The 57671-nt window shown below is 54.3% G+C and carries 37 protein-coding genes and 7 pseudogenes (1 of these 44 cut by a window edge); 22 read left to right on the top strand and 22 right to left on the bottom strand.

Annotated features, from left to right (window positions below):
* Positions 1–819, top strand: the 3' portion of a protein-coding gene (locus QE432_RS00420; RefSeq protein WP_306622790.1) for a citrate synthase/methylcitrate synthase. It extends 282 nt beyond the left edge of the window; 819 of the gene's 1101 nt are visible here — the last part of the coding sequence; its start codon lies beyond the left edge, outside the window; the stop codon is at positions 817–819.
* A gap of 440 nt (positions 820–1259) precedes the next feature.
* On the opposite strand, the gene QE432_RS26595 is transcribed toward QE432_RS00420, so the two are convergent.
* A complete protein-coding gene (locus QE432_RS26595) occupies positions 1260–1619 on the bottom strand; it encodes a DUF982 domain-containing protein (protein WP_112391479.1) in 360 nt (119 codons plus the stop codon).
* A gap of 553 nt (positions 1620–2172) precedes the next feature.
* The gene (locus QE432_RS00415) at positions 2173–3351 is read right to left on the bottom strand and encodes a polysaccharide biosynthesis/export family protein (protein ID WP_373465076.1); all 1179 of its coding nucleotides are present in this window, start codon (positions 3349–3351) and stop codon (positions 2173–2175) included.
* 276 nt (positions 3352–3627) lie between these two features.
* Between QE432_RS00415 and QE432_RS00410 the strand changes: the two genes are divergently transcribed.
* Genes QE432_RS00410 through QE432_RS00390 form a run of 5 tightly spaced genes read left to right on the top strand, consistent with a single transcriptional unit; the run spans position 3628 to position 16175 of the window.
* Positions 3628–11064, top strand: coding sequence for an SDR family NAD(P)-dependent oxidoreductase (locus QE432_RS00410; RefSeq protein ID WP_306622788.1), 7437 nt, complete (start codon positions 3628–3630; stop codon positions 11062–11064).
* Positions 11065–12465 (top strand): aminotransferase class I/II-fold pyridoxal phosphate-dependent enzyme, encoded by a 1401-nt coding sequence (locus tag QE432_RS00405; protein ID WP_111801886.1) that lies wholly within the window; start codon positions 11065–11067, stop codon positions 12463–12465.
* A gap of 25 nt (positions 12466–12490) precedes the next feature.
* On the top strand, positions 12491–13279 hold the full coding sequence (locus QE432_RS00400) for an SDR family oxidoreductase (RefSeq protein WP_306622784.1): 789 nt from the start codon (positions 12491–12493) through the stop codon (positions 13277–13279).
* Between the two features lie 2 nt (positions 13280–13281).
* Positions 13282–14889 carry an LTA synthase family protein gene (locus QE432_RS00395; RefSeq protein WP_306623922.1) on the top strand — a complete coding sequence of 536 codons (1608 nt, stop codon included), beginning with the start codon at positions 13282–13284 and terminating at the stop codon, positions 14887–14889.
* Complete coding sequence (locus tag QE432_RS00390; protein WP_111801883.1) at positions 14886–16175, top strand: capsule biosynthesis protein; 1290 nt, start codon at positions 14886–14888, stop codon at positions 16173–16175. The genes QE432_RS00395 and QE432_RS00390 overlap by 4 nt, the downstream gene beginning before the upstream one ends.
* Positions 16176–16193: 18 nt before the next feature.
* Here the strand turns inward: QE432_RS00390 and QE432_RS00385 are convergent, their stop codons facing one another.
* The 9 genes and pseudogenes from QE432_RS00385 to QE432_RS00345 all read right to left on the bottom strand — a co-directional run bounded on the left by QE432_RS00385 (position 16194) and on the right by QE432_RS00345 (position 26856).
* Positions 16194–18461, bottom strand: coding sequence for a glycosyltransferase (locus QE432_RS00385; protein ID WP_306622780.1), 2268 nt, complete (start codon positions 18459–18461; stop codon positions 16194–16196).
* Positions 18462–18466: 5 nt separating this feature from the next.
* A complete protein-coding gene (locus QE432_RS00380; RefSeq protein WP_065660361.1) occupies positions 18467–19273 on the bottom strand; it encodes an ABC transporter permease in 807 nt (268 codons plus the stop codon).
* The gene (locus QE432_RS00375) at positions 19274–20383 is read right to left on the bottom strand and encodes a hypothetical protein (RefSeq protein ID WP_306622774.1); all 1110 of its coding nucleotides are present in this window, start codon (positions 20381–20383) and stop codon (positions 19274–19276) included.
* Between the two features lie 6 nt (positions 20384–20389).
* Complete coding sequence (locus tag QE432_RS00370) at positions 20390–21652, bottom strand: capsule biosynthesis protein (protein WP_306622771.1); 1263 nt, start codon at positions 21650–21652, stop codon at positions 20390–20392.
* Between the two features lie 36 nt (positions 21653–21688).
* Positions 21689–22342 carry an ABC transporter ATP-binding protein gene (locus tag QE432_RS00365; RefSeq protein ID WP_306622768.1) on the bottom strand — a complete coding sequence of 218 codons (654 nt, stop codon included), beginning with the start codon at positions 22340–22342 and terminating at the stop codon, positions 21689–21691.
* A gap of 6 nt (positions 22343–22348) precedes the next feature.
* Positions 22349–23623 (bottom strand): capsule biosynthesis protein, encoded by a 1275-nt coding sequence (locus tag QE432_RS00360; RefSeq protein WP_153793739.1) that lies wholly within the window; start codon positions 23621–23623, stop codon positions 22349–22351.
* Positions 23620–24669 (bottom strand): hypothetical protein, encoded by a 1050-nt coding sequence (locus tag QE432_RS00355; RefSeq protein ID WP_111801878.1) that lies wholly within the window; start codon positions 24667–24669, stop codon positions 23620–23622. The genes QE432_RS00360 and QE432_RS00355 overlap by 4 nt, the downstream gene beginning before the upstream one ends.
* A gap of 46 nt (positions 24670–24715) precedes the next feature.
* Positions 24716–25603, bottom strand: coding sequence for a class I SAM-dependent methyltransferase (locus QE432_RS00350; protein WP_306622762.1), 888 nt, complete (start codon positions 25601–25603; stop codon positions 24716–24718).
* A 348-nt stretch (positions 25604–25951) separates the two neighbouring features.
* Positions 25952–26856: pseudogene (locus tag QE432_RS00345) on the bottom strand (IS630 family transposase).
* A 168-nt stretch (positions 26857–27024) separates the two neighbouring features.
* On the opposite strand from QE432_RS00345, the gene QE432_RS00340 reads away from it, so the two are divergent.
* The 7 genes and pseudogenes from QE432_RS00340 to tnpC all read left to right on the top strand — a co-directional run bounded on the left by QE432_RS00340 (position 27025) and on the right by tnpC (position 36998).
* The gene (locus tag QE432_RS00340) at positions 27025–28326 is read left to right on the top strand and encodes a UDP-glucose dehydrogenase family protein (RefSeq protein WP_306622760.1); all 1302 of its coding nucleotides are present in this window, start codon (positions 27025–27027) and stop codon (positions 28324–28326) included.
* A gap of 260 nt (positions 28327–28586) precedes the next feature.
* Positions 28587–31118: a glycoside hydrolase family 99-like domain-containing protein gene (locus QE432_RS00335; RefSeq protein ID WP_306622757.1), complete on the top strand. Its 2532-nt coding sequence runs from the start codon at positions 28587–28589 to the stop codon at positions 31116–31118.
* Between the two features lie 70 nt (positions 31119–31188).
* Complete coding sequence (locus tag QE432_RS00330; RefSeq protein ID WP_306622754.1) at positions 31189–33237, top strand: hypothetical protein; 2049 nt, start codon at positions 31189–31191, stop codon at positions 33235–33237.
* Between the two features lie 131 nt (positions 33238–33368).
* Positions 33369–34182 (top strand): annotated as a pseudogene (locus QE432_RS00325) (IS3 family transposase); the annotation flags it as partial.
* Positions 34183–34545: 363 nt separating this feature from the next.
* On the top strand, positions 34546–34953 hold the full coding sequence (gene tnpA / locus QE432_RS00320; protein WP_080855904.1) for an IS66-like element accessory protein TnpA: 408 nt from the start codon (positions 34546–34548) through the stop codon (positions 34951–34953).
* The gene (gene tnpB, locus QE432_RS00315; protein ID WP_425352577.1) at positions 34932–35297 is read left to right on the top strand and encodes an IS66 family insertion sequence element accessory protein TnpB; all 366 of its coding nucleotides are present in this window, start codon (positions 34932–34934) and stop codon (positions 35295–35297) included. Before tnpA ends, tnpB begins: the two co-directional genes overlap by 22 nt.
* Positions 35298–35342: 45 nt before the next feature.
* Complete coding sequence (tnpC, locus tag QE432_RS00310; protein WP_306622748.1) at positions 35343–36998, top strand: IS66 family transposase; 1656 nt, start codon at positions 35343–35345, stop codon at positions 36996–36998.
* Positions 36999–37008: 10 nt separating this feature from the next.
* Here tnpC and QE432_RS00305 read toward each other — a convergent pair.
* Positions 37009–38246, bottom strand: a pseudogene (locus tag QE432_RS00305) (IS110 family transposase).
* A gap of 135 nt (positions 38247–38381) precedes the next feature.
* Here QE432_RS00305 and QE432_RS00300 point away from each other — a divergent pair.
* A pseudogene (locus QE432_RS00300) lies at positions 38382–38654 on the top strand (integrase core domain-containing protein); the annotation flags it as partial.
* A gap of 257 nt (positions 38655–38911) precedes the next feature.
* On the opposite strand, the gene QE432_RS00295 reads toward QE432_RS00300, so the two are convergent.
* Positions 38912–39700 (bottom strand): DUF4394 domain-containing protein, encoded by a 789-nt coding sequence (locus tag QE432_RS00295; RefSeq protein ID WP_306622745.1) that lies wholly within the window; start codon positions 39698–39700, stop codon positions 38912–38914.
* Between the two features lie 204 nt (positions 39701–39904).
* Between QE432_RS00295 and QE432_RS00290 the strand changes: the two genes are divergently transcribed.
* Together QE432_RS00290 and QE432_RS00285 are read left to right on the top strand one after the other, a co-directional pair.
* Positions 39905–40450, top strand: a complete 546-nt coding sequence (locus QE432_RS00290) for a sigma-70 family RNA polymerase sigma factor (protein WP_025594844.1) — start codon at positions 39905–39907, stop codon at positions 40448–40450.
* Positions 40447–41151, top strand: a complete 705-nt coding sequence (locus tag QE432_RS00285) for an anti-sigma factor (RefSeq protein WP_025594842.1) — start codon at positions 40447–40449, stop codon at positions 41149–41151. The genes QE432_RS00290 and QE432_RS00285 overlap by 4 nt, the downstream gene beginning before the upstream one ends.
* A 125-nt stretch (positions 41152–41276) precedes the next feature.
* Here QE432_RS00285 and bdcA read toward each other — a convergent pair whose 3' ends face one another.
* Positions 41277–41984 carry an SDR family oxidoreductase gene (gene bdcA / locus QE432_RS00280; RefSeq protein ID WP_306622737.1) on the bottom strand — a complete coding sequence of 236 codons (708 nt, stop codon included), beginning with the start codon at positions 41982–41984 and terminating at the stop codon, positions 41277–41279.
* An 81-nt stretch (positions 41985–42065) separates the two neighbouring features.
* Here bdcA and QE432_RS00275 point away from each other — a divergent pair, with 81 nt between their 5' ends.
* A complete protein-coding gene (locus QE432_RS00275; protein WP_306622734.1) occupies positions 42066–42662 on the top strand; it encodes a TetR/AcrR family transcriptional regulator in 597 nt (198 codons plus the stop codon).
* Between the two features lie 69 nt (positions 42663–42731).
* Here the strand turns inward: QE432_RS00275 and QE432_RS00270 are convergent, their stop codons facing one another.
* Positions 42732–43217, bottom strand: a complete 486-nt coding sequence (locus tag QE432_RS00270; protein ID WP_306622731.1) for a cupin — start codon at positions 43215–43217, stop codon at positions 42732–42734.
* A gap of 343 nt (positions 43218–43560) precedes the next feature.
* On the opposite strand from QE432_RS00270, the gene QE432_RS00265 reads away from it, so the two are divergent.
* Positions 43561–43866, top strand: a complete 306-nt coding sequence (locus QE432_RS00265; RefSeq protein ID WP_162706837.1) for a hypothetical protein — start codon at positions 43561–43563, stop codon at positions 43864–43866.
* Positions 43867–43906: 40 nt separating this feature from the next.
* Here the strand turns inward: QE432_RS00265 and QE432_RS26695 are convergent.
* The 6 genes and pseudogenes from QE432_RS26695 to ehuC form a co-directional block, all read right to left on the bottom strand.
* A pseudogene (locus tag QE432_RS26695) lies at positions 43907–44188 on the bottom strand (flagellin); the annotation flags it as partial.
* 1167 nt (positions 44189–45355) lie between these two features.
* Positions 45356–45751, bottom strand: a pseudogene (locus QE432_RS26690) (flagellin N-terminal helical domain-containing protein); the annotation flags it as partial.
* Between the two features lie 693 nt (positions 45752–46444).
* Complete coding sequence (locus tag QE432_RS00250) at positions 46445–46969, bottom strand: GNAT family N-acetyltransferase (RefSeq protein WP_111796496.1); 525 nt, start codon at positions 46967–46969, stop codon at positions 46445–46447.
* A 208-nt stretch (positions 46970–47177) separates the two neighbouring features.
* Positions 47178–47957: an ectoine/hydroxyectoine ABC transporter ATP-binding protein EhuA gene (ehuA, locus tag QE432_RS00245; RefSeq protein ID WP_306622721.1), complete on the bottom strand. Its 780-nt coding sequence runs from the start codon at positions 47955–47957 to the stop codon at positions 47178–47180.
* A complete protein-coding gene (gene ehuD / locus QE432_RS00240) occupies positions 47954–48646 on the bottom strand; it encodes an ectoine/hydroxyectoine ABC transporter permease subunit EhuD (RefSeq protein ID WP_111800942.1) in 693 nt (230 codons plus the stop codon). Before ehuD ends, ehuA begins: the two co-directional genes overlap by 4 nt.
* 12 nt (positions 48647–48658) lie before the next feature.
* A complete protein-coding gene (gene ehuC, locus QE432_RS00235) occupies positions 48659–49324 on the bottom strand; it encodes an ectoine/hydroxyectoine ABC transporter permease subunit EhuC (protein ID WP_306622712.1) in 666 nt (221 codons plus the stop codon).
* 86 nt (positions 49325–49410) lie between these two features.
* Between ehuC and QE432_RS00230 the strand changes: the two genes are divergently transcribed.
* On the top strand, positions 49411–50433 hold the full coding sequence (locus QE432_RS00230) for an IS110 family transposase (RefSeq protein WP_306622709.1): 1023 nt from the start codon (positions 49411–49413) through the stop codon (positions 50431–50433).
* Positions 50434–50860: 427 nt separating this feature from the next.
* Here the strand turns inward: QE432_RS00230 and traA are convergent, their stop codons facing one another.
* Positions 50861–54661 (bottom strand): Ti-type conjugative transfer relaxase TraA, encoded by a 3801-nt coding sequence (gene traA, locus QE432_RS00225; RefSeq protein WP_306622706.1) that lies wholly within the window; start codon positions 54659–54661, stop codon positions 50861–50863.
* A 714-nt stretch (positions 54662–55375) separates the two neighbouring features.
* Between traA and QE432_RS00220 the strand changes: the two genes are divergently transcribed.
* The 3 genes and pseudogenes from QE432_RS00220 to QE432_RS00210 form a co-directional block, all read left to right on the top strand.
* The gene (locus QE432_RS00220) at positions 55376–56302 is read left to right on the top strand and encodes a nucleotidyltransferase and HEPN domain-containing protein (RefSeq protein WP_174026750.1); all 927 of its coding nucleotides are present in this window, start codon (positions 55376–55378) and stop codon (positions 56300–56302) included.
* 183 nt (positions 56303–56485) lie between these two features.
* Positions 56486–56794, top strand: coding sequence for a mobilization protein (locus QE432_RS00215; protein ID WP_174026748.1), 309 nt, complete (start codon positions 56486–56488; stop codon positions 56792–56794).
* 54 nt (positions 56795–56848) lie between these two features.
* Positions 56849–56977, top strand: a pseudogene (locus tag QE432_RS00210) (type IV secretory system conjugative DNA transfer family protein); the annotation flags it as partial.
* Between the last annotated feature and the right edge of the window lie 694 nt (positions 56978–57671).

The following is a 57671-nucleotide window of genomic DNA, read 5'->3' as shown; positions in this document are numbered from 1 at the left end:
CCCAATCTTTCCTCTGTCGAGGCGTTGCGCCTTCTGCTGTCTTCTTTGCCGGACGAGGAAAGCACTTCGCATCACGTGATGGCTGTTGCGGCCATTCCGGTCTTTGTCGCGGCCATCGTCCGAAGCAGGCAGGGTTTTGTCGCGATAGCGCCCGATGCCATGCTCTCCTTCTCAGCCGACTTTCTACGCATGATATCCGGCGCTCAGGCATCGCCAGATAAGGTGCGAGCGCTTGACGCATACTTGACCACGGTTGCCGATCATGGATTGAATGCTTCCACCTTCAGCGCGCGGGTTATTGCCTCAACGGGGGCGGGGCTTTTTTCATCTGTGGTTGGGGCGCTTTGCGCCTTGAAGGGGCCTCTCCACGGCGGGGCGCCGGGTCCAGTGCTCGATATGCTTGACGCGATTGGATCAGAAGCAAACATAAGTCCCTGGCTGCGAGCTGCATTGGCCCGGGGCGAGCGCTTGATGGGCTTCGGCCACAGGATCTACCGCGTGCGAGATCCGCGTGCAGACGTGTTAAAAGGGGCTGTGTCGGCTCTCGCGGACGGCTCCGATCGTATTTCCTTTGCGGGGAAGGTGGAGGAGGAGGCGCTGGCCCTTCTAAAGGAAAAGAAGCCCCTGCGCCCACTGCAGACAAATGTAGAATTCTATACGGCGCTTTTACTGGAGGCCGTTGGTTTCCCTCGCGACAGTTTTACGAATGTGTTTGCAGCAGGACGAATGGCGGGCTGGACAGCGCACGTGCTGGAACAGGAGCGCACTGGACGGCTCATCCGGCCACAGTCCCGCTATATAGGCCCTCAACCGAGATGAGATCATTGCGTCAGTGTGATGCGTGTTAACACGTCGCCGATTGACAGTTTGAGTCCATAATGTCATCGAAATCGCGTCGGCCCACCCTTACCAAGCGGATTGAACGCCAGACGTTTGGTTTGTCGTTTCACCGAGCCATCTCTGGCGCTCCTGCCAGATCGCATCGGCGACAATTCTGTTTACATCTTTCTCGCCACGGCAGAGGTGCTTAGACGTGATGACCCAAGCCATTATTTTCACATCTTCTGGATAATCGTTGTGCTCAACCGGCATTGCATAAAACCCATTTGTCTTGGCTTAATTAAGCACAAGTTGCATTGCGCAGACCTTGTGTCACCTAAACTAAAAGTCGCATTTCCAAAATGCAGAGAGGCCAGGCGCTTAACAATGCCGCAGCCTTCACTCGCGGCCTGTTTTTGGGGACGCGCAACTAGGTTGTCCTAGTCCCGCTGACGATCGACAACAAGCATCGCTCCGAAATCGCTCAAAATCGATTGCCTTAGCGCCTTTCTGATGTCCTGTTCGAACTTATCGGGCGATGCTTCTGGAGTGCTTACGTATCTAAGCCCGGAGGTAGAGGCTGCATGGATGAAGCTGGTGAACGCGATTTCGTCATTCACCTCGCCTTTAAGTGCTTTCGTGCACGATACTACGGCCTCTTTGTACGATATATCTCGAGCGCCTGGCCATTGATCAAGGAGATACGATGCCGCACCACGTGTCGACGAGATGCGGGCATAGATCCGACTCTGGCCGCCGAGCTCGATCTTGACAGTGCTGTACCACCTTCCAGATTCCATTGATGCTCTCCAAACAGATAAAGAGCATATTACTTTATTGCCCTTGCGTGGAGCTTGTTCAACATCAAGAGAAAATCGTAAATTTGAAAAGACTTCCTGTCGCTCTCCACCCTATGTTTAGTTACTGAACTTTCCTTGCTTTCGACAGGACACTCATCAGAAATAGAAGATCGAAAGCACAAACCGGAGGAGTCATCGCTGCCGATATCCGCTGATGGTGGGGATTGGCCAGTGCTATTGTGGCCAACAAAAACTGCTATTCGCAAAATGTACGATTCCGCCTCGGTGAAGGTAGATTCGTTTCTAAAGAGACGCTTGGCTTTGACTGGCTGCGGGGTCCTGTGCCGAAAATGCCACAAGCGAAGTAGGGAATACGCCCTTGATAGCTGACGCGATACGCCGCGATGAATTACAGTGAGGGCTTCGCCACTGCGCAGACTGGCTCGTGTATGCTATCGGAGAAGCCTGACGATCCGGTGTGTGCGAATAGAAGAGCTGTTTCCACCACGCAATTTTGATGGGTACGAAAGCGGGTTACCGTGAAGTGCGCTCGTTAGTCATTGAAGTTATTGTAAATGCCCGCGCCACCGGAGACGATGCTAATTGGCTGGCCGATTATCGTCACAAAGCGCGTGAAGTCTATAGATGGATGGCGCGACGCATATATGACGTCGCGAGCTTTCACATCAAAGTTCTGACCGACCAACATGCTTCCGGCTCGCGTCATATCGAAACGATAAACGATGGGGTAGCGGCCGAATTTGTCCGGGCGCATACCCCGGTGGATTAAGTCATTAAACTTCTGCTGGCCAACGAGGTCTATGATGATGTCTGGCTCTTCGTACCGGAACACGAAATATCCCTTCATGTCGCTTGTACCCGCCGAGCCACCTCCAGCAAGTGCAACGGCTTCCAACAGGTTAAGGTCGTTCGCGCCAAATTCGAGCCGGTTGTTCGCTTTCACTGATCCAAGGACGGTGAACGTGCGAGGCTCGCGGGTGACGAAGACTTGGTCCCCGGGTTGAACGTAGATATTTTCCTGCGGGTTCTGCACCAACGTTTTGAGAAGCACTGTTCCCGTCTTCGACTGCCGTGTCAGCGTCACGTAGCTTTCGTAAGGTTGTGCCGTAGGTCCACCCGCCTTGGCAAGCACCTCCATAATCGATTCGGGAACCAGATTGAGCGGCACCACGGCGGGGCTCTTGACAGCGCCGGAGACTGTGACGTTTCGAGACGCAGTGCTAGTGGTGTTGATAATGACATCCGGTTCGACAGCCTTACTTGCAAGTGCCGTCAAAATTGTTTGTCGCGCCTGCTCTAACGTCTTGCCTGAAAACGTCACGAGGCCAACGTAAGGGATCGCCGCCTTGCCGTCCGGTTGCACCACGATGTCCAGTGTAGTCTGCTTAGAGTCGCCTGTCGAAAAAAGACCATTGGAGCCCGCTTCGAAGATCGTGATCTTCAACTGATCTCCGATGCCAATCACCGGTCTTTTCACACCTCCGCCGATACCGAACCGACTTTGCAGCAGTTTTCCATCAAATTTTGATATCAGCGTCGCGGAATTTACGTCGATGTCGATGACATCGAATACAACATTTTGCCCCGCGGAAGTGCGCGTCATCGACTGTTTGGACTGTTCAAGCACGTCAGATGCCAATGGTCCGTCACCGGGAAGATTGTTGCACGATGTCAGTCCTAGCCCCACCAATAACAAGCCAGCTTTCTTCACAATTTCCCCATACATAAAACTCAAAGGTGCAAACGCAATAGCAAGAAACTATTAATGATGGCTACCCTGCCAAACCCTTCTCCAAAAAAAACCTTTGCAGCGGGACGAAAATTTGGCATCAGAAAAGCAGCGCACCAGTTGTACTCGTTCGTCAGTGTTTTCGCTGCGAACCAATTGGCCGTTTTCTTGCGGCTACGCAAAGTTGCAAAATTTGAGTTTTTTCGGGGCTAAGCTAGAGACAGATCATGTGCCGGTGATGCCCTAAGTGGATGAATTATGGCAGTCGAAATTCTCGGACGCGCATGCGTTGCTCCCTCCGCAAAAAATGTGCAAGAACTGCTTATTCTCTTAAAACAAGAGAAGTGCGCAGTTACCGCAATACCAGCTGAACGCTGGAATCCGGCGCGTTTCTGGCATCCTGCAAGAAGCGTTCAGGGTAAAGCATACACGTTCGCGGCTGGCGTGATTGATGATGTTTTCGCGTTTGATGCCGCCTTGTTCGGGCTATCGGCGCGCGAAGCAGCTCAGATGGATCCGCAACAGCGCATTCTTCTCCAAACGGTGTGGCGTGCGCTTGAAGATGCGAGGATAAATCCTCAACAACTCAAGCGGGAGCGCGTTGGCGTCTATATTGGCGCGTCGTCTTTGGATAGTGGCAACCTCCAGGTTGAGGATCCTGCTTCCGGCGGGCCTCACTTCATGACCGGCAACACACTTTCGATCATTTCAAATCGAATTTCACACATATTCGGTCTCAAAGGCCCGAGCATGACGATCGATACGGCATGCTCTTCGTCGCTCGTAGCGCTTCATCATGCCAGGCAGGCTCTCGAGGACGAAGAAATCGATACCGCTATCGTCGGTGGCGTCAATCTTCTTTTGCATCCTTTTCCATTCGTCGGATTCTCGCAGGCCAGAATGCTGTCGCCGGAGGGGCTCTGCCGAGCTTACGCGGAGAATGGGGAAGGATATGTTCGCGCCGAGGGTGCAGGGGCCGTCATATTGAGGCGTGCGGACCGTGTAGCCGCCGAGGGCGCACGCAGCCGCGCGACATTAGTCGCCAGCGGTGTTAACTCGTCCGGCAGAACCAATGGTATTTCGTTGCCATCCAGGGAAGCGCAAGCGCAGCTATTGAGTTCACTCTATAATGACACTGGCCTTGACTGCAACGATCTGGTGTTCGTTGAGGGGCACGGAACTGGGACTAAGGTAGGCGATCCGGCCGAGCTGTGGGCTATCGGAACCGTCATCGCGCAAGGCAGGTCCAAGCCGCTCCCGATCGGGTCGATCAAGTCCAATATTGGACATGCGGAGCCTGCATCAGGAATATTGGGGCTTATCAAAGCGATGCTGGCGTTGGAAAATGACTTCCTGCCCGCCACATTGCACGCTGATGTCCTAAACCAGACGATTGACTTCGATGGTTTCAATATTGAGGTGAACCGTGCCGCACGCCCAATAGAACGGGGCGAAAAGCGCCGACTCGCGGGCATAAACTCGTTCGGTTTCGGTGGCACGAACGTGCACGTGGTGATCTCCGATCCACCGGAACCTATTCCTGTCGATACGGCGCCATTTAACGGCTTGTTTGTTCTGTCCGCACACACGCAGTCGGCGCTTGAGTCGCTGTTGCAGGATTACGTTTCACGGCTGTCTTCGTCTTCGGCCGAACAGGTTGAGCAGCTGGTTTCCTCCAGTAATAACATGGCGCTCAAACACCGTTTCGTAGCCTTTGGCGATAGTGCCAGTGACATAGCGTCAGTTCTATCGGGTTATCTGCGCAATGGGGAAGGTGATCGTGCTCACGTTGGCCAAACGCCGGGTAAGTCAGTCAAGACTGTGTTCGTCTATGCTGGTAACGGATCCCAATGGGCTGGAATGGGGCTTGACGCTTACAAGGGCAATCCAGACTTCAGGGCCAAATTTGACGCCTTCGGCGACCTGTTTTTAAAGCAGGCCGGCCTTGACCTTTCAGCACTGCTTGAGGCTGGAGATTTGGAGAGGAGCCTGCGCGACACTCGAGTGGCGCAGCCGATACTCTTTGCCATTCAGGCTGCGTTGACGGACTGCCTTGTAGAAAAGGGTGTCAAACCGGACGTCGTGCTGGGCCATTCCGTAGGGGAGGTGGCAGCTGCCTACTCGGCGGGTATCCTCTCAGCAAAGGACGCCGTTACGATCGTCGCTGTTCGATCCAGGCATCAGCATTCCCTGGCGGGCCAGGGCGCGATGGCGGCCGCCGTGATGTCGGAGGCGTTTGCCCTCGGCTTTGCCAAAGAGCATGGTCTGGATAACATTGTCGTGGCCGGGATAAATGCCCACAACTCGGTGACGATTTCCGGTCCTATTGAAGAGATCAAGCAATTCAAGGCTTTGTCTCAAGTGTCGCGTCATGTCGTGCATGTACTTGATATCGATTACCCTTTCCATCATCCTATCATAGATAGCGAGAAGATGGCGTTTCTGCGGGATATGCCCCCATTAGCGCCGAAGTCCGGCCACACATCCTTCATCTCAACAGTGACTGGATCGTTGATCGACGGCGCCCAGCTCGATTCCGAGTACTGGTGGAAGAATGTCCGTGAACCGATTGCCTTCGAGGCGGCGGTCAGTCTTGCCGTTGAGAATGGTGGCAACCTTTTCCTGGAGATATCCCCTCGACCTATTCTGTCGAGCTATGTGACAGAAACTGTGAAGCAGCAATCCGCAGCTGCCGTGGTTTTGCCCACACTCAGCCGCCCTGGCCTCGATGGCGATTCTGACCCCGTCACGTCCATTGTACTTCGCGCAGTGGCACACGGCGTCGACGTACCATCGACTTCGATGAATTACATAGCACCATGCGACCTGCCGATCATTCCGTTCGAGAATGTCAGCTATCGACCAACTTCGACCACGGACGGAATCAACTTGTTTGGGCGCGATGGCGCCGATGGCACATACACCCTGCTTGGTTGGCGCACCGATCCCAACTCCTCCGCCTGGAAGAACCATTTGGACGCACAGCTGTTTCCGGATCTTGCCGGTCATGTAGTTGACGGCAAACCCATTCTCCCGGGCAGCGCATTTATAGAAATAGCGCTTCAGGCTGCACGGCAATTTTACGACGTTTCGGACGTGGAGATCACGAACCTTGAAATTTTCCGCCCGCTGGAGCTGCGGGAAACCAAGCTCATCGAGCTGTCGACCAAACTTTCACCCGAAACCGGTTTTATCGAAATTGCCTCGCGTGAGTATCTGAGTGACAATGGGTGGACGATCCATGCCACGGCACGCAGTCGCAAGCCGACTGAAAGTATCGGTAGTGTGAGGCTTCGGCCTTCCAGTACCGCAAGAGTCCATCAGATCGGTGGCGCGGAGGCCTATCAGACGGCCCGGAGCTTCGGTCTGGACTATGCCGCCTGTTTCCAACTTCTGAATAAGGCCGAAGTCTACAACGAGAAGCATATCCTGGTAGAGTTGCAGCCTGCTGCCGCTCCTGTCCATCCCTATCTGAGCTACGGTCTCGATCCGGTCTCGACCGATGCTGCGTTCCATGGCCTTGTTGCTCTTTTCGCTTTGTTGACGGGCGAAGCCGACGGTGCCCCCTATATTCCAGTGCGGTTTGGTTCGGTTCGGTTCGCTTCATCAGCGAAGGCTATCGCAAGTGCCGTCATCGAGATTCAACGCTTCAGCCCCCACAGTCTCAAAGCAAGAATCGATCTCATCGCAGCAGACGGAACACTGGTGTCATCTCTTGATGACTGTCGCTTTCGCCGCACTTGGCTGCGACAACATACGACCCTGGAAACGGCCACGTTTCATTATGAGGCGGTGCCGGACGCCGTCGAAGCGACCGTTTCGACTAAGCCCGCCAAAGTGGATGGACGCGGATACCTGCCAATGGTCGATTCCATCGCTCCCGCTGAAGGCACGATTATTCTCACCGCCGCCGTGCTTCGGGCTTCGTTCGATGTCGCCCGGCTGCTAGCCGACGGCAAGGACGCTGTCACGTTTTCTGCGCTGCCGGGAAATCAGGGTTTTCAATGCTATCTTTCGAGTTGTCTTTATGCGCTCGAGGATGCTGGGATGGTGCAGTCCAATGAGGAGGGGTGGCTGTTGCAGCAGCCCTGCGAACTGCCGTCGGTCGAAGAACTTCTTGGCCAGATCAACATCCGTTTTCCCGACCGTGTTGCCGAGGCTGTGCTTGTCAATAACGCTTATAGAGAAACGCTGGCGCGGCTTTCCGTTCAGTCTTCCTTTTCACGGACTGAGGGCAGCGTTTCGTTCATGAGCGAAGCAACAATGGACCATGTTCGCCACCATACCGCCTTCGCGCGCGAGCGCGAGTCACTTGTGTTGGCGGCAGTCGAGAACGCGCTGGGAGATGTCCAGCAAGGTGATGGCTTTACGATCATTGAGATCTGCGCGGTATCGCCGGCTTTCAGTCAAAGGTTGGCCGAACTGGCAGCGCTTAAAGGTGCGCAGCTCATCATCGCTGAGCCCTCCGACCATTTGCGTCGGACGCTCGAGATCGCTTTTGAGCGCAATCCGTCGATTTCCTGCTTGGACCTAGATAATCCTGTTTCACTAACTCGGGCTAATCTTGTCGTTAGCGCCAGCGGCGATGTCTATGGAAAGCTGAGCGGGGACAAGCGCCTGCAAGCCGTGCAACGTATCGCCGGCTCTGCCGCTGCGACCGTTGCTATCGTCGATCTGGCATCGTCCGGGTTTGCGGATTTTGTTTTCGGCCTTACGGATGGCTGGTTCTCCGGCAGCGCCACGCCCGAGTTTCCGATTGGGAAATTCGCCACCGAGGCAAAATGGCGTGCGCTTCTTGCCGAGTGCGGCTTCTCGCAAACACATATCCGGCAACACGAAAGTGCCCACGGCGCACTTTTGCTCGTAGAAGCTCAGGGGCCGGGCGCTCTCGAGGTTGAAACGGTCAAGACGATGCCGTTTGCGGCCGTAGTGGAAATAGTTGATGGCGAACACGCGTCCTCGACGGTCTTCGAGCCACTGCGTTGTACGACAAGGGGTGCCGAAGCGGAGTTCGCAACGTTCTTCACGGACAAGGAGGGCGCGCTGGCGTTCGTGTTCGATACGAGACGCCAGTGTAAGGGGTCTGACTGTTTGCAGGATGCGGTCCAAATCCTCAGCGCTTTGGCTGAGGCCGCACGCAAACATATGAGGTCCCAAAATTCGCCTTCTCGGACGAGACTGCTCGTCCTTGCCGAAGGTGGTTCGCCTGCCGGTTCGGCAGAACCTGATCCGACGGCAAGCGGTGTCTGGGCCTTCAGTCGCGTCTTGCAGAATGAATATGACGAACTGGAGGTTTTTCTGCTGGACCCGGTGGCCGATGGCGCGATGAGGCTCAACGCAATCTCTATGATACTTTCTTGTGACGGCCGAGAAAGGGAATGGGTACAGGATCGGCGAACCGCGCTGCTCTCCGTCGTGCGCGCTGTACCCGGCCACGCCAGATCTGCGAGTTTGAAGACAAAAAATTTCGAGAGCGCGACGATCCGCCAGCTTTTTGCGGGACGCATCGATTCGATTTCTTGGGAGCAAAACAACATACCAGCGCCCGCGGCTGGCGAAGTCAGTGTGAGGGTTGCTGCGACGGGGCTGAATTTCCGTGATGTCATGTGGTCCATGGGATTGTTGCCGGAAGAAGCTTTGGAGGACGGTTTTGCCGGCGCCACGATCGGTATGGAAATGTCGGGAACCGTTGTCGCTGTGGGTGAGGGTGTCACAGACCTTGTTCCGGGCGATGAGGTTATGGGCATCGCATCTCAGGCCCTGTCGACGCACATCACGGTAGCTCGAGACGGGCTCAGCAAAATACCGGCAGGCATAGATCCGGCAGCGGCCGCCACGGTTCCTGTAGCGTTCCTGACGGCATATTACGCGATGGTTGAGCTTGGCCGCATCGGCCGGGGCGAAACGATCCTTATTCACGGCGCAGCCGGAGGCGTCGGGCTGGCGGCGCTCCAGATCGCAAAGCTTCGTGGGGCAAAAGTGATAGCAACAGCGGGTACCGTCGAAAAAAGACGTTTCTTGTCGCTGCTTGGCGCCGATCACGTATTTGATTCCCGCTCTCTTGCATTTGTCGGTGACGTCCTACGCGTTACTGACGACAAGGGCGTCGAGCTGGTGTTGAATTCCCTGTTTGCCGAAGCAATGGAGCGCAGTTTCGAGCTCCTGAAGCCTTTCGGTCGTTTCCTGGAACTCGGAAAGAGGGACTATTACTCCGACCGGAAGCTTGCTCTTCGACCCTTCCGCCGCAATATTTCGTATTTTGGGATCGATGCCGACCAGCTCTTGATCAATGCGCCCGAGCTTACTCGACGTATTTTCCGAGAGATCGGGACACTATTCGCCGAGGGCAAGCTCGTTCCGCTGCCTTACCGGTCCTTCAATTACGACGAAACCGCCCCCGCATTTCGTCTGATGCAAAATGCCGGGCATATTGGCAAAATCATCATTCGTCCACCGCAGCCTAAAAGGGACGCAGTACAAAAATCAGGAGCGCACCATCTCGAATTGAGCCCGGGTGTGTACCTAGTCGTCGGCGGCATTGGTGGTTTCGGGCTCGCCGCGGCGGACTGGTTAGCGAGTCGCGGCGCGACGCATGTTGCTCTTTGCAGCCGACGTGGTGTTCCTGACGAGGAAACCCTTGCGGCCACTGCTCGGTGGAACGCTGCTGGTATCGCTTCGAGTGTTCATTCATGTGATGTCACTGACGAAGCCTCGCTTGATGCGCTACTTAAGAAATTGCGTGTTTACGGTCCTGTCAAGGGCGTAGTCCATGCCGCCATGGTCCTCGATGATGCGCTGATTTCCAATCTGGATCGTCAACGCAATCGAGCGGTCATCGAGGTGAAGGCGAATGGCGCCGGCAATCTGGATCGCCTGACACGCGAAGACGAACTGGAGTTGTTTTTGCTGTTCTCGTCGGCAACCACGATGATCGGAAATCCGGGCCAAGCCAACTATGTTGCCGCGAACGGATATCTCGAAGGTCTGGCGAGGTTGCGAAGAGCTGCGGGTCTCCCTGGGGTAGCGGTTGGCTTTGGCGCGATTGCCGACGCAGGATTTCTTACGCGCAACACCGGCGTTAATGACATTCTAGCACGGCGTATAGGTAAGACGGCGTTGACGGCAAAGCGTGCACTCAGCTTCGTCGAGCGCGTGCTGCTGAAGGATGGCGGCACGATCGATGAAGCCGTGGTCATGGTTGCCGAGATCGATTGGACTAGCGCGGCGTCGCTGCCGCTCGCGTCGCAACCACTTTTTTCGGCCATTCCACGCAATGCAATCTCGAACGCGGGCGGAGGAGAAGGGGACAGGATCGACCTCGCTACGCTCGTCGCCGGAAAGACACGTGAGGAGGCGAGCGCCCTTCTTCACGAGTTCCTTGCGGCTGAAATTTCCTCGATTCTCAAGGTTGCGGAAGACAGCATCAAGTCTGACAAGGCTCTCAAGGATATCGGACTGGACAGCTTGATGGCAATGGAACTAGGTGCCAGTTTCCAGCAGAAGAGCGGGATAGATATTCCGTTCTCGGGAATGGGAGAGGGCGCAACGATCGGTGACATCGTACAGAAGCTTTACGATAAGGTGGTGTCAAGCACCGTGACCGACAGAGAAGACGGGGGACAGGAGGACGCGTCCTTTTTAGCGGCGTTGGCGGAAAAGCATGGTGCCAAAAAGCAGGAACGGAAAACAGTTTAGATGGTGGATGACGAAAACGGCGACGCCGGTGGGACGAAAAATGCTGGCGCCGACTATTTGAGCTTGCTGCGTGACCGACATGAAGCGGCTGGTCAGAACCGGCTATCGCGGGTCAACAGGCGAATGCCGGAGCGGATAAAAGCTCCCAAGCGTTTTGAGGATCTGGCGGAGTACAAGAAAATTCTCGCTCAAAAGGCGATTAGCGGGCTTGCAGGAGTCGATAATCCTTTTTACCGGTCGCATGAGATGGCAGCTGGCGCCACCACGCGTATTGGCGGCAGGGAAGTCATCAACTTCGCGTCCTATGATTATCTTGCCACAAACAGCCATCCGGCCGTGCATGCTGCTGCCATCGAGGCTATCGATAAATTCGGTATATCGGCCTCTGCAAGTCGACTGGTCGCGGGTGAGCGGCCACAGCATGGACTTCTGGAGCAGAAGCTTGCCTCCATCTATGAAGCGGAGGCGTCTGTCTGTTTTGTCAGCGGTTATCTCACTAATTCGACCGTCATCAGCTGCGTCATGGGGCCAAAGGATCTGGTGATCCATGATGAGTTGATCCACAACAGCGTTCTTGCCGGGATAAAGCTATCCGGTGCTACTCGTCGTTTTTTCCGTCATAACGACACTGCCGATCTGGAAAATATTCTGATGGGTATTGAGGGCGAGTTCGAGCGCGTTCTCGTGGTTGTCGAGGGCGTCTATTCAATGGACGGGGACGTCACTCCACTTCCGCATTTGATCGGCCTGAGGGGCAAGTTTGGTTTCTGGCTCATGGTCGATGAGGCTCATGCGTTGGGAGTTTTGGGCGAGAAGGGAAGAGGAACCTTCGAACATTTCGGAATCGATCCGTCAAATGTTGATATCTGGATGGGCACACTATCTAAGACAGCCTCCAGTTGCGGCGGCTATGTGGCGGGATGTTCCGCCCTCATCCAGATATTAAAGGCAAATGCAGGCGGCTTTGTTTATAGCGTGGGTCTCCCGCCGGTATTGGCAAGCAGCGCGCTAGCCAGTCTTTCGATCCTTGAAAACGAGCCGGATCGCGTTGCACAGTTACGTGAGAACGGTAGATTGTTCCTCGATGTTGCACGCCGAGCCGGTCTGGATACAGGCACTAGCGGAGGTCATTCCATCGTTCCGGTTATTGTCGGTGACTCGCTGCGTGCCGTGCAATTGTCCAACGAACTATTGAAAGCAGATGTCAATGCGCTGCCGATCATCTATCCTGCAGTGCAGGAGGGCATGGCTCGGATCCGGTTTTTTCTGACTAGCGATCACACCAGAGGCCATATTGAGACAGCCGTGAATCTAACGGCTAATAGCCTGAACGATCTGTTGAAACGCAACGTCGGACTCGGAAGCCTCGATATGCAGCAAGTCGCAAAATTATTCAGCTAATCAGACCCGGGTTTGGAAACGGCCTATGCCTCACATTATTATCACGGGCGGATCGAGTGGTATCGGCCTGGAGGTCGCCAAAATATATTTAGGTAGAGGCTACCGGGTTTCTCTGATTGCCCGCAGGCGAGGGATGCTTCTTACCGCTGCCCGTTCGCTCACCGGGGCGGATCTCGTGACAGGGGGGGGCGTGTTTATCGCCTCGGCGGATGTGAACGATGAAAGAGAATTGAGAGAGGCGATTATTGCCGCTGAAGCGAATCACGGTCCCTGCGATGTACTGGTGGCGTCAGCCGGGCGGGTTGATCCGCAAGAGTTCGATGCTCAATCGGCAGATATTTTTGAGGCACAATTATCCGTCAATTTTCTTGGATGCGTGAACGCGGTTCGGACGGTCCTTAAAGGGATGAAAAAGCGAGCCAGCGGCCACATCATGCTTGTGTCGTCCGGTGCTGCCCTCATCGGCATTCCGGGCTACAGCGCCTATTGTGCGTCGAAATCGGCGCTATCTTCATTTGGGGAATCCCTGCGGATTGAGGTCGCGAATGCAGGCGTCACCGTCGGTGTTAGTTTTCCGCCCGATACGCTCACGCCGCAATATGAGCGTGAGATACCCCTGCGCCCGCAAGCTGCCCGGCGCTTGATGGGTGCAGTTGCGCCTTGGCCAGCTGATCAGGTAGCGAGAAAGATTGTCATTGGTATAGACAGGGGGACGGCGCAAGTGCACTTTGGGGCTTCCTTGACCCTTCTATCGTGGTTTTCTGCATTCATAAAACCGGTTTTATATCGGCGCTTGCAGCGGATGCAGGCTTGACGATGGAATTACTCCTGTTCGACATTTCGTTTCACGAGGATCAACCCGTTTCTCTTACGGCGGTATCCTTTGTCGTGGCAGCAATGATTGTCTACCTGACCGATCCGTTCGCCATGCCGAAACGGGTCAGGCAGGAAAATCGTCTGCAACACAGCCCCCAGCGGATTGTTGTCGAGCAACTCGCCAGGCTTCCAATCATAATGTTCGTGTATTCAATTTTCTTCGCCATATCCTGGCGACCGTTCTACTCTGGACTTGGAACGGTCAGCTTTTTCGTGATCTTTACCGGCATATCACGAGCAAAATATATTTTTATCCGCGAGCCACTCGTATTCTCGGATATCGCGCTGGTTGTTGATGTATTCAAGTATAAGAGCATTTTTTACGCGACGAACTTCAATGTGCTGTTCTGGATTATGGCGCTGTCGTATGTCTTTGGCGTTTCCGCTCTGTTTATGATTGCCGAGCCCTCGATTATACCGTCGCATCACACATGGTTGTGGATTCTAGTCGGTGTACTCGTGCCGAGCCTCTGCATTCTCATGCTTTTTGTAAAGCCGATTGGACATGTCGCGGCATTGGTCGCGCAATGGCTTCTCAGGACACTCAACGTGAAGTCGAACACCACCCGGTTCGGAACCTTCACCTCCGTCAGCTATCATTTCATGATGTGGCTTGGCATGAGGCGAGAGGCGATTATTGAAGAACTCGCCAAGGGCCTTCAAAGCGTTATTCACGATTTTTTAGGGGAGCCCAGCCGTGAATCGCCTCTGGTGATTTTCTGGCAGTCGGAATCCTTCATGGATCTGCGCAACATCGGATGCGACGACCTAAAACTCCCGACCATCGATGTTTTAAAGGAGCGGGCCGCGCAGTGGGGCCGGCTTATCAGCGTATTTGAAGGTGGTTATACGCTGAGGACCGAGTTTGCTGTTCTGAGTGGTCTCCAGCCGGACGACGTTCACGCCGATGCCAGTTATCCTTATCTTCGCGCGTCGCATTACGCGGATATTGTGTGGCCCAATAAGCTGCGGAAGGTTGGATGGTATACACATTTCATCCATCCGTATGACCGAACCTTCTTTCTTAGGCACAAGGCCATGCCAATTTTCGGTTTTGGCGAAATGACGATGCTCGATGATTTCGATCACGTTCCTGCACGTGATGGTGCCTACGTGTCGGACATGCGCCTGACCGAGAAAGTTCTGGAAATTGCCGAGGGATTGGAGAAACGGCAGTCAGCCCTTCTTTTCGTAGCTTCCATGGCCAATCACGGCCCTTGGGAGGCGGGTCGCGTCGAAGGCATGAATGATCCGATTGAGATATACAAGGAACTATTGCGCAAAGCGGATGATGCCTTAGCCCGTCTTGTCGCGGAGTTGGATAAGTATGATCGTCCGGTCTGGCTAGCATTTTATGGCGACCATGCACCGCTTTTAAAAGAATACGCCGACCCTTTCCCTGACCCTCGCACAGACTATTTTATCGTGCCGCTCGCTAGAGCAAAAGAGAGCAAGCACGTCGCAACGGCATCTCGTATCGAGGCGCCGTGGACATTGTTCGAGACGCTCCTTTGGCATGCGCATCTATACAAGGAGCGATTCAAATGACTTCGCAGGGACCTTATCTCTTTCTCCAAGGGCCTGCTTCTCCGCTTTTTTCCATGATCGCCGAGAATCTCACTCGGGCAGGTAATACGTGCTATCGCATCAATCTCAATTTCGGCGACCAGCTCTTCTGGAGCAGGGGAGAGGCAGTCAATTATCGTGGCCGTCCGCAGAACTGGGGCAACTTCATCCGCAAGTTCCTGAAGGATCAGGATATCAAAACCATCATCTTGTTCGGTGAGGAAAGACCATACCATCAGGAGGCCATTATGGCCGCCAAGGCGCATGGTATAGCAATCGTCGCGATCGAGATGGGCTACCTGCGTCCTGATTGGGTCACGGTGGAGATGAATGGCACATCGTCCAATTCCCATTTTCCAAATGAGCCGGGGGTGATCTTGTCTGCCGCAGCCCTCTTGCCCGAAATTGACCGGACACCCCGTTATCGCCAAACCTTTCTCGCAGAAGCGCTGTACGATCTCGCCTACTATCTTCCCTCTGTCTTTTTCCGCCCACTCTATCCTCATTATCAGCGGCACTCGTTGTTTCATCCTCTGGTAGAGTATGCAGGCTGGATCCTTCAACTCGCGACAAAGCAACACCGAGCATCCAAGGCGCAAGAAATGTTGTTCGCGTTAAAAAAAGCGGATCAACCGTGGTTTGTGTATCCGCTTCAACTTGAGACGGATTTCCAGCTTCGTGCGCATTCGCCCTATCGCAGCCAAAAGCAAGCTATTGCCGAAGTGCTGACCTCTTTTGCCTCTTTTGCCCCAGGAAATACTCGGCTTGTGATTAAGGTGCACCCGCTTGACAATGGACTAATTTCATGGCGCCGATTTATAGATAAAATGTCGAAGAAATTGAGCATTGGCGATCGGGTCGATTACTTTGGTGCAGGTGACCTTGCCGCGTTGATTTCTGGATGCTCTGGAATTGTCACTGTCAACTCTACCGCAGCCCTTCATGGGATTTCTGATGGAATTCCGGCCAAAGTGCTTGGAACGGCGATTTACGACGTCGCCGGTATGACGGATCAAAAGAAGCTGGACCAATTTTGGCAAGACCCTCAAAAACCAAATAAGGAATTGGCGGCAGCGTTCTATCGTTTGTTGGCAGCTTCAATCCAGGTTCGAGGCAATCTCTCTTCAAAAGCAGGTTCTTCGGCGGCAGCTGAAGGCATCGCAGTGCGAATACTCGATGGAACCGTAAACTCTCCGGGTGGGGACAGCGGTCATGCCCCCCGGAAAAAGCCTGAGAAACATTCACCCCGATTGTACCTCGAAGCCTGAGGTGGGAACAGGTGGAGGTTATCCATCTCTCTCTGTCGGCCTGTCTCGCGCTGTTGCAGAACTAATCTGGTTACGATCGCGCGTGGGCTGGATCCTAAGACCTGCGCGGGCAGGCGCAAGGTGAACGGGCAACTCCAAACCTGGCGTCGAATGCCTCTTTTCGTAGCCTGGATTGATAGAAGGATCGTCAAATGTATCAGTGCCGTGCAATAGGCGCAGGTTTTCTTTTTCCTGTTCGAAACGGCGTTTCTTGTCTCCAACGAGATCTGACCCACGAGAGGCTGACTCATGATGGTACATGCACGCAAACGGCGTCCACACAATCCTGAAGCCCGCCTTATGGGCCCTGATGCAATAGTCAACATCGTTATATGCGACGGCGAAATTCTCTTCGTCCCAAGAACCAACTATCTCCTTACAATCTCCGGATATCAACATTGCAGCGCCAGTCACACACGTTACCGAGTTTCGCAAATGCAGTCGATTCATTGGTCCTCCGAAATTGGCTGGCTTGTTGAGATACCAGTGCCCAGCTAATCCGCCAAAACCAACAATCACTCCAGCATGTTGAATTTTCTTATTAGGATATAGAAGCTTGGCGCCGACAATCCCCGTGGCGTCAAATTTCAGGCACGAGACCATTTCTTTCAGCCAACCTGCATCGATAACTTCAATATCGTTATTGAGTATCAGGAAGTGTTCGCCAGAGGACTTTTCCATCCCGCGATTTATCGCCCGGGCGAAATTAAAAGCCTCTTCGGCTATGGTGACTGAGAAGTTCTTTTTTGATTCCGTGTAGCTTCGATATAGTTCCAGAACGCGTCGATCAGTGGTTCCATTGTCAATAACAATGACCTCTAGGTTTTGGTAATCTGTTTCCTCAAACAGTCCTTTGAGGACAGTGCTTATGAGGTCGAAACTATCTCTACTAGGGATGATGATCGAAATTTTCGGCCAGTCGAGTCCTTTGGGAAGAGAAAACTCCACGCGGTGGAGGGTTTCGGTTAGGGCCGGGACGACTTTGATCACCTGGCCTTCGCGCTGAAATCTCTCTGAAAGTGCAAGACGCGCGGCTTCAGTCGCTTTATCCATAAAACGGCGGGAGTAGGTCTGGCCGGTCCGGCGCCACCAATAGGCAGGATAGGGGATATGGATAACATGCTGCTCTGGAATCCCCTCAAGATAACGCAACAGAAGATCATAATCCTGCGACCCATCGAAAGCCGTTCTGAGATATCCAATCCTACGTAAACGATCATGACGATAAACTGAGAAGTGGTTGATGTAATTCACGCCCGTCAGCAGGACCGGGTCGAAGGCAGGCTTCAGCATTAATCCATCAGGAACAAGGCGATCATTGACGACAACCTCATCCGTATAGAGGAATTGGCATTGAGGGTTTGCAACGATCGTCGCAGCAATCATCTTCAAAGCATGCGGAGCGATAAGGTCATCATGGTCGAGCAACGTCACCCACGTGCCTGAAGCCAGAGCGAGGCCCTCGTTCGTCGCGTTGGCGATACCTCTATTCACGCCACTACGAGCAATCTTGATGGTGTTGCGCTTGGCCAGTACCTCATAAAATCGCAACGTCTCTTCTGAGGTCGAGGCGTCGTCACTGAGAATCAGTTCGACGCCCTCTGTGTGCTGCGTCTCGAATGACTTCACGAGATCGTCGAGGTAGCGCTTCGGGGCATTATAAACCGGGACTACAATACTGAGCCATACATTGTCATTTGGCTCAGGGCGAGCAACGTGTAGTTTTTGCGCCAGTCCATACTGTGTATCGATAAATTCTAGGACCTGTGATTTAGCATGTCGGAGGCGAGGCGATGGCAGCTTGAGCCGAAACCGCGGCAGTCGGCCGATATCCCAGCGTTTCGCGCTCTGCATATCGGCTTCCATTCTGAGCTTGATCACATGTTCTGCGCTATCCCAGTTTGGAAAGGCCTCTATCTGGAATGAGAACTCCCCAGGTTGAGCCGATGGATCTATCCGCAGGGACTTCACTAAACCCAAACGTCCAACATCTGCGGTTACAATGAAACTGTGGCCGGGTTCGTGCTGCACTGTATCGCGCTCTCGGTAACCGTGCCCCCTGTTCAGGTAGACTTTTGGCTCGATCATCTCTCCATCCGTTGTACGGAGAAACGCGACCAGTATTGGCTTTCGAAGGGTGTTGAAGCGGATATCAAAAAATGGGTCGTCGCCGGTGCTTTCCCACCGGTTGGGATCGATAAGATTGATTGAAATAAGATCTCTGCTGGAGCGAATTCGCAATGTCATATCTATTATCCTTCCAGCATTTTCATTCTCAGCACCCTTTCCAGAAAGAGGCCGGAACACAAAGATATTGCACCAAAACCAATGATATAGTTCCTGTCTAGCCATTTGTCGCTGTACCCCGGGTAATAGGCAAGACGCATCCATTCCACTGCATGGAAGGCCGGGTTCCAGGACAGAATGTAAGCAATGCGCTCGGGAAGAGCAGCAGAAACAAAAAGGGTGCCAGATGAGATGTAGACAACGATCATAGTCAGCGCATAGATCGTTACGAAAAAGGGCGCGAACATTGCGATTACACCGGCAAGGAAACCGACACCGACTGCTAGCAGAATAATTGCAAGATAGGCATATACCGCCTCGAAAGGATCTGCCGGAAAGGGATTGTCGCCAAGTGCGAGCAAAATCATGAACATAAAAAATAATGTCAGAGCTGCGGCCACGACTTCCAGAAAAGCGCGTGCCATCATAATGTCGACTACCGTAACAACGGGAAACGATAGCATAGTGCGGTTCATGATCAGCGACAGCGACATGAATCGCGAAACGTACATGAACGCCAGCGTCGGGATTAATCCTGTCGCAAAAAATACGTTCAGGCTGTCACCATACGGCGCTTTACGGCCCATTACCGTATAGATGGTTAACAGAATAAGCATATGAGCGAGAGGCCACAGGGAGACGAGCAAAAACCCTAGCCCGTGATTGAAAAAGCGGCTGCGCATATCCCGAAGGATGACAGCTGTCATCACATTTTTTTTTTCGGAAAGTGCATTGCGGATACTCGTCCGCTCAATAGCATTATGCCCTGTCATTCAGGTGTCCTGGGATCTCTGCTCATTCCGGTGGAACGGGAACTGGCTTGGAGTTTTCGCGAGATGGGCCATAATCGAAGCTTCGGTGGCATTTCTGGCCTTGCGTCGCAGCTCGCTGTTCCTCGCAAGGTTGAGAATTGTTTCTAGCCAAATTCTTGAGTTGTTCTCAATCAATATCTCGCCGGCGGATTCGGCCTCACCGTAGACTTGTCCACTAGAAAAAATTGCCGCGGCTCCCATGCGAGCGCAATCGAAACGTTTCGTGCCGGATCTGACATTGTTCATTCTGCTCTGTAAGAGAGGAACCAGCAGAATATCAATATGCTGTTGTTTCGTCTCAGACAGGTACTGGTTCCAACTCCTGTGAGATTTTACGGTCAAGCGCCGTGAGGGAAGTCTTGCACTGGTCCATAATCGTTCCAGCCGATGCGATGACGCCGTTACTTCGAATGACAGGTTGGGACACAGCGCCAGAGCATCTCGCACAATTGGGACGAGAAATTCATGTTCCAGATCGTGGTTGCCCGTTGAATGAAACGCCATTTTCACCTCTTTCCCATCGCCTTCGAGTGGCGAAGGTGTGTAGGTGTCAGCGGGTGGGAAGGGTGGAAGAACAACGGGTTGACGCGCGTCGTCCCTCTTCAATCTGTCAGCGAGGCGGGGAGTCGAGACCCATATATCAGACAGGATATTGTTTAGGACAGGGATGGGCACAAGCCCGATCGCAGCCAAGTACGCCTTGTACCCGAGCGTTCCCTCCTTGTCGACGACAGTTGCGGCAATATCGTCATCGATCATGAGACTGGTCCCTGCGAAACTTTTTCGATGCCTGTACATCCAAAGTAACTGTCGAGGTCTGATATATCGACAAACGATCACAAAAAGGCCGTCAGGATCGACGTCACCGAGGAACTCGTCGAGATTGCGTATTTCTGCGGGAATGGGCGTTCGTTTAAGCCTCTCTTCAAGATAGTAACTGAAGGTAGGGTTTGGCCCATTGCGAAGCACCAGCAGGCGCCGGATTGATATTTCATTGTTGATCGGGCCCACTCTTGCCGTCGGTTTCGGCAATGCAGCATAAAGGCGTTGTCGGATTGAGCTGTCAGCCATAGGACTTCATTGCATCAGACGGCTGCGGGCAAAGTAAAGCAAACTGGTCGCTGTAGCCCAAGTGATCAAGCTAGCAATGGCGGTCAGGCTTATCCAGAGAAGACGCTTCGGATAGTTCGCTTCATCCGGAACACGCGGTGCGAGAAAACTGTCAAGATAGAGAAGCTGTTGTTTGCTGATAAAACGGACCTGCTCAAGTGTCCTGACACTGGACGAGAACTGTTGTTCGGCAAGGTTTTGGGCCAATTCAAGCTGTGAAAGGTCCTGTGATACGTCTGCTAGACTACGCTCACTCCCGATGCCGGCGAGTTGCGCATTGAGATCGGAGAGCTGCTGTTCCTTGCTGCTGATTTCGCGTTTCAGCACGCGCATTTGCGGCGAATCAGCGGAGACAACCGCAATCTGCGAATTATATTGCTGTTGAAGATTTAACCGTTCATTCTCGATTGTTCCGATCAAAGTCGTGATAATCTGGGAGCTACTGCTGACGCTCAAAACGCCTTCTCGATTGCGGGCCGCAGCGACCGTTTCGCGAGCCTTTTGAAGTTGTTGTTTTGCGTTTTCAAGGTTTGTCTCGGCGGTTGCAATGACATCTTTCCATATACGATTGTTAACCTGGTTCACAACAACCTCGGACGCTTTCACGATCTCGCCTACCAGAAGTGCTGCATCCCGGGCAGCAAAAGCCCTGGCCTTTACCGTGACAATCCCGCTTGATGCATTGACGGTCGCTGTGACCATATGCGCCCAGTAATCCCTCGTCTCCTCGGCAGTTGCATCGCCGGGGAGGCGAGCCCACCAGTCAATGTCGGCACTACCAAAAAGCTTCTGCAGGTCAATGTTGCGGTCACGCAACATATCGATCATTTCGTGGCTGTTGATGAAGTTAGTTACAATTTGAGTGTCCTGGACGATTTTTGCAGAAGGAACGCCGGTCACTCGCGCAATCTGGTCTCTGCCGAGGGCCGGTGTCGAGGAACGGACAGTAAAACGAGTTTCCGATTCATATTGATCGGAAGCAAAGATGCCATAATAAAGCAATGCGGTTACGTTCGGAATGGCAAAAAGAAGGACGGCAAATAAGAGCACGGTCGCTGTGAAAAGTCGGTCACCCAGCCTAGGCCGAAGGCCGACTGCCTTAAAAAGGCTGCTTCTTGAAGAGGTTGAAAAGCGGAGTTTACGCGCTGACGAAGTCAGTCGCTGGGAAATAACTCTACTGGCCTCAAGCCCGCTCACCGGTCCATTGCTGCTTTCATTCTGCGGCGCCAAATAAGCCTCCATAATGTATCGCGTCGCGATAGATAGCTATCTGTTGAGGCGGTAATAGGCTTCGATTCCAAGCTCAACGTCATCGTAATACATCATTCGGCCATCCACGAGCAAAAAAGCTTTTTCGCAATAAGCCTTTATCGTCTCCATACCGTGAGAAATCATGATGATGTCAGAATTCCTACGCCTGCTGTCAAATGCCTCCTTGCAACGTTTTTGGAAGCGTGCGTCGCCAACGGCCGTGACTTCGTCGACAAGATAACATTCGAACTCGATGGCCATGGAAAGACCAAAGGCAAGACGAGCACCCATGCCAGATGAATAGGTCCGAACAGGCGCGTTGATATAGTCACCCAGTTCTGCAAATTCTTCTACGAACCTTGAGACGCGTTCGGGATTTTCACCATATGCCCTGGCGACGAAATTGAGGTTCTCTTTGCCGGTCATTGCAGAGTTGAAACCGCCGGCAAAGCCGAGCGGCCAGGAGACGCGAACGTTTTTGCTGATATGACCAGAGTTCGGCAGTATTGTTCCTGCTATCATGCGCATGGTTGTTGATTTGCCAGCACCATTGACGCCGAGGATTCCATAGGAATAACCGCGTTCGAATTCGAGGCTCACCCGATCGAGAATTACTTTCTTGTGGCTTTGGGTTTTGAAGTGTTTCGAAACATTCTGAAAACGGATCATTTTGTTCTAGAGCCTGTGATCTTCAACCGACGCCCAGGCAAGCGCGAGAATGGTCCAGGCTGTGAGCAATCCAAGCATAATCAGAACAGGCGAAAGGAAGCGACGCGGATAGAGCGCCTCTTCTGGCAAGGCCGGATTGACGAACACCGTGAGATAAAGTGCCTTCCGAAGAGCCGCGGCAAATGCCTGATCATAGTTTCGTCTCGCGGCTTCATAGAGCTTCTCCGCCACCACGCGATCTGTCTCAACTACCGAAAAATTCGATATGACATTGGCGAGCGAAGCGTCGGCCCCGCCCGTAATCTGTGCACGGATACCATCGATCTGCTGATTGATGCTTTCAAGGCTAAGGCTCAGTTGTCGATAGCGCGGAGAATCCGTATTTTTAGCTTGGCGCAGCACAAAAATTTGGCTTTCCATTTCGAGCTTTCTGCCTAACAGCCCAGTGAGCAAAGTACCTTTCTGTTGAGCCTGTTCGGTCGGATTCAGAAGACCGCTACCTTGTTGGAATCGGTTCAGGTTACCAAGTGCCGCTTGGTACAAGCGATCCGTTCGTTCTACTTCGTCGCGAAAACTCGACATCATATCTTCGCGCGCGCGAACCGTCAGTTCATTGACGAGCTTTTCGCTTTCTTCGAGGATAGCTTTGGCAAGGTTCACAGAATCCTCGGGTGTAAAGGTCTGAACCTTCAAGATGATAATCCCGGAGGGTCCGTCGATGTAGGCTACTACGTGTTTCATCCAGTATTTCAGGAAGTCTTCATGAGAGCCACGCTTGTCGAACCGCGCCAAAAAATCCGCGTCATCTCGCTGAAAAATAGCCCGATAGTCAATTTTGCCGTCCAGGCGTCGTAAAATTTCAGCCGAGTGGATAAAACTCGTCACAACATACGCGTCCTGGGAGGACGACTGCATGCTCATGATCCCGGTATCGACCCTTTCACTTGAACCATCATCTGCCAAGGATCGCACGGCGAAGCGGGCCTCCGATGTATATTGATCGGACGCAATCAAGATGAAATATATCAGCGATGCCAAGAACGGAATTAGAACAAGCAGCACAAATGAAATAAGACCCCATGGCGTCTTGCCGCCATGTTGGAGCTCGGGTTCGTTTGCGGTCTCGATCTCGATCTGGGGCGGAGCCTTCGTGAGTAGACGCCTTCTTCCCGACTCATAGAGACGAAGCCACCCCGTCGTTTTTGGTGTCTCTTGAAGTTCGAGCGGAATTTGATCGGTTTCCGCTTTGGTTTTCGCGGACTTCGTAATCGTATCGGTCATCCCTGCACCTTAACATCCGGCGCAACAGCTTGGCGCACATAGTGGTCGAAGATGAGATCTTCTTCCAGCATCGTCTCAGCAACAGGTATTTGGCGTAACCTCAAGGCCAAATCTTTGAGGATAGAGTGCTTGCTGACCACAGGGACGTCAATGGGAGGTACAGAAAGAAGCTCCCCCACGCCTTGTTGGAAATGAACGCTATTGTCTCCATGACCAACAACGGTAAAGCGGGCAAGTGCGCCGATCGCCGGCGCAATATCTTTACGTGTTATTCTTTGCTCGGGATATGTACAGACGAATTGCTGTGTGATGGGTGAAATCAGCACCCGTCGGACCTTATCCGGTGCCTTCTGTAACGCACGTTTCAATGCCCGGTCATCCGCTAAGTTAATTTCAGAAAAGTATTCAGCAGCAGGGGATAAGATCAGTCGATCACGATCTCCAAGGAAATTTGGCATGCTTCTGGTGAGGCGATTGAGGGTAAAGAGGCGGCAAGCCATCTCGTAGTACGGGTCGGGAATATCGGCGATAGCCTGGAATCCCCTGTCAAGGAAGTCTTCGTAGTTGCGCAGCAGAATCCTGCCGCTGATATAGACCGACGACCCTGCATTGAGGTGAAATGCCTGCATTGTCGTTTCGTGACCAAAACGTTCTACGCCTGAAATAGCGTACTGAAAACTTTCTTCACAAAAAGCGTCGAACTTCATCATCGGCAAAATGCTAAGCTCAAGACGCAAAATCTTGTGTTGAACCGGATTGTCGATCGGCGAACGACGATAGATCAGGAGGCCCGTTTTTGAATCTCGAATAGATAGTCTCCGCTGCTTGGCGAGATCCAAAATTCGGGTTGCATCAATCCGGAACCCAACCATCCCGGTCGCATGGCGACCTGATTGCACGACAGCTGGTTTCGGTTGGTCACACGCAATTGCCACGTCTCTGCCATCGTCCATAGTGACGAAGATCGTAGCTTCTTCAGAAAAGCCGTCGGGGATCAAGTACCCCTCTATGACGCTCCCATGATCATATTCGACGTTGAACAGCAATCGTCCGAGTCCGCTCTTACACCTAAAGTCACCACCCTAGACTTAACTATCGTCTGGCGAATACCGAAAAGCATGGGCCACCAGGATGATTGTTGTCTATGGCCTGAATTTCAATTTTCGAATACCCCAAACGCTCGAGCAGCGATATTATTTCACTTCTTTCTAGCCAAAAATGGCGATCCTTCATGCCCCCGCAGAACGAGGCGTTCTGGTCCGCGTTCTGGTAACTCCGCTCGTGGTAGTGAAGGTCCATACCAGCCACCGAGCGCAGTTCGATCTTGCCGCTGAATGGACGCCTACGGACATCCGAAGGTGGCATAGCACTTTCATCGAAGAAATGAGTCCAAATAAACAGTGCATTGGCACGTTTGGAAAGTAGATGAAGAAACTCTCCCGGATCTGGCATGTGATAAAGGACGCCGGAGGCAAGAGCAAAATCGTATGTCTTTTGAGTGCTCTGGAGCCATTTCTGGATATCGCCGAGATAAAACGAAGCTTTATCAAGCTTTAGGATTTCCTTAGTTACAAGACACCGCAAAAAACATGATTGATTGGCTTCAATTGCGTCGATGTTGGCGGGCCGCTGTTTGTTGAGAATGAACGTGTGCATTGCCTCGAGAGGGCCGACCTCGAGGACTTCGGCCCCTTCGAGCGATCCATAGGCATTTAGCGCGGACAATATCCGTCCATCCTGAAATAGCGGAACATTGCCTGCCTGCAGCCCCGGAACCGGAAAGGAGGAGCTCCAGCCCGGTATCGCATCAATAGCATTTTGGTGACTAGGTTGCCGCATCTCAAATTGTGCGAAGACCCCGGCGTTCACTTTGTCTTCGTTGGCTGAACCAGCGTTGTGGGTTGCAGTGTTCGAGACCCAAGATGAAAGTCGGCTAAGAAGCGATAGAAAACTCGCCGACATATTAGGAAAGACTTTCATCAAATTCCTGTCTGTTTGGAAACTAAGCATTGTTCGGTCGTAGTGGGATGCCGCAAAAAGGGAAGTCACATCCATCAACGCAACTGGAGATATCATCCAACAGCGCTGACAATCAATCGTCTTCTGGCAGAATCGGGCCTCGTTGCTCAAGAAGCCCCTGAAATTTTTAAAAGACTTTAGTTTCCGCATTGAGTGCGCGCCACAGCCGGAACACTGAGTAGTATGACGCAGGCATCTTAATGTCATGACTTCGATCATTACCTCGGAGTCGTGATGCACATGAGTGATACGAACCCTCATTGATCAGAACCTATGAGCCCATTGCCGCTGACCGATGGACATGATCTTTCAAGGTCGGTCTTGCAGTGTTCCCCAAGCGTGGCAGCAGTGGTCGACGATATCCTCGTCGGATTTGAAGACGCGGTTCGATAGCCAGTTTTCACGCATGACTGGATGTTTTCTACGGGATTGAGTTCGGGTGATTTCAGCGGCAGGGGTAGGATGGCGATGGTTTCGGGGACGGCTAAGTTGTTGGACATGGCATGACGAGAGCGGCGGCCTTGCCGTGTTTGGGGCAGATCGCGTCGGCGAAAAAGGCCGAGCGGGTTCGCTGGTCGTGCGGTGCGGATGGCCTTGATCCACGGTTGACCCAGCGACGGGTGATCTTTTTCTTCTGCCCAATCCGCGCTTCGTCCTGAAACCAGATTTCGATCTCCTTGCCCTTGGCGGGACCGACGGCGACATCTGCCACTGCGGCGGGGAAGTGTTTTTAAACACCTCGGCTTCCTCGGCATCCTGCGCATGATGCCTCGGGCGAGCCGAGAGTTTGCGGTAGCCCATCGAGCGCACTTCACGGCTCAAAGTCTGCTCACTCACCTAGACGCGGAATTCCTCCCCAAGCCACTGGGCCAGATCACATAACGCCAGGGCGCGACGCCGTCGAGAGATGTAGGGCCTCACTCAATGGCTTGCGCCAAGGCCGTGAGCTGACCTTCGTTCAACAGTGACGGCTTGCCCGGAGCCTTGCCGTTGATCAGCCCATCGGGACCGCGCGCGTTGAACCGTCCCCGCCATTCTCGCACGATCTGCAGAGTGACGCTGCCGAGCCGTGCAGCATCAGCGCGAAAGCCGCCATCATAGATCGATGCAAGCGCCAGGACCCAACGCGCCTCGTCGGTATCCGTTGTCTGTCGGACCTGAATCCGCAGCCCGTCCCCGCCAAAGTCTGATCGCAAAGAAATTGCTGAACTCATCGCAAACCTGCTGTTTGCGCTATCGATTCAGATTCGTCGGCTTGTGTGAACCCCGAGAGACAGCATCAATGAAGATTGGCATGACTCTACTATCTTGAGGTGTAGGTATTGAAACCGCAATCATAACGTGGTTTTTGCGAAATTCTGTTTTCTAAGTGGGCTGGTGGAATGAAGATAGTGATGATCGGTGCCGGTTATGTCGGCCTTGTTTCCGGTGCGTGTTTTGCCGATTTCGGCCATGACGTGATCTGCGTGGACAAGATGCCGGAGAAGATCGAAGCGCTGAAAAGCGGCCATATCCCGATCTTCGAACCGGGTCTGGAGGTCATCGTTGCCAACAACGCCAAGGCGGGCCGATTGAGCTTCACCACCGACCTCCCCTCCGCGGTTGCCAATGCCGATGTCGTGTTCATCGCGGTCGGCACGCCCTCGCGGCGCGGCGACGGCCACGCCGATCTCGGTTATGTCTATGCGGCGGCGAAAGAAATCGCCCATTCGCTTGAAGGCTTCACCGTCATCGTCACCAAGTCCACCGTTCCCGTCGGCACGGGGGACGAGGTGGAACGCATCATCCGCGAAGAAAACCCTTCGGCCGATTTTGCCGTGGTTTCCAACCCGGAATTTCTGCGGGAAGGCGCGGCCATCGAGGATTTCAAGCGACCGGACCGCATCGTCGTCGGTCTTTCCGACGAGCGCGCCCGCCCGGTGATGACGGAGGTTTACCGTCCGCTCTATCTCAACCAGTCGCCTTTGCTCTTCACCACCAGGCGCACTTCGGAACTGATCAAATATGCCGCCAACGCCTTTCTGGCGATGAAGATCACCTTTATCAACGAAATGGCGGATCTGTGCGAAAAGGTCGGCGCCAATGTTCAGGATATTTCGCGCGGCATCGGCCTCGATGGCCGCATCGGCGCGAAGTTCCTGCATGCCGGCCCCGGTTATGGCGGCTCCTGTTTCCCCAAGGATACGCTGGCGCTTGCCAAGACCGCACAGGACTATGACGCCCCTGTGCGGCTGATCGAGACCACCATTGCCATCAACGACAACCGCAAGCGCGCCATGGGCCGCAAGGTCATCAACGCGGTGGGTGGCGACGTGCGCGGCAAGAAGATCGCCGTCCTTGGCCTGACATTCAAGCCCAATACCGACGATATGCGCGACAGCCCGGCGATTGCCATCATCCAGACCCTCCAGGACGGCGGCGCCAAGGTGGTCGGCTACGATCCGGAGGGAATGGTGAATGCCCGCCATGTGATCGAGGGTATCGACTATGCCAGCGGTCCCTACGAGGCTGCCGAAGGCGCCGATGCCCTCGTGATCGTGACGGAATGGAACCAGTTCCGCGCACTCGATCTGCCGCGCCTGAAGGCCATCATGAAAAACCCCGTTCTGGTGGATCTGCGCAATATCTACCGCACGGACGAAGTTGCCGCGCAGGGGTTTGAATATATAAATGTTGGGAACTAGCTGCCGCGCCTGACCAGACGGGTGTCCTGACGTGATCACAAAGACACATGCTCTGCGTTTCAACCCTAGCGGACAGGAAATCGAGTCGGTGAAAAAATCGTGCTCCTCTAATGGCGCTCAGTCCGGCGGTTCTTTCATTTGGATCCTTAGTGATTTGGTAGTGCGTGAAAGGATTTTACGAAAAAATACTGATCTCGACTTGTCACGGCGGAGCTTAGAAATTAGTAAAAAATAATGCAAATACAGATTGTGTAGGACCCATGACGATAATTCGCCCTGAGCTAAAAACCCTTGCAAACATAATAGAAATCGATCATGGGACCGCACGTGCATTTCGGTCGACCAGTGAAGACCCGCAGATATCTCTTCTCGACATTAATGGATTGCCTCTGAGGCTGAAGCGAGATGAGTATTACCTATTTTTTGAGGTAAGTAATGTAGTCGGTCGTTTTGGACCGCCTTCATTGTATGTCAATGTAGGAAATGGTTTCACCGAGGGACAAGATTCACGGTTCAATGCATATAGAATCAGCGCGACCAAGTGGTTTATCCATTTCAAATCCACTCGCAACGTGATCGACCTCAGATTAGATCCGACTGAAACGTTATGCGAATTTAGCATAGATGATCTGTTCATTGTCCGCGCACAAAAGCTTCGGCTCATCAATTTCAAGCGCGCAGTCAGTCACTTCGTGCCGCCGCAAATAAAGAAGTATATTGCCGGAGACGAGGCCAGTGGAGATGCGGCATCGAAATATCATTTCCATGCTGTAGACCTTATCCCAACTTTTACGAAAAGTGATCAAATATACAAATTGGAAAGTGGCCGGGAAGCCACTATCGAGAACACCTACAAGATTGAATATGAAGCTAGGCTGTATGCTTGCCAGGACGGTAGGTATTATCACGAGTATGCTGGGCTCGCGACAGATTCCGCCGGTGATCTAAATAACGATGTTAAAGCGATTGCGTTTTATTTACCTCAAATGCATCCTATTCCTGAAAATGACGCTTGGTGGGGCAAGGGTTTCACGGAGTGGACAAATGTGTCTAAGGCCGTCGCGCGTTTTGCGGGTCACTATCAACCTAGATTGCCTGCCGAACTGGGGTTCTATGATTTGAGGGCGATAGAAACTCTCGAGCGGCAGGTAGAATTAGCCAATACCTACGGTTTGGACGCATTCTGCTTTTATTACTATTGGTTTTCCGGCCATCGCCTACTAGAGCGACCGGTTGACCAATTCCTCGCTGCCAAGGATCTAAACTTGGAATTTTGTCTGTGCTGGGCAAATGAGAACTGGACGAGACGGTGGGACGGCCTGGAGTCAGACATCCTAATCGCCCAAAACCATACCGATGAGGATTCAGCTGCCGTATTTCGTGACTGGCTCCGCTACTTCAAGGATGACCGCTACATCAATATCGATGGCAAACCGCTGATCCTGATTTACAGACCTGATTTAATTCCAGAGTTTGATAGAACCGCTGCGATGTGGAGAGATATGGCAATTGCAGCAGGTTTCGCGGGGCTGCACATCTTAGCGGCTAACGCATTTGGAAACAAAAATATTTCCGCGTCTGGCCTTGACGGTCTCTATGAGTTTCCGCCTCATAACATTCAGGTTCCGCACATCGACGAAGGGTTGGCATGGTTTGATCCAAATCATAAGGGCCACGCTTATTCATATTCTGACGCGGTTAATTACGCTAAAACGATTTATGACGCTGAAAATGGCGTGGAAGAACATGTTATACATCCCGGTGTCCTCGTTGGCTGGGACACTGAAGCCCGCAAACCATCACGGGGCGAGGTAATGGTGGGATCATCTCCCTCGCTGTTTCGGCAGTGGTTGGAAAGCGCATACATTAAATCGTCCTCATCACAGGGCGAGGCGAAATTTGTTTTCATTAATGCTTGGAACGAATGGGCTGAAGGAGCGTATCTCGAGCCCGATAGAAGACATGGCTATGGCTACCTGACAGCGTTGCGGAGCGTAAAGCGGCAGTACGGACTAGACGACTCAAAGTTGAAATCTTTTTGTTACGAATATAATCAGCGCGCCAATTGGCCGAAGCAGAAGGTTATCATTCTACATATTTTCTACAGAGATTTGGTGGATGAGTTTGCTCGTGAGTTGTCCAGAGCACGGTTGGAGTGCGATGCCGACCTGATCATCACGATGCCCAATCTGTGGAGCCTTGCTGATGTTCAGTATGCAATCGAGCAACTTCGTCCGCGAAAAGCATTTCTCGTCGAGAATATTGGTAGGGACGTGTTCCCGTTTATTACTGCTTGCCGAAACATAAAAGAGGATAATTATGTTTATGCTTGCAAGATTCATTCGAAGAAATCCACCCATCGTATCGATGGGGATCGATGGCGTAACGACCTTATAAATGGTCTTCTGTCTTCAGAGGCAATAGCCGCGTTAGAAGAAAAGTTCTTTGGAAGCGTGGACTACACGATCGCCGCGCCCGAAAATGCTTTTTTGCCGCTCGGTAATACGGATTTGATTGCTGGCAACAGGATTCATCTGGATACTCTTGCTCAAATGTTTGGTGTGGCTCCTTATACGCACAAAGAATTTGTGGGAGGGACCATGTTCTGGTTTGCTTTTGATACCCTTATGCCGATTTTTGACTGTGATTTGTCGGAGAGGGATTTCGGCCATGATCTCGGCCAAGTGGACGGAACCCTTGCCCATGCTTTTGAAAGAATTTTTGCACTTGTATGCACGAGAGATGGTTCGAAGTCTTATAAAATTGAAACTGGCTTTAATTTCGCTGTCTAAGCATGGTATCGGACTGCAAGAGCGAGTGTGTAGTAATTGATTGGGAAGCAAAAAAAGGTTTCGGTATAGAATGGGAATTTTGGTCTGGCCTGAGGATCAGGAGATTATATGTGACAAGATTCGGAAAAAAAAGTCTCCAATAAAGTATATTTTGAAGACAAAAGATGATTCTACGCTGCTTCCGATCTGGATGAAGCACTATCTTGCGATCGCCGAACCTAAAGATATTGTTATTGCTGACAATAACTCTTTGGATCCCGATGTTATTAATATATATAATTCTGTCGCGGATGACGTTGTGATATTTAAGTATGTTAGCGATCCCAATTTTGGGTTCCATAATATCATTCACAATAGGTTTTATTTCTCAGAATTCTACAAGGCTATAGGAGAAGCCGCCCCTTATTCTATATTAGTAGATACAGATGAACTCCTGTTTGCTCCCGAACACCAAATACTGGGGAACGATAGAAATCGCATAATTAGCGCCCTAGATCAGGCAGGCGGATCAGCCCTCCCTTCCATATGGTTAGACACCGTTCGAGGCTCCAGTCAGATAGCACGTATCGGCGCGGATCAAAGTTCGATTGTTCAAGGTTTGAAGTGGGGTAAACCTATAATCCCAACGAGTTTTCTTGATGCAAACGACTTTCTGATTCATAATATCCAGTTCCCATCAGATCTGTATTCTGAAAACCAAAGAGTGCCGCTTTACCTGTTGCATCTGAAGGAATATTCGCGGGATCAGAGGCTACGAGTAAATAGAGAAAAGCTGGTAGCGAGAAGATTTATCGCGGACGGGGCGTCTTTTGAGAGTATTGCAGACACCGAATTTGCTGGGATGAAAGACGGTACCATAGGAAGGTTGGTTGGCGAAATCCGCTCTTTGTTGAAATCTACTGAGGAAGACTTTCGCGAGCCAACAGAGCTTCCTTTGGATTGTGTGAAATTTACGTCATCTCGACCCACAGAGTTCGGAAGCAAAGCTACGCGTGACATTTTGAAATCGTTCGAAGAGAGCTATGTTGCATTTATCAAAGCTACTCTCTGCGGAAACAAATCGGCGTCTGGAATGGCGAACGATCAAGACTTGGTATCGCAACCGGCGGCGGCAACGAGTGGGACCAGCAAACTTCAGACGGAAGCTGACGGCAAATTGATGGACATGGAAGCGCGACAAAATGAGAATTCAAAAGGGAATGTCGAGAACGTTTTGTTCTCCGATCATGGATTGGTGATCTCTGGTTGGTGTTCTTGGGCTGGCAGTTCCCCCGATGACTTTGCTGTCACTCTTGGGTCTCTCTCCTTGCCGGCAATCTTTATAAATCGCTCGGGTCGGCCAGACGTTCGCGATCATCATCCGGAGGTGACGGAAAATAGCGGATTTGAAATTAGAGTCGCTTACCACGATATTCCGAAGTCAATAGATTTCAACGAACGCATCAGAATATCAGTGCCACGCGCGTTCGTTATGAGTTCCGGCAAAATCGACTGGCCCGAGAGGGTTGTTGCATCGTTGACCGATTCGCCTTCCATTCCCTCCGTCCCAGCAATGCCAGCAGAATGCGTCGTCGCCTTACGTTCTGCTATGTCGTCGTCTAACTGCTACTTGGAATTCGGGACAGGCGGATCGACGATAATGGCGCTGGATTCCGGAGTCAGTATGTTGGTGGGTGTTGAAAGTGATTGGGTATGGTTAAGAGGCGTCAAGATTCGCGCTAAAGAACTCACGCATAACGTTGATGTTCAACTGATTCACTCAAATATTGGTGACACTTGCGAGTGGGGCTTTGCTTCTTCAGAGGCCCGTTGGAAAAACTGGTATGGATACGCTGTAGCGCCATGGCATACCCGAAGTTTTACTAACTTTGAGCCTGATCTTATTTTGATTGATGGGAGATTTAGGGTCGCGTGCCTGCTTGCTTCGTTAATTTTTGCCCCTAAGGGATGTCGCATCTTTTTTGACGACTACACTGACAGACTACATTACCATCACGTCGAGGATATCGTAAAGCCGGTGCGAACGATTGGCAGAATGGCAGAGTTTGTAGTGCAACAAGAAATCGACAAGGATCGGTTGTGGCTTTCCTTCCTGTCTGCGGTGACAGACCAAAGGTAAAAAACGGCCTCGTAAATTTGGCAGATAACTGCCGTCAGAAGGAAGGCGTGCCGTAACGGTAACCCCCCCCCACAAATTAACGGGCTACCAAAAGTAGAATTTTCTCGGGCTTTATGATCGAGGAGATTTTGATGAAGACGAGCAGATTTAGCGAACCGCAGATATTGGCCATCCTGCGGCAGACAGAGGCGGTGTTCCTGTGCCCGAGCTATGCCGAGAACACGGGATGAGCGCCGCCTCCTTTTACAAGTGGCGTTCGAAGTATGGCGGCATGGACGCAACGATGATCAGTCAGATGAAGGCTCTGGAGGACGAGACCCGTCGGCTGAAGAAGATGTATGCCGAGATGAGCATGCAGGCGGAACTGCTTAAAGAGGCTCTGTGAAAAAAGTGACGCGGCCGCCTCAACGCCGAGAGATGGCCGGGAAAGCAGTGGCGTTGCGCGGTGTGAGCATTGCGCTCGCCTGCCGCACCTTCGAAGTCAGCGAAACCTGCTATCGTTATAGCGCCAAGCTGAACGATGAGAACGAGCAGATCGCCGATCTCCTCATCGGGCTGACACGGGCAAAGAAGAGCTGGGGCTTCGGCTTGTGCTTCCTTTACCTGCGCAATGTCCGGGAACATCGCTGGAACCATAAACGGGTCTACCGCATATACCGCGAGCTGGAATTGAACCTGCGGATCAAGCCCCGCAAGCGCTTGAAGCGGGACAAACCCGATACGCTGGCCGTCCCGGATCAACCGAACATGGTCTGGTCGATGGACTTCATGGCCGACAGCCTGGAGGACGGCAGGCAGTTCCGGCTGCTGAACGTCCTGGACGATCTCAACCGCGAGGGGCTCGGCATCGAGGTGGATTTTTCGCTACCAGCTGAACGCGTGATCCGCAGCTTGAACCAGATCATCGAATGGCGGGGTAAGCCGTACGCCATTGGGGTGGACAACGTCCTATATTCGGAATGCATCGCCATTTTGGCAGCAGGTCGCTATCGCATCGGTCTCCCGATACGTCTGGATTATGATGTAGGCCCGGCCGATCGTCAACGAACGGTCTCTCCCATAACAAACACAGAGTACCATAATCGTGGCTCTCACCGTCCTTAAGACGAGATCCTTTTGCCGTCGAGCGGAAGGCCTGAACATTATCTACGAGGTCGCTGAAACACTCAGCGCCTCTACGGCCCTGTCAGAGAAGGATCCTTCCGCTGTGGATCGTCCCTTCAAAGAAGGGTAAGGCCACGGTGAAGGCCGTCTTGCGATGACGGCCTTCTGACTGCCAGTCCTAGTGGTAACACTAGGAGTAGTCATATGACGAAGCATGCAATTGAGGTGATCACGTCCGTAGAGCGCCGTCGGCGCTGGTCACGCGAAGATAAAGAGCGGCTCGTCGCTGCGTGCTTTGAGCCAGACGCGGTCATCTCGGAGATTGCCCGCGCGGCCGGGATCCATGTCAGCCAGTTGTTCCGTTGGCGCAAAGAGCTTTGTCGGATCGAGGAGCCAAGATCTGACACTGCGGCTTTGGTGCCGGTGATCGTGTCCGAGGCCGCTTCGACAGTCTCCCCCGCTCAGCCGGAACCACCCACCAAATTCCATCCTCGTCGGAAGCGCAGTGATGTAACAATCGAACTAGGTCGGGGCCGACGCGTCCGCGTGGAAAGCGACATCGACACGGACGCGCTTGGCCGGATTCTCGATTGCGTATTGGGTCTGCGATGATCCCGGTTCCGAGTGGTGTGAAGGTCTGGCTGGCCACGGGCTATACGGACATGCGCAAGGGCTTCCCCGGTCTGTCGTTGATGGTGCAGGAGGCGCTGAAGCGTGACCCGATGTGTGGGCACTTGTTCGTATTCCGCGGCCGCGGCGGTGGCCTGATCAAGGTGATCTGGCATGACGGCCAGGGAGCTTGCCTGTTCACGAAGAAGCTTGAGCGAGGACGCTTCATCTGGCCGTCAGCGGCCGATGGCACGGTGGTGATCACGCCTGCGCAGCTCGGTTATCTGCTGGAGGGCATCGACTGGCGTATGCCGCAAAAGACCTGGCGGCCGACGTCGGTCGGATGAGCAAAAACACTGGAATGATGGGGTCAAATATGATTCCATCCTGTCATGAGCGACGCGACCGAAGAGCTTCCGGACGACCTTGCCAGTGCCCTCGCATTGCTGGCCCAGGAACGCGCTCGACGTGTTGCAGCCGAAGCAGAAGCGGCAACCGCCAAGGCAGCAGCCGCCAGTGCAAAGGCACTCGTATCGCATTCCGAGGCGCTGATCGCACGGCTGGAGCTGGAGATCGACAAGGTTCGCCGTGAACTCTACGGCAGCCGGTCCGAGCGCAAGGCGCGGCTCCTGGAGCAGTTGGAACTGCAGCTCCAGGAGTTGGAAACGGACGCCGGTGAAGATGAACTGGTGGCGGAGATCGCAGCCAAAGCTTCAACCGTCAAAGCCTTCGAGCGCAGGCGTCCGTCACGCAAGCCCTTTCCCGAACATCTGCCACGCGAGCGCATCGTCATCGCCGCTCCCGCCAATTGCGCCTGCTGCGGATCGGCCAAATTGTCGAAGTTTGGCGAGGACATCACCGAGACCCTGGAGGTCATCCCGCGCCAGTGGAAGGTCATCCAGACGGTACGGGAGAAGTTTACCTGTCGCGAGTGCGAGAAGATCACGCAGCCACCAGCACCCTTCCATGTAACGCCACGCGGCTTTGCCGGGCCAAACCTGCTGGCGATGATCCTGTTCGAGAAGCTTGCCCAGCACCAGCCGCTCAATCGTCAAAGCGAACGCTATGCTCGCGAGGGCGTCGACCTTAGTTTATCGACGCTTGCAGATCAGGTCGGAGCTTGCGCCGCGGCGTTGAAGCCACTTCATTCTCTGATCGAAGCGCATGTCCTTGCCGCCGAACGTCTGCACGGCGACGACACGACCGTGCCAATCCTGGCCAAGGGAAAGACAGATACGGGCCGCATTTGGACCTATGTCCGGGATGATCGGCCGTTCGGAGGCCTCTCACCGCCGGCAGCCCTTTACTATGCCTCGCGCGATCGACGGCAGGAGCATCCGGAACGCCACCTGAAGACCTTCACCGGTATTCTGCAGGCGGACGCCTATGGCGGCTACAATCCGCTGTTCAAGGGTGATCGCGATCCAAATCCGCTAAGACAGGCGTTTTGTTGGGCACACGCGCGTCGCAAGTTCTTCGTGCTCGCAGACATTAATGCGAACGCCAAGCGTGGAAAGAACGCCGCGCCGATCTCGCCTATGGCGCTCGAAGCCGTCAAACGGATCGACGGCCTGTTCGATATCGAGCGGGAGATCAACGGGCTTACGGCCGATCAACGCCTGGAACGTCGCCGCAAGGAAAGCCTGCCGCTCGTCGACAATCTGCAGGCCTGGCTTCAAACCGAGCGTGCAAAACTGTCGCGCAGTTCTCCGGTCGCCGAGGCGATCGATTTCATGCTCAAGCGTTGGGATGGCTTCACGTCATTCCTGGAAGATGGCCGGATTTGCCTCACGAACAACGCCGCGGAGCGAGCCCTGCGAGGCTTCGCACTCGGTAGGAAGTCCTGGCTCTTCGCCGGATCAGACCGCGGCGCGGATCGTGCAGCCTTCATGGCCACGTTGATCATGACGGCAAAGCTCAACGACATCGATCCGCAGGCGTGGCTGGCCGACGTTCTTGCCCGCATCGCCGACACGCCGATTATCAGGCTGGAGCAGTTGCTTCCGTGGAATTGGACGCCGCCGACCGTCAACGCTCAAGCTGCCTGACCTGTGGCCTTCACCGGAGGCTTACAAAGAAGGGGCGATGGGGTTCACCACTTTTGACAACCGCATGCACGGTGCGAGCCATCTTGGCGGCGATTGCTGTTGACGCCTTGCGACGCAAATGGGGATTGTGACGGTCCTTGGTGATGTATCGCTCGAATTTGTCGCGGAAGCTGTTGGCGCGCTGCAAAATCGCGACTTGAGCTGCCATCCATAAGGTCCGCCTCAGGCGAGCATTGCCGTACTTGGACAACTTCGTCTGGCCTCGAAACATTCCTGACTGGATTGTCGAAAGATCCATGCCGCAAAACTTCAGGAACTGGCGATGGTGTTGAAAACGGCGCAGGTCTCCCGCCTCTCCCAAAATCGTCAAAGCATTGATCGGGCCGATACCGGGGATTGTGCATAAGAGTTGGTAATCAGGATTGTCCTTCAGCATGGCGACCGCACGCGCCTCGATTTGATTACGGTGGGCGATCAGGCTTCTGCCCTGGGCCAAAACCATACGGAACATGCAGATTGCGTCGGAGTCAGGTGCAACCGGAAGGCCGATTGAACGGGCGGACGTGGCGTAAATATCTGCCAGCAAACGCTCTTTGCCAACCTTACGTCCCACGACATCCCAGGCAGCTTCGATGAAAGCCTCCTCGCTCATGGCCGCGATGAAGTGCGGAGACGGAAATAGTTCGAGGAAGGCGAAGAACCAGTCGCTGCGTGAACTGCGGTGAAAGCGATCCGCTTCAGGAAAATACAATGGCAGGTAATGTGTCAGGATCCGATGCCACAGTTCGGTCTTCGACCGTGAGATCATGTCGTGGGTCTTCGACAGCTCTTGAATGTCGTTAGTGCCGCGCATCAACGGGTCATGGTAGAACTGCTCGGCACCAATGGTCATCATATGGAGGATAACCTGGGCATCCTTCGGGTCGTTTTTATCCCAGGAATTATGCAATGCCTCCCTGGTCCGAGCCAGCGTGATCGACGAGACCAGTTTGATCTCGAAGCCGGCTGAGCCGAGCTGATATGCCAATGCGTGATGATAGTTTCCCGTTGCTTCGAAGGCTACGCGGACAGGACGCTGATAGCTGCGCAGCAAGCTGATGAGGCGATCGAACTCATCAAGATTGTTGAGCACGCTCACCCGACGTCGGCGCTTTTTTTCGGTGCTTCGATCAGCACCTCGTGGCGTTCTTTGGAAATATCGATAGCTGCCAGAACGGGAGAAGATGCTGGAATGTCACAATCGGTCATAGCCGGTCTCCTTTACAGTGTGGCTTCGCAAAACCATTGTGAGACCTGATGCCCGGCTCTGACCACCTGCTTCGCCTGATTGGGGCTACGCAACTGGTCAAAGCCTCTTGCAACGCAAACTTCAGAAGGTGTTACGGCCCGGAATATGTCAGCGGCAAGCTCATGGAATGGGCCGAGAAACAAGGAATCGCCTTGAACCACATCCAGCCCGGAAAACCGCAACAGAATGCCTATGTCGAGCGCTACAACCGCACCGTCCGGCATGAATGGCTCGACCAACACATAATCGAAAGCATCGAGGAGGCACAGGAATTCGCCACGCAATGGCTATGGACCTGCAACAACGAACGACCCGATATGGGCATCGGCGGCATCGCACCCGCACAGAAACTGAAAATGGCTGCGTGAATTCTACTGTAGAGCCCCGTTAAAAACGGGGGGATTTCCCATCCATGGATGCCTCATCCGTTGTAGGTGACGTAAATCATCACCATCATTGCACACTGCGATGCCGGTTGGATGCGCATCCAACCCATCAGTGAAAATCAACAATCAGACGGCAGTGGGCAACGTGGGGCTGGAACGGCGGTTACTGAAAAAGGCTGGCTCGCACAACCGGACCAGCCGTTTTCTGATAGCGCAAACGGGCAATCTACGACACTAAATCACATCGCGGCAAGGATGGTGATATCCAGCAAGCCGTTGTCTACGCCTGTGATCCCGCCGATTTCGGTTGCCGCACCGGTTTCGAGGTTGACGGTGTAGAGCGTGTTGCCGGCGGCCAGGTATGCGGTGTTCTTGCCGCCTTCCTCGCCGTGGATATCGAATGCGTAGGTTGCCGGCATGTCCTTGAGGCCGAGCTTGCCGATTGCCTTCAGTGTGCCATCATTCGGCTTCGTCTGCTGAACCAGGGCGCCGATGGTCGCGTCGATATTGTACATCGCCGTCTTTTCCGGCTTGCCGATAGAGTTGGTATAGGCGGCGGCAACGATGTTGGGCGTTTCTCCCTTGTGCATGTCGCCATCTTCAAAAGCCAGTGTTCCATCAACCGTCACAGCGCCGGTGTTGGGATGCACGCGGTGATTGGTCGTGCCGGTCATGAAACGAAGACGATCCGCTGCCGGGTTGAAATCGACCACAACAGGCGCTTCGGTCATGGTCAGCATCTTGTCCATCTTGGCCACATCGGTTGCAGCACCTGTCTCAAGGTTGATGGAGACGATGCGGTGGTCCGGCGTCACACCGATGACAGTCTTGTTCCCGGGGCGAAAATCGATGCCAATGAGCTTGTCGACGCCGGTGACATCCATTGTCTTTGTGACGGCAGGGTTGTCAGTGTCGAACATGACGAGCGTCTTGTCGCCGGTCAGCCCGAGGACCGGTGCTGAAACCGCGATGCTTGCAGATGCTGCGAAAGCGGCGGAGGCGATCAGAGTGGAGCGGATGATATTCATGGTATTTCTCCCGTGCGTTGAACCGTTCGGAAGGCGTCCGGCATTTGGTTTTCGACGCTTCCACCATTCAAGACACCGGGCAGGGTGCATTTGGATGCAGGCAGCGAAAAAATATTTGCGAGATGCATCCATATGCTGCCGCGATGGGTATTATGCCCAAGCCGACCATGCTGGCGATCAGACGTTGAAAGGTTTCAAATGCAGATGGGCTCCGTGCCGGACGATCTACACAGGGCGCTCACTGCCTGCGCAAAAGGGGACAAAAACGCATTGCGTGCGATTTTCGATCGCGAGGCAGGCCGGCTGATTGCCGTGGCAGAGCGCATCGTCAAGCGCAGGGAGCTGGCGGAAGAGGTGGTACAGGAGAGCTTCGTGCGCATCTGGACCCATGCGCACCAATACCGCGCAGATCAGGGGTCGGCGCGCGGCTGGATTTACGCGATCGTCAGAAACCGGGCGCTTAATCTTCTGCGCGACAGCAGGCGTGAACTCCCCGTGGAGGATGTTGAAACGCTCCGCGATGGCGCGCAGGCAGATGAAGTAATGGCCGCATGGCAGAAGCTTGATCGGAATTCACGCCTTTATGAATGTCTCGGCGGTCTTGAGGAGACAAAGAGACAGGGCATCCTGATGGCCTACGTGGCCGGATATTCCCACGGCGAAATCGCTGGCCGGTTGCGCATTCCGCTTGGAACGACGAAATCCTGGATCAGGCGCGGCCTTTCGGCGCTTCGGGAGTGCATGGCATGATGATGGAGCGCAAAGATATTCCCGCCATCGCCGATGACTATGTATTGGGCTTGCTGGAGACCTCCGAAGCCAAGGCTGTTGAAGCAGCAATGGAATCAGATGGCGAATTGCGGGCGGCAATCGCGGCCAGCCGTGAGCGTTTTCTGCCGCTCGATACCACCGTTGAGCCGGCAGCCATCAAGGGCGAATTGTGGAGCAACATCGAATCCCGCCTGCCGCTCCAGTCGAAATCCGCATCCCTCAAGCCCACCCACACGGCAAACGACAACAGCACAAACCGCTGGCGCGCCGTTGCCGTGTCCGCCATTGCCGCAACCTTTGTGCTCGCCGCCGGCCTTACGTTTAGCCTGACACGGACAACGGAGCCGCTGGTGATCGCAGTCCTCGTCAACGAGACGGGTGAGGTTCAGGCCGTTGTTGAGGATTTTGGCAACGAAAGAGCAACCGTGCGGATGCTGGCCGATTTTGCAGTGCCTGGAGACAAGACGATCCAGGTATGGACATTGCCGTCCAAGGATGTTGGCCCGGTCTCGCTCGGCCTGATCGATGGCGTTCGTTCAGCGCGTCTCGATGGACCGGCTTTACCGACCCCCAGAAGCGACCAGCTCTACGAGATCACGCTTGAACAGGCAGGCGGATCACCAACAGGAAGGCCAACCGGCCCAATCTTGGCAAAGGGCTTCGCGCGAATGCCGCGATAGATCCGCTAAAGGTCCAACCGATAAGATCGCGGCGAAATTTCCTTCGCCGCATTCTATTCGCCGGTTTCGGGCAACAGCATCGTGATGCCCCGAAACCGGCCGCAAACAATCAGGCAATCTGTTTATCAGGCGCCAAATGCGCCATCGATCGTGTGCATCGCGCCCGTCACAAAACCGGCTTCAGGCCCGGAAAGCCAGGCCACCATGCCGGCCACTTCCTCCGGCCGTCCATGGCGCTTGAGTGCCATGAAGCTGTGCATCAGGTCTTTCATCGGCCCGTTTTCCGGGTTCGCGTCGGTGTCGATCGGGCCGGGCTGCACAACGTTGATGGTGATGCCGCGTGGCCCGAAGTCGCGTGCCAAACCCCGCGCCAGCCCCTGCAAGGCCGATTTGGAAACGGCGTAAGAGGCCATGCCCGGCACCGGCATCCGGTCTGCATTGACCGAGCCGATAACGATAATCCTACCACCGTCAGGCATCTGCCGCGCCGCCTCCACAGAAGCGTGATAGGGCGTCTGGATGTTGATCTGAAACAGACGGTCGATGGCATCAGGGTCCTGCTCGAGAGCATCGCCAAAAATGGCGATCCCGGAGTTCACGATCAATATGTCCAGAGGACCACTGTCACGCACGACGCGGATGACTTCGTCGCGGTTAGCACTGTCCGCCCGTATGGCCGTGCTGCCCGTCGCCTTCGCCAGCTCTTCCGCCGCACCTTGAGATGCACCATAGGTGAACGTTACCTTTGCTCCTTCGTTCGCAAACCGCCGCACGATGGCTGCGCCTATGCCTCGGCTGCCGCCGAGAACCAGAACGGATTTTCCTTGAAACACGAGCACTCTCCATGACCTTGAAAATTAATTTAATGATCGATACATAAATATGGAACGGCTCACTCGTCAAGATATTATGTAATGACTGATACAAAATACATTCGCTCCCGCGGCCGTCCGCGCCGTTTTGATCCTGATCAGGCTGTGGCCACGGCCAAGCAGCTTTTCCACGCGCGTGGCTTTGATGCTGTCGGCGTCGCGGAGATCACCTCGGTGTTAGGCATCAACCCGCCGAGCTTCTATGCCGCCTTCGGTAGCAAGATGGGCCTCTACAAGAGGGTTCTTGATCTCTATGCCGGCACGGAAGCAATTCCTCTTGCCGATATCCTGCGGCCGGATCGTCCGGTTGGCGAGTGCCTTGCCGCGTTGCTGGAAGATGCGGCGAGGCGTTATGCCGCTCATTCCGCAGCCCCTGGCTGCCTCGTTCTGGAAGGTACGCGCTGCGATGATGAAGAGGCGCGTGCCGCAGCCAGCGTTTTTCACACGGCGGCAGAGGGCGTTATCCGCTCCTATATCGCCGCGCGCCATCCGGAAGAGGCTGAGCGTCTGGCGGATTTCGTAAGCTCAACCATGGTTGGTCTCTCCGCAATGGCACGGATTGGCCGCGACGTCGAGCGACTCCTGAGTATTGCGCGCGTTGCGGGGGGAGCGGTGAAGCAGGAGCTTTCCGAGGCTTGAATCTCGGAGCAGTCTCAATACTTCTTACTAGTGAAGGAAGCTGGCAGGTTTCGAAAACCTGGCTCATTCTCACCAGAGATCGATCAGGCCACCTGATGCTCCGTGCACGGGGTCGGTTGTCGGCTTTGGCAAAGACTTTATCTGTGCAAGCATCGCACTGGTTGGTGCAGACGTCTGAATATCGGCCTCCTGGCCGGGTGGATAAGCGCCGACAACCTGAAAATCCGCAGAGGATTTCAGCTTCATGTGGCCCGTACCGGCGGGTAAAACCAGACAGTCACCTTGCGTAACGGAAAAGACTTGCCCGTGCGGCCCTCCAATCTGTAATGTCGTATCACCGCGCTCGACGCCCAGAACCTCGTGCGCGCCGCTGTGGTAATGGTGGTAGTCATACACTCCATTCCGCCATATGCCGCGCCATCCGTTACGTGAAAATAGTGTCTCGAAAGGAGCGGAATCGAATGGCGAGCTGACTTGCCGATAGATGATGACAGGGAAGGTCTGGTTGTTGGGGATCCGACAGCTCGGATCGAAAGTGATTTTTTCAACTTTCATATGAATGTTCCCTGCGTATTTGGTCGGCTTAAGACCCTTTAAGCTAGCTACCACTTATTCCGCCGGCAGAGCGAGATTGGCCAGCCATTCGCGCTACGATTGGATAAACGCGCCGGCGCAGCAGTTCCATCAGTGACTATGATAACCCAAAAGTGGTCGCGGGAGCATATTCGCGGATGATGTTCAAGGTATGGGGCTATGGCGACACCGGTCAGCAATATGCACAGCTTAATATTGTACGAGGTTTTGCCGGCATTGGCTTGAGTTTTGTGGCGAGGGGCCCCTCGATAAATTTCTTATAGATTTCACCTCCTGCAACGATCACAACCGAAAGACGATTTGTATGGTGATCGCAGCTCGAAATACTGAGCTACAAACAAGCTGCGGTCTAGGGAAGAATCGTGTCCAAGGCAGCGGACGCTGCAAGAATGAACAATACAATCCGCTCACTACTGCGGCATTTTTGTGCGTGCGTCGTATTCAAAAAGAGGCCTGTCGCTCGCAATACAGCGACGAGGCCTCATGCCGCGGCCTGTTTCAGGGGACGCGCGGCGGCATTTTTTATCGCTTGCGACTGATATTTGCAATCTATCTAAAGTATCAATCAGGAGAACACCTTGCGACTGTTTGGGAGGGGCGGGCCAATTGAACCACAGCGGCGCGGCGACTTTCAATCGATCGACCCGGAACTAGCGAAATAGATCGAGGATGGTCTCCGAGCGGCTGTTTGCGATTTGTAGCGATTGAACACCGAGCTGCTGCTGGGTTTGAAGGGCCTTCAGCCTGATCGATTCCTCATTCATATCCGCATCCACCAGGCGGCCAATTCCCCTGCTAATCGAATCTGAGAGGCTTGCGGCGAAACCCGCTTGCAAATCAATGCGGGTTTGAATTGCTCCGAGCATAGCTGCCCCGTCAATCGAATTGGCTGTCACATTTTCAATATACGTTATGTAGGTATCGATCAGATCGTGGTTCTTTACGATGTCAAGGTCGAGTAAATTTAGGGTGGAGCGTGGTTCGTTGCTAACCCGGATATTATCGAAATTGATTCGTGTTCCAGCACCCCATTGTCTATCCACATCTGGATTTGACTTGATGACAACCGACCCTGCGTCAGCTTGAATAATGAGATCTGGCCAGTCTGTGCCAAGTAAGGCTTGCATTAGAGTAGCCATGTCCTCTGGCGACGAGACCTTGCCGTCGTCGCGGTTCAGCACTTCATTCACGTAGTGCCGGTTAAACGAATAGGAAACAGGTGAAGAACCGTTCACTGAAAATGTGAAACTAACATCGATGCCGGCTTCGTCCTTTCCATCCCTATGAACGATAAATGGCTCGAAGTTCAGCGCGACGCCTGAGCCACGAAATCCGAAATCGAGGTCTGGCTGAAGGCCGCCTGTACTGACGCCAACGCTGTTGACGGCGGAGATCTCGACATAGGAGCCGTATCCGTGCTGCTGAAGCGTCGTGATTGCTATCGCTTCTGGATCGTGGATCGGAGGGGAGCCTGTCAATCGGTTAGCCGATGCTGACGCACCAAGTGACACGAGCTTTGCGTTGAGCACCCCGGCAAACTGGGTATTCGTAGAGACGATCCCGCCTAGCCCGACATTGTAGGCATCGACATCTGCTTTGGTAATGGTGACGGTTGCGGGGTAACCACCATAATAGGGTCCGGGAAGTTCCTGGATGTTGCCAGTAGCCCCGGCATGACCATCTGGATTGGAAGCCTCCTTGTCCAGGATGATTGTAAAGCTGATCTCAGCTCCTGGCTGATTGAAGTCCAAAGGTGTTGCAGCCGGGAACTTCAGAAAAACAGTGCCTGCGCTTCCCAATTCATATCGGGGAACCATATATCCCGAAGATCCATCAACGCCGTCGTACGCTGTATAGTCGCTCACGATAGCCTCAGGATTCGACGTGGATATCAAGGATCGAAGTCCGCCGATTGTTTTTATGTCCCGCGCGTCTGCCTGAAGCAGCCCGCCGCCCGTGCTGTTAAAGAGCGATATCTTCGAAAGATCGATACCTATCGTTTTGACGGAGACGTCGGACGCCGAGCGCACGAACGAAGAAGCGACCGACGATCTATTCAACGCGCTGTCATATATGTCGATAATGTTGGTATTCAGCCAATTTTGACCGCTGAAACTCGCGGATTCTGCGGTGCTGACAATCTGCTTTTTTAGTTGATCCAACTCCGTCTGGATTTTCGTCTTATCCACACCTTCGTCGGTTGCAGCGACAAGCTTTGATTTGAACTTGTCCAGCACGGCGATAACTGAATCGATACCCGCGTAAGCAACATCAACCTTTGCCGCGCCAAGACCAAGTGTGTCTTGAACCGCAGAGAGTGCACCATTGTCGGAGCGCATGGTTGTTGAAATTGACCAATATGCCGCGTTGTCGGAAGCCGTTACCACCCGTAGCCCAGATGACACAGCTTTTTGGGAACTCTCCAAGCTGGAAGATATTGAGCGAAGGGTTTGCAGCGCAGAGATGGCTGCACTGTTGGTCAGGATTGATGCCATGTACAAGCTCAGAATTTGCTAGAATCGGGCTCTTCATGAGCAATTTTTAATGTACTAATACAAGCATTTGGATGGTTAACGAAACGTTGTCAGTGTGTTATCAGGACTAGCAGCCTCCTCCCGTTTTCGCTCTCAGGATGTATGCTGCCGCCATCATTGCTGTCATCGCGCGTTGGAGTAAGCCTGATCCTGCCGTTTTCCTGGAAGTGATAGATGTGGGCTTAGGGTTTGTCAAAAGTCAGCGATCGACCGATAAAAACGCGGACATCAAACCAGGTTTTGTAGGCGTGGAGGTACACCTTATCGTATCTGATCGGCCGCCAGAGGCGCTCGACGAAGACGTTGCCGCGCCACTCTCCCTCGGCGTCTAGTGAGGTAGCGCTCTCAGCATTCCTTTATTCAAAATTTAAATCGAATTCCATCGGAACGTCTTCAGACGCCAAGAAGGCCGGCTAGGTCTACGGCACCGCTGTGGTTGCCGAGGAGGACTTCGCGCGTCGGTAGGGCGTCGCAGGATGTTTCCTTCTGTGGCTGAAACCTAATTACCTCCATGAGATCGCGGCGATGTCCGACCCGGAATTCAAGCGCGAGGATGACCGCTGGTCGTATTCCTGCGCCATGCTGAGGGAGCTGATTTACCGCGCGGGCAGATCATAGAGCCTGAGTGACGTCCGCGATGGATAACGCCGGTTGTTAGGGATAGCATTTTTCGCTGATATAGAGATAGCGATCCACGAGCGTACCGCGGAGCCGTTTCTGATAGATTTCTTTCCTGTCGTGCACGCGTTGCGCAACCTTTTGCGAGGGTATGTTGTCCGAGCTGGTGATACTGACCACTCTGCGCAGACCAAGATTTTGAAAAGCATAGTCGCGGCAGGCGATCGCCGCCTCGGTTGCAAAACCCTGTCCCCAGAATTCGCGCCATAAATGATACCCGATTTCAGGCTCGAACCCCGCAGGGGTTTGCTGTAGCGTAATCCCGCAATCACCGATGACCTCGTTCGATGTTGCATCGACAACGGCCCATAGACCGAAGCCATGGCGATTGTAGCTGTCGAACGCGAGTTGCTCAAACCATGCGCGCGTCTCTAAATGCGACTTGATGCCAGCATAATATTGCATACAGACGGCGTCGCTATAAATCCTGGCGAGAAAAGCGAGATCGGCCTCCACGATTTCGCGTATGTGCAGCCGTTCGGTCGTTGTAATGAGGGGCACGTGACACTCCAGTGTGTTCAGGAATTTTTGCGATCGGGTATCAGGCCGTAACCAAAAATCAGGAGGTGACATGATGTCAATTAACCCGGGTCATGCACGATATCTTGGAGGCCCCACACCGTTTGTAACTGACCCACTTGAACAAGGAAAACGACGCGTCGTAATGCTGCCTCATGGTTGGCTGTTTCTCGCGCCTGTGAGAATGCTGTTACCTGAGAACTGATGACAGGAACTCGCGGGTCCTTTCTTCCTTTGGTGCGCCGAAGATTTCTTCTGGCGTTCCTTGCTCACAAATACGCCCTTCGTCGAAGAAGCAGACCCGGTCCGACACTTCCCGAGCGAAACGCATCTCGTGGGTAACAAGTAACATGGTCAAATCGTGCTCGTGGGCCAGGCCACGGATGACGGAAAGCACTTCGCCGACCAGCTGGGGGTCTAGGGCGGAGGTTGGTTCGTCAAAAAGCAGGACACGCGGGCGCATGGCAAGAGAGCGGGCAATCGCGACACGCTGCTGCTGGCCGCCGGAAAGCTGCACTGGATAGTGATCCTTCTTGTCGGCCAGGCCAACCATCTTCAGGAGTTCGATCGCCCGTGCTTCTGCCTCCGGACGGGCAATGCCCAGTACACGCACCGGCGCCTCCACGATGTTGCGCAGCACCGTCATATGAGGGAAGAGGTTGAAGCTCTGAAAAACCATGCCGACGTGGTTACGGATCTGGCGCAGGTGTTTTTCCGAGGCTTGGAAGGGGCCTTTGCCGCCGGCCTGATGGTAGGAAATGTCCGCCAGCGTCAGCTTTCCCTCCTGGAACGGTTCCAGCGTCATGAGAATGCGCAGAACCGTCGACTTACCGGAGCCGGAAGGACCGATGAGAGTGACTTTTTCGCCTTTTGCCACGGCGAAATTGAACTGGTCGAGGACCGTCAAAATGCCGAACCGCTTTGTGACATCGGAAAATTCGATCAGCGGCTGATTGGTGTTGTTTGTCATCGCAAGGGTATTCCTGCTTTTGGAAGCGCCCTTTGCAGGCGGCTGAGGCCTGCTGAGCAGATTATGGTCAGAAGAAGGAAGATCAGGCCGACAAGCGTCAGCGGCACCAGATATTCGAAGGTGCGCTCGCCGATCATGTTTGCCAGCCCCATCATCTCTAGAACCGTGACGACGGAAAGCACCGGCGTTTCCTTGATCATGGCGACAAGATAGTTGCCCATGGCCGGAACTATGCGCGGGATGGCCTGCGGGATGATGATATCCCGATACGTCTGCATGCGCGTCAGATTAAGCGCAGTCGCGGCTTCCCACTGGCCATGATGCACAGCCTCCATGCCGCCGCGATAGACCTCAGACGTATAGGCGGCATATTGAAGGCCGAGCGCCAGTGCACCGGTGAGAAACGCCGGCAGAACGATGCCGAATTCCGGAAGAACGTAATAGAGGAAGAAAAGCTGCACCAGAAGCGGAGTGTCGCGAAGGAATTCGACAACAACTGCGGTCGGCCAGGAAATCAATTTCGCCCGACTGCGGCGCAGCAGCGCAAAAACCAGCCCCAGAATAAGCGCGATGGCAAAGCCGGCGGCGGCTGCTTTCAGCGTTACCGTCAGGCCGATCAAAATGATGGGCAGGATCGAGGTCGTGTAGGTGATCCAGGTGGTCGTGTCCCATTCGTAACCATACATCATGACTGAATATCCTTACGAATGGCGAGTGCGCGGAAACACATTGCCGCGCCGCACGACATGTTCGATCACCCGGATGATGGCCATCAGGATCAGCGACATCGCGAAATAACAGAGGAGTGTGATCGAATAGATGCTGGTGCTATCCAGCGTCAGGTTGCGGATCGACTGTGCCGCGAAGGTGAGGTCGGCAATCGAGATCAGCGATACGAGTGAGGAAAGCTTCAGCGTTTCGATGGCCAGATTGCCGAAGGACGGCATCATCTCGACGATCGCCTGCGGCAAGGAAATGCGAAACAGCGTCTGCATCCGCGTGAAGTTCAGCGCTTGTGCGGCTTCCAGCTGCTGCGCCGAAACGGAAGATAACGCGCCGCGAACGATCTCGGCGCCATACCCACCCGCATGGGCGGCGAGCACCATGACGCCGGTGGTGACGGGATCGAAACTCAGACCGACGAGCGGCAGCGCGTAATAGAACCAGAAAAGCTGGACCAGCAGCGAGGTGCCGCGAAACACCTCCGTGTAGCACAATGCGACAGTCGAGAGGATTGGTCCACCCTCGACGCGAAGAATGCCGAAGAAAAAGGCGAGTACCGTGCCAACAACAAGGGCTGCGAGCGTAATCGTCATGGTGACGACGGCGCCTTGCCACAACATCGGCAGGTAGGCGGTCATGTCCATCTGGAGTGATGAGGTGGACGGCCTCCGCACCCAACACTGTTGTGGCATACTGTGGCTGTCAAAGGTCACAATCGGGAGAACCGTCCATGAAGGAAGTTATCACAGTCGGCCTGGATATCGCCAAGCACGTTTTTCAGGTCCACGGCGTCGATCAAAAGGGCGATACTGTTCTGCGGAGGAAGCTCCGGCGATCGGAGATCATCAGCTTTTTCGATCACCTGCCACCCTGTTTGATTGGGGTTGAGGCGTGCGCCACGGCTCATCACTGGGCTCGGGTTCTGATTAATCTCGGGCATGAGGTTCGGCTGATGCCCGCCTCGTACGTCAAGCCGTATGTGAAGCGGCAGAAGAACGATGCGTCTGATGCGGAGGCAATTTGTGAGGCGGTCACGCGACCGACGATGCGTTTCGTTCCCGTAAAGAGCGAAGAGCAACAAAGCGTATTGATGTTACATCGCGCACGAGAGCTGCTCGTGCGCCAGCGCACAATGTTGATCAACGCTCTGCGGGCACATTTAGCGGAGCTCGGAATCGTCATGCGCCAAGGTCCAACGGGCGTCAGCACACTCATTGGTCTGATCGAGGATGATGAGCACGATCTCATTCCTGCATTCACGCGACGGGCATTAACCCCACTCGTGGAACAGCTAAGGGATTTATACCGTCGAATTGCAGAACTGGACCATGAGATTATCCAGTGGCACCGAACGAGCGAATTGAGCCGCCGTTTAGAGACGATTCCGGGTGTCGGTCCGGTCACCGCGAGCGCGCTCTCTGCGACGATCGCTGATGCGTCACTCTTTAGATCCGGACGGCAAATGGCGGCCTGGCTTGGGCTTGTGCCACGACAGAATTCGAGTGGCGGCAAGGAGAGGTTGGGACGGATCAGCAAACAAGGCGATCCCTATGTGCGCAAGCTTCTTGTCATAGGCGCTCATGCCGTGTTGCGCTTCAGTCGCAAAGAAGGAACGGGCCCGAAGAAGTGGGCGGCCGATTTGCTGGTCCGTAAGCCGTACAATGTCGTCGCTGTGGCGTTAGCCAATAAGATGGCAAGGATCGCCTGGGCAATCATGGTTTCGGGAGAGCGGTTTCGATCAATCCCGGCCTGATACAGGGAGCTTGAGCTTTTAAAGATTGGTGAGGTGCAAATGGTGTGATGCGAACGGTCGAACCGGGGTCTGTAAGCCCGACATTGGGGTGATGTGCTCACCAGCTCGTTGGAGTGTATGGGAACAGACTTGCGGAATTCATCAGGGCCAGCGGCATCGAAGGCCGCATTCAAAGGCCGTATACATGCCTGCACCCGACCAAGTTGCTACCACACCAAAAGCTCTTGCCAAGCGGAGGCCGTCCATACATGTACCCCGTTTCGCCGGACAGCTCGGCTTGTTTGATTCAGTCCTGATGAACTGCTGAGGGAAGCCGTCTCGAGCGCTTAACGGGGATAGGTGCATCGGGACGCCTAGGAAATTTGGAAGGGCGGCTCACTTTTAGGGGTGACCGATTAAAAGACGCCAATGTTGTCGTCGGCGCATACTATCGGCTCAATCCAAGCCCCTGCGACCGGTTAAGCTGCCGTCCGAGTGCGTGGTCATGGCTAAGCTCGGCCATGCGCGTTCGGTTCACGATACGGGCGGTCATCTGAATGTGCTCGGCCTGCTTTGCGAGTACCGGGCGTGCCGCTAGCTCTTCGGCGAACCTGCGAGGATCAGAACTACCAAACCGCCGCGTGAGCGCTTCGGCCACCAGCCTGGCCTCATCAAGCGCGGCTTGCCCCTCAGCTGACGATCGCAGCTTTGCGATAAACTGGCTCCGCTTCTCGACCGGCATCTTCTCCACCTCGGCAATGATTTCGGCGCTGCGCGGCGTGAGGGCAGGGACCTCGATGACATCACGCTGTTCGCGCTGCCATTGTTCGCTCGCGCGTTCTTCGCCAAGCCGCCGCTCCCATGCCTGGGAGACGTAGCCAATATGGGCAGACAGAGACCTGGCATATTGCAGCGCCTCCTTCCGCTCGCTGTTGTTTCCGAACAGACCCGACTTGCCGCGCAGGTCCCCGAACCGCTCTGGTTGCTCGGCCATGGCCTTTGCCATGATTTTTCCATTGCCTTCCTTCTCGGTCATCGCGGTGCGCAGTCTTGCCGCGACTTCGACCGGATCACGGAACACGTGCCGCGCGAGAGATTCCACCGTGTCGAATCTCTGGTCGATGACAGACATCGCTTTTTCCCGGGCCACCTCTTCGATGCTGCGGTCGTGACGCGTGATCGCTGGCACCAGCGGAGCGAGCTTACCTGGTTCCAGCGGCGAGAACTGGCTAACATCTTCTGTGGGGGCAGGGACGGTGCCGTCTTGCGACATGACCTCGGACCACCGAATGCGGCGATATCCTTTGGTGTCCTCTATCCGGTCGTTGCGCCGACCGTCATCGATTGTTCGGGCGAACTGATTGCGAGGATCTTCGCGGTAAACAGGACCGGCCAGATCGCCGGCACGTTCCTCGTAAACCTGCTGACGCTCCGATGGCCGGTCCTGCTGCTCCCGTTGCAGATGGGCCGCACGGGACAAGACCTCTTGACCCTCATCTTTGGCGGAAGCAAGTTCAATCTCGCTTCTGACACCAAACTCTTGCCCAATCCGTTGGTCGCTTAAGATCCATGGGTCGCTTGCGATCCCGCGCCGCTCGGCAAAGTCGCTGATGTAATCCAGCGTGGTTTCCTTCGCGCCGGAACGCGACAGACGGCTTGTCAGGTGCTGGTACGCCAAAACGTCACCCTTGACGATACGCCACGCATTGCGCTCGGCCTGCGTGCCATCCGGAAGCGTGACAGGCGTGGCGCCTTCATTCTGCAGGGAAATCCTGTCCCCGATCTTTGGCGATGCATCTCGCATGGCCCGCTTGAGATCGACGCCCCACACTGTGCGCCGCTCGCCCTTGTCATTCTCCAGCGTCACAAAGTAGTTTTCTCGCGCCTCGCGGTTATGCCCGTAGGGCGCAATACCGTGATCAACCAGCCGGCCCGCACTGGCGAACTCCTGGATGTCGGCATAGAGCTGCACGCTGTCGCGGTGCCTTGTCATGGCAACATAGGTCAGATGCCGGTCCATGGTGCCGGACGCCAGCACAAAGGCGCGATCGACCGTCGCCCCCTGGTTTTTATGGATCGTCGTCGCATAGCCGTGGTCGATCGCCTGATAGCTGTCCGTGGGAACGCTGACACTGTCGCCACCTCGACCATCGAGCCGGGCGATGATCTTGTTCGGCTCCACATGCTCGACCGTGCCAAGCATGCCGTTTTTCACGCGGAGGTCGCGGTTGTTTTCGAGGAAGATGATCCGGTCACCGGCGGCGAAGGCGCGTTTGCCGTTATTGGTCTGGAACACGCGTTCTCCAACATCCTCACCACCTACTCCGTCCTCACCATTCCCACGGTCTCCACGGTCCGCACCGTCGCTCAGCCTGTGTCTGGCCTCCGGCCTTTGTCTGTTTTGAAGTTCAGAGCGGATGGCGGCATTGAGGGCTCGCACATCGGCGCGGCGATGCGCCATGGCAACCCGGGTGCCGTGCGGATGCTCTTCGCTATCGGCAAGATAATCACGCACGATCTGCGCCATTGCAGCGTCGCGGCTTTCCGCAAAGTGGATGTCGCCGTGATCGCGGTAGGCGGCCAGCCCCTCGGCCGTCTTGTGGGTCGCAAAGGCAACCGACGCCTGTCTCTGCCAATCATGGCGCTGGCGGCGAATATTTGAAAGTTCGACATGGCCGATCTGCTCGGCAATCGCCCTGAAGGGTGCACCGGCCCCGATTGCCTGTAGCTGCTCATGGTCCCCGACAAGAACGATCTTTGCGCCGCGCTCTTCCGCTTCTCCGATGAACCGGGCAAGCTGCCGGCTCCCGACCATGCCGGCCTCGTCAATGACAAACACGTCACTGCGACCGATCAGATCCCGACCATGGTCCCAACTGTAAGACCATGACGCCAGGGTGCGGCTCGGGATGCCAGAACTTTCCTCAAGACCCTCGGCTGCCTTTCCGGACAGTGCCGCACCATGGACCTGATAGCCTTGAGCCTCCCACGCCTCGCGAGCGGCTGCCAGCATGGTGGACTTTCCAGCGCCGGCAAACCCGACCACAGCGGCGATGCGTTCTGGACCTGTAATGTGCGCAATCGCATGACGCTGTTCGCCCGACAATCCCGCTGACGGATCGCTCGCAGCCGACGGTCCGCTGGAGCTTTTGCGAATGGCGTTATCCTGCCTCTCCATGGCTCGATCGACATGGTGAGGATCGACGCCATGGGACTGCGCCTGATGCAACCGGTTCGCCGATCGCGCCATGCCAAGTTCCAGGTCGATCATGTCCTGCGTCGAATAGCGCGCATTGGACACTTCGCCTGTCTCGGCATCGATGCGCTCAGGCTGAAGTTCCACGAGCGCTGGTGATGCCATGACAGATGCAAAGGCGTTCTGGAATGTTTGGGCGTCATCGTTGATGTAGCGATGCAAGGTTTTGGCAATGTCGTGTCGATCGAACACGCTCTTCTCATGGCTGATCAGCGACAAAACCTGTTCGGGCTTTTGGCGGATCAGCTCGGCATTTTGCCGTGCTGCCTCGTCATCCAGTCGCCCGCGCTCGACTGCCATTCCTTGCTGGCGCATCTGCGACGCATGCACGCCCATATGTTCGGTCGGCGACAACTCAAGACCGCGCTCAATATGCGAGCGATGATCGATGCGAACATCCAGGCCTTCGCGTTGAAGCTGACGGTTGGCGATGCCTTCCCATGACTGCCGGATATCGCGAAGCTGCATGTCGGTCGTCGCCATGCCATTTGCCAACAGCCGTGCGTTGTTGTGCTCAAGAACAGTCTTCTCGCCAAGGCCGGCTTTGCCAACCTGTCGCGTCGTCATCAGCACATGCGCATGGTAGTTCCTGATATCACCATGCTCGCTTGGCGAATGGATTGCAAAATCCACGGCCGCGCCATAGCGGTTTGCCAGATCCTGAGCAAAGGCGCGTGCAGCCTTCAGTCGTCCCTCTGTCGAAAGCTCATGCGGAAGCGCGATTTCGAATTCGCGGGCGACGCGGGCGTCCTTTCGCTTTTCTGCAAACTCGGCAGCATTCCACAATTTCGAGCGATCCAAAGCCCAGTCGGCAGACACGCCTTGCGGTAGCACGATCTCACTATGCGCCACACCCTCTTTGCGGGTGAAGTCATGCACAAGGCCATCGCGATGATTGACGAGAAGAACCGCGCAACGGTAGGCGGCGGATGCGACAGCACTTCGGCCAGATGAGCGCGAGACAGGTTTGGTGCTGAGATGATAAATCGCCAAATGAAATCTCCGATACGCAAACGGGGAGACCAAACGCTCAAACGCGCCGCAAGTCGTAAGTGCGCCCTTGTCTGTTTACCGGTGGCGAGGCTAGCAACATCGAACGGGCATTTCGACTACTAAAAGTAGTAGTCGCCAAGTGGCAATTGCTCGTGTTTGAATAGGCATGCAAACGCATCATTCCGGGGAGGGCGATAGGCGCAGGTCGATCGCACGACTGATCGGGGAGAAGGGAGGAGTGGAGGAAGACATTGCAGGCGCGGCTCGATAAACAGGAGCGGGCGCAGTCAACGCGTGGCAAGATGTTGCTCGAATGGTTTGTGCTGGAGCAGCTGGAGCGAAACGGGCAATGCGGTCATCGTGAGGGACTGCGGCAGTGAGCCGACGTGAGGGCAGGGCTGGCGCGACTCTTGCTGCAGTGCGGTCCTTCAGAACCTCAACACTGCGCTCATTCGGCCACGGTATGGCACCCGGAGTACCTGCGATTGGAAAAAACCGGAAATAGAGATACAACCTGAGATAAAGTACCATTGAATGTTCGCTATTGAGGAGCGTCGGCATTCCAATACCATTTGCACAAATCAGAGCCGGTTGCCGCAAGATCGAATGTGCATCGTCCGAGAAGACAGACATTCGCCTGGTGGCTACCAAAATCGGAGTTTCAAAGGCCTCTGGAATGGCCCATACAGGACACCGTCGATAAGCGGAGCAGACATGAAGACCAGCCTTGAACATTTGCCAGAACGTAAGCAACGCGAGCTCGCGCGTGTCGTCGGAATTATTCAGGAAGAGTTTGCTGATCTGGTGGAGCGCTCGAAGTCTGACGCCAAGAAAGACGGGCGGATTTTCAAAATCATTCTGTTCGGTTCTTACGCGCGTGGCACCTGGGTGGATGAACCGCATACGTCGAAAGGCTATCGCTCGGATTTCGATATTCTTGTCATCGTCAGCAACAAGGAACTTGCCGAGCCCAAATACTGGGACAAGACAACAGACCGGCTGATGTGGGACAAGGAAATTGAGACACCTATCGGTCTCATCGTGCATGGCGCTCGCGAGATCAGCAATTTTCTAAATGACGGCCAGTACTTCTTCGTCGACCTCGCCCGCGAAGGTGTTGTTCTTTACGAATTCGACGATCGGCCGCTGGCTGAAGCGAAACCGCTCAGCCCTGCCGATGCACTCAGGGTGGCAGAAGATCATTTTCTGCGGCACTTCCCGGATGCGCGAGATTTCGCTGATGTAGCAAAATATCTCGTTGGGAAAGGTAACCTACACCTATCCGCCTTCAATCTCCATCAGGCAGTGGAGAGCGCCTACAACTGCTACCTTCTGACACTGACAAACTATTCCCCAGCGTCGCACAATCTCAAATTCCTACGTGGACTTTCCGAAGGTCGTGATCACCGTTTGATCGACATCTGGCCACGCGATCGTCAGCGATTTACCACGTGGTACAACATCCTGAATGAGGCCTACGTCAAGGCACGCTATTCGAAGCGTTTCGAGGTTTCCGAAGAGGCGATCACCTGGCTTCAGGAGCGCACCGCGGAACTTCATAAGCTGGTCGAGACTCTCTGCCGCGAGCACATCGAAAAGCTCAAACAGGCCGCGGGACAAGCCGCAAAATCCAGCGACTGAGCTTCACCGGTGACACAACAATCCTGAGCTCAGGTAGCAGCCACCGCAGCGTCATGAACCACAGGGTCCAACCTACACTTCAATCGCTAGTCGATCTCCTCATAGAAACTGGTCTGTCTTCCAGGAACGAAGCCGTGGTCAACAGCGGCAGTTCCGGTGCGACCGCAATCGAAAGGAATAATCATGGCAAGGAAAACCATCGAACAGCGCCTGGCTGAACTGGATGCGCAACGTTCGGCCCTCAAGGCCCGTCTCTCGAAAACCGAGCGCAACAACGATATGCGCCGCAAGGTCCTGATCGGGTCGCTCGTTCTACATCACCTGGAAACTTCGGATGATCAGGAGTTCAACAAACAACTCGGTGACTGGCTGCGCCGCGAACTACCGGGCTTTCTGACACGCGACAGTGACAAGGCGCTGTTTGCCGATCTGATCGGACAAGGACTGACGGGCACAGCAGAGAATGGCGACAGCGGGCAGGGCGCTCCATGAACCGGTTGCGACTTTCTCGGGACGCATTCAAGAACATGATGCGAGCCGCCGCGCCCTGATGAGGTGCGCAATCTGCCGGCGCACGGACAATTGCTGTTCCTGGCCGGGCAACGACCAATTTTCGCTGAAAAGCTTGCCTACTTTGCCGATCCGGAATTCAGGGAGATGTTCGATCCAGTCTGACGGGAAGCGTGTCCAGAAGGCGGTTGGGCAACCCGTCACACCATTGTACGCGCGGCCCTCGTGCTATCTTGACCGTAGTGGGAAGTGGATATGGCTCGGCAAGCCCCGAGAACGGGCGTCCACTGCAACGCAATATGGTACGCGGTGATCCAGCCTGTCCTGACGGGAACGCGCTCCTCATAGTGCCGAAGTGAGCGGCAGGACGGGCGTGCGTCTTGCTGTGAAGGAATAAAAGTGGAGGCGTGCTGCGTGTTTTCAACGACAACGACCATGAATGCGTCCGCTGAATCGTTGGCGCGGCCCGGATCGGGATGGGCGAAACAGGCCGGAGCTATTCCGGACTGCTCTATTCACGGTTCTGTCGTTCTAGGCGAGACAGCCGATAGTTTTAGGATCGCATATGATCCATAATCAATTAGTTCAAATTTAAAGAATTACTTATGATATCTTAAATCCGGAATAACGCGACTTTGGAACCGGAGCGGTGTGTTACGACATAGCGGGTTCTGGATCGATTGCGTATCTCATTTACTATGCCGTAAGCTCCCACATGAGCTGTGGGCCTCCTGGCGCTTGTGACACCCCGGGCATGACACTTTTTGGGCTGATAATCTATCTGGGTATACCTGCAAACAGGTGTTTTGACGCTTAAAATCTGGATCGACCTCCGCTCTACGAGGCGATAGCGACCTGG

This window comes from Agrobacterium sp. SORGH_AS_0745, assembly GCF_030818995.1.
Lineage (GTDB): Bacteria > Pseudomonadota > Alphaproteobacteria > Rhizobiales > Rhizobiaceae > Agrobacterium > Agrobacterium tumefaciens.
Note: the sequence above shows the minus strand (reverse complement) of the source record. Positions and strands in the feature narration are given on the sequence as shown.

Bases quoted from the DNA above. Each gene is read 5' to 3' on its own strand.
- QE432_RS26595 (WP_112391479.1), bottom strand. From the start codon at position 1,619: ATGGAATCTGGAAGGTGGTACAGCACTGTCAAGATCGAGCTCGGCGGC.
- QE432_RS00410 (WP_306622788.1), top strand. From the start codon at position 3,628: ATGGCAGTCGAAATTCTCGGACGCGCATGCGTTGCTCCCTCCGCAAAA.
- QE432_RS00405 (WP_111801886.1), top strand. From the start codon at position 11,065: ATGGTGGATGACGAAAACGGCGACGCCGGTGGGACGAAAAATGCTGGC.
- QE432_RS00400 (WP_306622784.1), top strand. From the start codon at position 12,491: ATGCCTCACATTATTATCACGGGCGGATCGAGTGGTATCGGCCTGGAG.
- QE432_RS00395 (WP_306623922.1), top strand. From the start codon at position 13,282: ATGGAATTACTCCTGTTCGACATTTCGTTTCACGAGGATCAACCCGTT.
- QE432_RS00390 (WP_111801883.1), top strand. From the start codon at position 14,886: ATGACTTCGCAGGGACCTTATCTCTTTCTCCAAGGGCCTGCTTCTCCG.
- QE432_RS00385 (WP_306622780.1), bottom strand. From the start codon at position 18,461: ATGACATTGCGAATTCGCTCCAGCAGAGATCTTATTTCAATCAATCTT.
- QE432_RS00380 (WP_065660361.1), bottom strand. From the start codon at position 19,273: ATGACAGGGCATAATGCTATTGAGCGGACGAGTATCCGCAATGCACTT.
- QE432_RS00375 (WP_306622774.1), bottom strand. From the start codon at position 20,383: ATGGCTGACAGCTCAATCCGACAACGCCTTTATGCTGCATTGCCGAAA.
- QE432_RS00365 (WP_306622768.1), bottom strand. From the start codon at position 22,342: ATGATCCGTTTTCAGAATGTTTCGAAACACTTCAAAACCCAAAGCCAC.
- QE432_RS00360 (WP_153793739.1), bottom strand. From the start codon at position 23,623: ATGACCGATACGATTACGAAGTCCGCGAAAACCAAAGCGGAAACCGAT.
- QE432_RS00350 (WP_306622762.1), bottom strand. From the start codon at position 25,603: ATGAAAGTCTTTCCTAATATGTCGGCGAGTTTTCTATCGCTTCTTAGC.
- QE432_RS00340 (WP_306622760.1), top strand. From the start codon at position 27,025: ATGAAGATAGTGATGATCGGTGCCGGTTATGTCGGCCTTGTTTCCGGT.
- QE432_RS00335 (WP_306622757.1), top strand. From the start codon at position 28,587: ATGACGATAATTCGCCCTGAGCTAAAAACCCTTGCAAACATAATAGAA.
- QE432_RS00330 (WP_306622754.1), top strand. From the start codon at position 31,189: ATGGGAATTTTGGTCTGGCCTGAGGATCAGGAGATTATATGTGACAAG.
- tnpA (WP_080855904.1), top strand. From the start codon at position 34,546: ATGACGAAGCATGCAATTGAGGTGATCACGTCCGTAGAGCGCCGTCGG.
- tnpC (WP_306622748.1), top strand. From the start codon at position 35,343: ATGAGCGACGCGACCGAAGAGCTTCCGGACGACCTTGCCAGTGCCCTC.
- QE432_RS00295 (WP_306622745.1), bottom strand. From the start codon at position 39,700: ATGAATATCATCCGCTCCACTCTGATCGCCTCCGCCGCTTTCGCAGCA.
- QE432_RS00290 (WP_025594844.1), top strand. From the start codon at position 39,905: ATGGGCTCCGTGCCGGACGATCTACACAGGGCGCTCACTGCCTGCGCA.
- QE432_RS00285 (WP_025594842.1), top strand. From the start codon at position 40,447: ATGATGATGGAGCGCAAAGATATTCCCGCCATCGCCGATGACTATGTA.
- QE432_RS00275 (WP_306622734.1), top strand. From the start codon at position 42,066: ATGACTGATACAAAATACATTCGCTCCCGCGGCCGTCCGCGCCGTTTT.
- QE432_RS00270 (WP_306622731.1), bottom strand. From the start codon at position 43,217: ATGAAAGTTGAAAAAATCACTTTCGATCCGAGCTGTCGGATCCCCAAC.
- QE432_RS00265 (WP_162706837.1), top strand. From the start codon at position 43,561: ATGGTGATCGCAGCTCGAAATACTGAGCTACAAACAAGCTGCGGTCTA.
- ehuA (WP_306622721.1), bottom strand. From the start codon at position 47,957: ATGACAAACAACACCAATCAGCCGCTGATCGAATTTTCCGATGTCACA.
- ehuD (WP_111800942.1), bottom strand. From the start codon at position 48,646: ATGATGTATGGTTACGAATGGGACACGACCACCTGGATCACCTACACG.
- ehuC (WP_306622712.1), bottom strand. From the start codon at position 49,324: ATGGACATGACCGCCTACCTGCCGATGTTGTGGCAAGGCGCCGTCGTC.
- QE432_RS00230 (WP_306622709.1), top strand. From the start codon at position 49,411: ATGAAGGAAGTTATCACAGTCGGCCTGGATATCGCCAAGCACGTTTTT.
- QE432_RS00220 (WP_174026750.1), top strand. From the start codon at position 55,376: ATGAAGACCAGCCTTGAACATTTGCCAGAACGTAAGCAACGCGAGCTC.
- QE432_RS00215 (WP_174026748.1), top strand. From the start codon at position 56,486: ATGGCAAGGAAAACCATCGAACAGCGCCTGGCTGAACTGGATGCGCAA.